Source organism: Alloprevotella sp. OH1205_COT-284 (assembly GCF_003859795.1).
Classification (GTDB): domain Bacteria; phylum Bacteroidota; class Bacteroidia; order Bacteroidales; family Bacteroidaceae; genus Alloprevotella.
The window spans coordinates 1-40932 of the sequence record NZ_RQYI01000023.1; the positions used below are offsets into that span (position 1 = coordinate 1).

Consider the following 40932-nt stretch of genomic DNA (forward strand, 5'->3'; position numbering starts at 1 on the left):
AAACCTACACTGCCTACATGGGCGATTTCGGGCATCTGCATGCCTTCCCGATAGAGTGTGTAGGTTGCAACAACGAATGTAGTTATTTCCTCGCCTTGTCTACATTCGCAACAATCTGTATACCTGCGGTTTAACAAACATAGTGTAGACAATGTAGATAAAAAGAAGAAAAACTCCCTGTATAGGCTGAAAGTTATTGTGTTTTTACGGGAAATGTCCTCATCTCCTCTTCGGCTTGTCCGGATATATCTCGATAGGTCGGAACGAATTTTACCTAAGGAGTAGTGAAAAGAGTAGTGAAAACGGAGTAACGAGTAGAAAAATCTATCACTGATCTAAATTTCACAAGCTCCTGCCTGCTTCTCTTCTCGGTGATTTGAACTTTTTGTGTATTGTCCAAAAGATTTTTTCTCATATAATGGATGCTCTTTGCTGTCAAGTACAGAACTATTGTCGGCATAAAAAACACAGTTCTTCTCCGTCCCGATCTTCCCTAATGCACCGACAGGCAACTTCGATATTTTCGGGAGTGAGCAGTATTGCGATTCCTCTTCTCAAATCGCCCGACAACGGATGAGCAGATAAGGAGCGATTATTCGTTTTTAATTCAAGTATATCGTTCCGTCGTATTTTAATGATTATCCGTTTTTATCTTCCATGCCGGTCCTGTTTCAAACGGCTATATTCTTTCCGTTTAATGGAATAAAAATTATATAGATCTCCTTTTTATCTAAACTACTTTCAAGAAAAAGCAGAAAATGTTTGGCTACTTGCAGATAAGTCGCTATTTTTGTCGTGTCATTCCGTAAGCCGAGATGACAATATGAGCTTTACAACAATGAATTTATTCCATGCGAAAAGAACAGGAGGTATCGGTCTTTTGCCGTGACTTCCCTTTCAGTAAACAGCATCTAAATCTTTTCTAAAAGCTCAACACACCAAGGCTTTGATCTCCAAAGTTTCAAATACCGAATTCTTCTTTATAATAAGACAAATAACTTAATTTCTAATCACAACCAATTAATTTTTTCTTAAATGGCAACTACTAATGCTACTGCACCCAAGGGTGCTCCCAAGAAATCACAAGGTTTCACCGGTATTAAATCCGGCTTTTCCGTTATCCTTGTTTGCTTCATCATTGCAGAAGCTCTCTACGTATTCGGTGCAGGTCACATGAGCAACTTCCATGCAGAAGGCGTTACCGGATTCCACTTCTTCCAAAGTCAAGAATACGAACCTGCGGGTATCGTGGGTACGGTCTACAAAGGAGGATTTATCGTACCGCTCATTTGGACCCAATTCATCGCAGTTATCGCTTTGGCCATTGAGCGTGCTTTCGCCATTCGTACCGCCAATGGTAAAGGCAGCCTTGGCAAGTTTGCCGCATCTGTAAAGAGTGCCCTCAAACAAGGAGACGTCCAAAAAGCAACCGACCTCTGCAACATTCAGCAAGGTTCCGTAGCCAATGTTGTGCTTGCCGCACTTACCGAATACAAGAAACAACAAGGCGAAGATCTCGAACTCGAAAAGAAAGTACTTGCCATTCAAAAGACCGTTGAAGAGGCAACCGCTCTCGAAATGCCCATGATGCAAGAAAACCTCCCCATCATCGGTACGATCGTTACACTCGGTACGCTTACCGGTCTTCTCGGTACGGTTATGGGTATGATCAAATCGTTCTCGGCTATGGCCGGTGGTGAAGGTGGTGCAAACTCTGCTGCCCTCTCCGTGGGTATCGCCGAAGCTCTTGTAAATACGGCGTCCGGTATCGCCACCGGTGCTGCTGCCGTTATCGCCTACAACTTCTTCACCAACAAGATTGACCGTCTTACCTTTGCTATCGACGAACTTGGTTTCACCATTGTAGAAACTTTCAAGACCACTCAAAAGTAATCATAAATTAGGTAACAATAAGAAATGGGACGTTTTCGCGTAAAAAAACAAGACACATTCATCGACATGACGCCGATGAGTGACGTTATGGTCCTGCTGCTTACCTTCTTTATGCTCACTGCAACGTTCACCAAGGAAGAACCCGTAAAAGTGAATGTGCCCGGTTCGGTTTCGGAAATTAAAATCCCCGAAAACAACCTGCTTACCATTTTTGTGTCCCCCGAAGGCAAAATCTTCATGACCATGGACAGCCCTGTCGGACAGGAAAAAATGGCGCAAGAACTGATTGACAACAACAAGCTCAGTCTGACGGCACAACAGCTCAAAGAGTTCGCCCAAGTTCCCACTTTCGGTACCCCCCTCAACACCATCGGAAGTTGGGTGGACATGGAGCCGGCAAAACGCAACGAACTCCTCACGAAAGATTCGGGCGCGGGAATTCCTTGCGACAGCTTGAACGATGAACTCAAAGAATGGGTCATAGCAGCCCGTAACGCCAACGGAGAAAATATGGGTATCGCCATCAAGGCCGACAAAAACACTCCGTACAGCTCAATTAAAGAAGTTATGAACTCTTTGCGCAGCATTGATGAGAGCCGATACAACCTTATCACCACTCTCAAAGCTGGCGAATAATCAGATAGAATAAAGTTATGGCACAAATAGATACTGGCGGTGGCGATCAAGGCAAATCTAAGCAAAAAAAGATGAACGCCCGCGTCGACTTCACGCCGATGGTCGACATGATCATGTTGCTCGTGACTTTCTTCATGCTCTGCACCACCCTTTTGAAACCTCAAACGATGGAAATCGTGATGCCCTCGGACAAAGAGGACATTAAGAAAGAGAACAAAAGTCAGGTGCAAACCGATGAAGCTATCACGATTATTATTGACAAAGACAACAAGATCTACTACTTCGAAGGAAAACCCTCAGAAGCCACTCTTCAAGAAACCTCTTACGGAAAAGACGGCATACGCGCCGTATTGCTCAACAAAAACAAGCAAGCAAAAGCCGAAGTGGACAAATTGAAGAAAGAATTTGAAGGTAAGTATTCAGCCAATGCCGAGAAAGACAAAAAGAACAAGGCAGAGTTCAAAGAACGTCTGAGCAAGATCAAAAATGCCGACGGAACACCGACGGCCATCATCAAGCCCACAGACGCTTCAACTTATAAGAACTTGATCGACATTCTCGACGAAATGGCGAATTGCTATATCGGAAAATACGTGATCGATAAAGTGAATGAACAAGATAAGGCCATGGTAGCCGGACTTGCAAAATAACAATCATAAGTAAAGTAATACGAATATGTCTAAAATAGATATCATTTCGCGCGAATGGTGCGACCTCGTGTTCGAAGGACGCAACAAGAGCTACGGTGCTTATGAGCTTCGTTCAAAAGCAGGTAAGCGCCACCTTCTCGCCATCATCGACATTCTCATCGGTATCGCTATTCTTGCAGGTGTCATCTTCACTTACACGGCAGCCAAAGACGCTATCCGCGAATCTATGAGCGGAGAAGAGGAAATGGTGACCGAACTTTCTCAGCTCAAAAAAGAAGAGCCTAAAAAAGAAGAGAAAAAAGTGGAGATACCACAAGAGCAACCCCAACAACAAGTGCAAAAAGTGGCCGTTAAAGCCTCTATCGCATTTACCGTTCCCGATATCGTAGACCAAGTCGACGAAACGAAAAAAATCAAGAACCAGGAAGAACTCAGTCGCTCAAAGGTTGCCATTGCGACACAAGACTATATTGGTGACTCCAAAGACGGTATCAACATCGACGACCTCCGTGAAAACCAAGAAAAAGGAGGAACGGGTGTTCCCGAGGAAGAAGCCAAAGTCTTCACGATCGTAGAGCAAATGCCGAGCTTCCCCGGCGGTGATGCAGCTCTTCTGAAATACATTGCTTCCAACATCCGCTACCCTTCCATTGCACAGGAACAAGATATCCAAGGGCAAGTTTTGCTCCGTTTTGTCGTACTTGAAGATGGACGTGTCGGACAAGTTGTGGTACAAAAGAGTCTCGAATCACATTGTGATGCCGAAGCCATTCGCGTCGTAAAGACCCTCCCACGCTTCATACCGGGTAAGCAACAGGGTAAGCCCGTTCGTGTTTGGTACACTCTTCCCATCCGTTTCGTCATTCAATAATTCCATTGAATATCGTAATTTATCAGCACCCTGCGTCTCAGGCCTCGGCCACGAGGCGCAGGGTGTGTTTTTAACGCAAACAACATGAAGCCGTATCTCTTAAAGTCTTTGTACATGAAATTTACTCCATTCTTTTTTTTATTACTGCTATTTGTTGCCTGCAACGACAATTCCCGGCATGCCAAAAGCTTTCTTCACGAATACGATGTAAGATTTGCGGCCGACATCGGCTTCGAACCGATCCTTTCGGAACTGTCTGATTTGTATGGTCTGCGTAAACCCGAAGCCAAAATGCTTCCGTATTATTGCAGCGAAGACTCTGCCATTCGTATGCTTATCAACGACAGCGTGCGTTTTGCCATCACCACACGTTCGCTCACGGAAAAAGAAAAAGCTCTCGTCGAGTCGCATCGTCTTCCGTTGCTTCAAAGCCGCATCGCCCACGATGCCTTTGCCCTCATTGTCAATAAGAGTAATCCCGACACGGCCATCAATCTGAGTGAAATCCGCGACATCATCAGCGGAAAGATCACTCGTTGGGAACAACTTGAAATGGGAACTCGAAAAGGAGAAATCAACATGGTCTTTGATGCGTCAGGTTCAAGCACCGTGCGCTACATGAAAGACTCTCTCAATAGCGGACGTCCGCTTTCGGGACGTATTTTTGCACAAGGAAGCAATCTTGCCGTAATCGAAGCCGTCAAAAAAAATCCCGACATAATCGGTGTTATTTCCACCGACTGGTTGCGCGTAAACAACGGAGATACCATTGTGCTCAATAGTTTTCGTCATCTCGATGTCAATGTCATGCTTGTCGGTAAAGTCGGTAAAAAAGAGAAGGACTGGCAGCGTCCCTATCAATACTACATTGCAACAGGTGAATATCCGCTTGTGCGCAGCGTTTGGGCAATCACAACGGATCCGAGAACACGAAGCATGATGAAATCATTTTATTTCTTCTTGAAAGACAACGTCGGACAACGCGTCATCTGCAACTCTTCGCAACTCCTTCCCATCAATCAGGTGCAAGTTCGCGACGTAAGTGTTAAATAGAATTTTGTCGGAATGTAGCATATCCGAAGGACTGCGTTAAACATTAGATTTAACACAGTCCTTTCTCATAAGGACAGCAAAGAAGAGGAAAACCTCTTGGCTTAATCCTCACATTGTCGTAAATTTGCATCCATTAGTTTCCGCCCTATTGATGCAAAGCTCAAACCTTTCTGAAATCTCCTTATGTCGCCCATTTCTCTTTTCGAACTCAACCGCTTCGTTCGTGATTTGCTTTTGCTGTCTTTCTACGAAGAACTTTGGGTAACTGCCGAAATTTCCGAAATTCGCCGTGGTTCAAAAGGACACTATCATGTGGAGTTCGTGGAAAAAGAAGATTGTGCGGCAGGACAGTTTCGTGCAAAAGCAAGAGGAAACATTTGGCAATCCACCGCCTCCACATTATTGCCGAAATTCAAACAAGCAACCGGACAACAGCTTCAAGCCGGTTTGAAAGTGTTGGTAAAGGTGAAAGTCAGCTTCCATGAGGTATATGGCTATTCTCTCAACGTCTTTGATATAGACCCAACTTATACCATAGGCGATATGGCACGTCGGCGACAAGAAATTCTTCATCAGCTCGAAGAAGACGGTGTGCTAACACTCAACAAAGAGCTTACACTCCCTCGTCTGATCAAACGGATAGCCGTGATCAGTTCATCCGGTGCGGCAGGTTTCGGAGATTTCAACAATCAACTCACACAATCCGAATTTGTATTCAAAACCGGTCTGTTTGAAGCCACAATGCAAGGGGTTGAGGTGGAAAACAGCATCATTTCCGCACTGAACCGAATTGCTCAACAAAGCGAACGTTGGGATTGCGTTGTCATCATTCGGGGAGGAGGAGCGGTAAGTGATCTGAATGGTTTTGACACCTACCCTCTTGCTGCCAATATCGCACAATTTCCTCTCCCGATACTGACCGGCATCGGTCATGAAAGAGATGAAACGATCATAGACTTTGTGGCACATACACGCCTCAAAACCCCAACTGCCGTGGCTGCCTATCTGATCCAAAGCCGACAAGAAGAGTGGGAACGGCTATTGCAATGGGAAACAAAGCTGTTCAATGCCACAAAATTGCAAATCAGTCAAAAACAAATGCTTTTCGACAGAATTGCCACACGTTATCAAGCGGCTGCACATGATTTCATCCAAATACAACACAAACGCCTGCAATCGCTCTCCAATCGCCTGCAACTTAAAACGCAAGAACGGCTATTGACATCACAAAACCACCTCAATTCATTGCAGCCCCGGCTTCGCAGTGCCGCTCTGCATACGATACAACGCCATGAGCACCGTCTTGAAAAAACGGAAACCACCATTCAAATGGCCGATCCGAAGCGTATTCTCCAATTGGGATACTCCATTACACTTGATCAGAACGGGAAAGCCTTAAAAGATACGGCAGCACTATCTGTCGGCTCAATCATTCATACCCACCTCGCAGATGGCAGTTTGACAAGTCGCATCATCACCAAAGATTGACCCCATTCCAATATGGCAAAACAAAACATCAGTTACGAAGACATTCTTACCGAACTCGAAAGCATCGTCAATGCCGTAGAAAAAGGAGAACTCGAAATAGATCAACTCGCTCAACAGTTGAAACGAGCACAGACCCTCCTTTCTCTCGGAAAGTCACAACTTCAAAAAGTTAAAAACGACGTTCAGAAGATCCTTGACCATGAGCAAAAATAAACTCTCCAAATTTGCCGAAATGGCAAACTACCCTCATGTGATTGAAGCTCCTTACCAAACTCCGTCCTCTCCCCCCCACCCTCTTCGTGGAAAATGGCACGAAGTCTTTTTCAAGAACTCCAACCCCATCGTGCTCGAACTGGGTTGCGGCCGTGGCGAATATTGTGTCGGGCTCGGACGTCTGTTTCCCGAAAAGAACTTCATTGGTGTAGATATTAAAGGAGCACGCATGTGGAGCGGCGCAACCGAAGTGCAGCAAGAGAATTTGACCAATGTCGGCTTTTTGCGCACTCACATCGAATTTATTGATAAGTTTTTTGCAGAAGGCGAAGTTTCGGAAATTTGGCTCACGTTTTCAGATCCTCAGATGAAGAAAGCGACAAAACGCCTTTCTTCTACTTTTTTCTTGGAAAGATATCGTCGTTTTCTTTCTGACAACGGTTTGATCCACCTCAAAACCGACTCCAACTTCCTTTTCACCTACACAGACCATGTAGTGTCTGCAAATTCACTCCCCATAGAATTTCGCACCACAGACCTCTACCACACACTCGAAGCTGAAAAAGACTCGGAAGTACACCGGATCCTCGGAATACGGACTTACTACGAACAGCAATGGCTCGATCGAGGATTGAGTATCAAATACTTGAAATTTCGTTTACCTCAAACTCCACCTCTTATAGAACCAGAGGTTGAAATAGAGTTGGACGCATATCGCTCTTACAATAGAAGTAAGCGTTCCGGCTCCGAAACAGGAAAATAAAACCATGCTTTTCTGTGAATGAAAAACCACTCATAAGAAAACGAAGAACTTAATAGTCGTTTATTTCTTCTCTCAAAACGGCAGTTATGTAAAAGAAGAAGAAATGTAATCATTATAAATTGGATATTAAGAAAAATAGGAGTATCTTTGCCAAAGTGATACAAAGAGCTCTTGTATCGTTATTTACTCATTACAAACATTTTTCATAATGAAAGTTTCGACCATAGCATTCAGTCTTTTTGCGGCAACTGCGCTTGCACAAACCAAACCCGTTGATGGTAAGTTCTCTTTATTGAAACTCCCTTACGCGGCCAATGCTCTTGAACCCGTCATCAGCGAGACAACGATGAACCTCCACCACGGAAAACACTTGGCTACCTATGTAAACAACCTTAACAACCTACTTCCCGGAAGCGGATTTGAAGGTCTGACTTTGGAAGAGGTTGTAGAGAAATCCGAAGGAGCTATCTTCAACAACGCCGGCCAAATGTTGAATCATGATCTTTATTTCACCCAATTCACGACCCCGGCCGATGACAGAAAGCCTGTTGGAAAATTGGCTGCGGCCATCAACGAACAATTCGGCTCATTTGAAGAGTTCCAAAAAGAGTTTTCTCAGAAAGGAGCAACCTTGTTTGGTTCCGGATGGGTTTGGCTCTCCACAGACAAAGAAGGTAAACTTGTCATCACGCAAGAAGTAAATGGCAGCAACCCTGTGAAACGTGGTCTTAAACCCTTGATGGGGCTGGATGTATGGGAGCACGCCTACTATGTTGACTATCAAAATCGTCGTGCCGACCATCTTGCCGCTGTTTGGCAAATCATTGATTGGAACGTTGTTGACGCTCGTTATTCAAAATAACATTAGGGCTCTATGCCCTCATAGAACCTTCATTGGTCATCCCTTAGAGCAAATGCTCTCTTGCTCTATCGCTTACTCTTTTGATAAGACGGCAAAGAGCTTTCACGGATCGGCAGAATATCCGAAATTCGGGATTTTTCCAAACAAAATTGTCCAATTCGATTTTTTCGGGTTGGACAATCTTATATTTGTAAGCGGCTTTTTGCAGAGATCTCAAAACGAGATACGATGTTTCGACCGTAGCCATAAAACAAAAATTGATTGTCTCTCGACAACCAATCTTCTTTAACCTTAAATCTAATACCATGAAAACAATGCAAATATACGTACTCCCAATATTTGTGCCAAAGAAATAATCGAAAAAACGAAGAAGAAAGTAAATGTTCATTACAGGTGAAAGGTAAATGTTACAAAATCATTATTTTACGTCGTAACATTAGCCTTGTGCCAAACAGAAGATATTTCATCGCGATGTGAACTTCTATCACGAAATCTTGTTGTTTATATACTGCATAAAGGATAAAAAGAAACCGAAACCTTGTCGTTTTTTGTTTGCAATCCCCTTCTTTTGTTTGCTGTGTGGCGAGTGTTTTGAAAAACATTTTAAGTCCATATGGCAACGCTTTGATGAGTAAAGTTTGAGAAACGTCATCAAATGTCACTTTGTCCTCCATATTGTGATTGGAGTTATTGAAAAGTTCTGTTTTTCTCCTTATTTTTGCAATACAAGCAAAAACGCTCAAATATAGCTTATACTCATTTTCATTTTATTTTCGACTCTCTTTCTAAATCAATATACTTATGTCCGCTGTTTGCTCTTTTTCCGATTTGCGTAATCAAGTGTGTCGTTTTGCAAAACGTTTCAAAATAGCAGTATGCCAACCCTCTGACGAGCACACGCTACAAGCAGTTTTGCAAGTGGTCGAAATGGGATTTGCCCATGCCATTCTCGTAGGAGAAACAGCAGAGGGAGTGTTAGAGCACATTCCGGCCGAATTATGTGATCACATAGAGCATATTCCGGCCGAAGATGACGAAACTGCGGCACAAAAAGCCGTACAGCTGGTACACGACGGAGAAGCCCAAATATTGATGAAAGGATTGGTAAACAGTGATGTGTTGCTGCGACATGTACTCAATAAAACCTATGGGCTTAGAACGGAAAATGCCGTCATCAGCCATATCGCCGTTTTTGAAACGCAAGAACTCAACCGCCTCCTCATCTTGTCGGATGTTGCAGTCATTCCCTATCCGAATCTTGAACAACGCATAGCACAGTTGAACTACACGACTGCGATGGCAAGGCGAATAGGGATCAACAAGCCCAAAGTGGCTTTGCTTCATTGCACGGAAAAGATAAGCGAGAAATTTCCCATAACAACAGATTATGTGTTATTGAAAAAACGGGCAGAAGCCGGAGAGTGGGGAGAAATACTCATTGACGGCCCTCTTGATTTATCTTGCGCAATATCCGCGGAAGCCTTGACTCATAAGCGAATTGTCAGTTCCACAGAAGGAGAAGCGGATATTCTCATCATGCCCGACATACAAGCCGGCAATGTGCTCTATAAATCCATCCAACTTTTTGCTCGAAATTCCACTTCCGCTTCTTTATTATGCGGTACGACCAATCCCGTCGTACTCACTTCGAGAGGAGATACCATAGAAACCAAAGTGAACAGCCTTGCGCTTGCCGCTCTACAAGTTTAATCCGGTCTATTTATGAAAATTCTGGTAATCAACCCGGGATCCACCTCGACAAAGGTGGCCATTTATCACAATGACAAATCTGTTTTTGTAAAATCTATTCCTTATTCCGTCGAAAAATTAAAGCATTTCTCCTCAACGTTCGAACAGTTGGACATGAGGCAAAAGGACATTCTGAAAACACTCGAAAAAGAAGGTCTTCCTTTTGAGTTCGATGCGATTGTGGCTCGTGGAGGTTTGACGAAATCCATACCTGCCGGCACTTATGCCATCAATGAGAAAATGCTCCGCGACACACGAGAAGCTCCTCGGCAACACGTTTGCAATATCGCCTCTCACATAGCAGCCGCCTTGGCAAAACCGCTCCCGAAATGCCTTGCCTTGATTGCCGATCCCGTCATCGTAGACGAAATGATTCCCGAAGCTCGCGTATGCGGCAGTCCTTTAATGCAACGGGCAAGCGTTTGGCATGCTTTAAATCAACGTGCCACAGCCAAACGCTTTGCCAAGTCACAAGGAAAACGTTATGAGGATTTGAACTTGATCGTAGCCCACCTTGGAGGCGGCATCACCATCGGTGCACATCGAAAAGGGAAGACCATAGATGTCAATAACGGCCTTGACGGTGAAGGTCCTTTCTCGCCGGAAAGAGCCGGCACTCTGCCATCGGCCGATTTGATACGGCTTTGTTTCAGTGGGAAGTACACCTGCCAACAGCTCTTGGACAGAATTTCGGGACAGGCGGGAATGACCGCTTGGCTCGGAACAAACAACTCCCAAGAAGTCATAAGAAGAATAGCCGAAGGAGATGAAAAGGCTCGTTTGGTAATGGACGCCATGATCTACCATATCGCAAAATATATTGCGGCACAAGGAGCTGTGCTATGCGGACAAATTGACGCGATACTCATTACCGGCGGATTGGCCTATGAAGAATACATCACCTCACGCTTGCGTGAGTGCATAGGCTTCCTTGCCCCCATTCATCTCTTTCCCGGAGAAAACGAGCTTGAATCATTGGCCGAAAATGCGTTGTCGGTATTGAGAGGCGAGCAGGAACTAAAAAACTATGATTGACAAGAACCACGTCTTTTCAAGAACAAACCAATTTCTTTTCTGATCTTATAAATTTCTTTTCCACAAACAGTTACAACCCATCGGATAAAGAAAAACTATCGCGTTTGAGCGTTGCTTTGACCGACGCCTTTGTTTTTACAAAAGAATGTCGTTGCTTTGCTCCCTCCTTGCTTTAATGTATCTTTGTCACGTGTTAAAGCTTTATATATGAAAGTTTACAAGTTGTTTTTGTCCTTACTGGTGTTAGGGATGTTATTTTCGGCCTGTGGAAAACAAGAAAAGAAAGCGTTTCTTCCACAGGAAGAAGAAACGGCGGATTCGCTCGTTACAGACTCTCTGCAAGTGGAAACAACCGACTCCGTTTCCGTAGAAGCACTACCTCAGAAAGCCGATGAGCTGTTTGATGATTTTGTGTTTGCTTTTATGAAAAACAAGCATTTTCAAAAAGCCCGAATACTATTCCCTTTGCCTTATCAAGTAAATGGAAAGAAACAAAAAATCAAGGCGGCCTCTTGGAAATTCGATCCGATGTACGCGAAGCAAGAAAACTATACGCTTCTTTTAGACAGTCGCCGAGAAGAAGAGAAAGCCAAAGACACAGCCATTCACCATGTCGTCGTGGAGGAGTTTAATTTGAGAACAGAGCGCATCAAAAAGTATATTTTTCAACGCAAAAGTTCAACATGGAAGCTGACGGAAGTTATAGAAGGAGAGGTTGAAGAATCACAGAATAAAGACTTCTATGTGTTTTATCGCACCTTTGTGTCCGACAAAGCATTTCAGCAAGAACATATCGCCAATCCACTGCAATTTTCGACATACGACGAGGATTCTTTTGAGAAAATAAAAGGTTTTATTTCTTCTGACCAATGGAACGATTTTGCTCCGGAGCTTCCTCAAAACCAGCTGACGAATGTTTTGTATGGACAACAACATAAAAAGTCGCAGCTTAAAATCCTCAAAATATCGTCTTTGTCGGGAGGGCTAAATTCCACCCTCACTTTTAAGCGAAATAATGGAAAATGGACGCTTATCCAATTAGAAAACTGACAACTCCGACTCTTTTGCCGATACTCCCCCTATAATATCTTTGCCTAATATTCAAACAATGTCTCATTCGCTTCTACATCATAATACTTTCGGACTTTCTGTGACTTGCAATGAACTGTTGGAATATGAAAGTATTTCTCATTTATGCACCATTCTTCCCAAAATTCGCCAAAGCAAATGGCTGCATATCGGAAAAGGAAGCAATCTTTTATTTCTCAATGATCATTACGCCGGGATTGTGCTCCACAGTACAATAAAAGGCATGGAAATTCTCTCGGACGACGCAGATTTTTCAACCATACGTGTCGGAGCCGGAGAAGAATGGGACGATTTTGTACACTCATGTATCAAACAAGGACTTTATGGCCTTGAAAATCTTTCTCTCATTCCGGGCGAAGTCGGATCAAGTGCCGTACAAAACATCGGTGCCTATGGTGTAGAAGTCGGGAGTTTGATAGAAAGCGTAGAAACGGTGGAAATTGCAACCGGAGAAATAAAAATCTTCACCCGCTCAGAATGCGAATACGACTATCGAAGCAGTGTTTTCAAACATCGCTTGCGTAATCAATACATCGTCACCCATGTCATTTACCGCCTTTCTCATCATTTCCGTCCTACGCTCTCCCACGCGGCAATTCTTTCTTTTTTCGAACAAAAAGGGGTGGCAACAGATCAAATCAAACCCATGGATTTGCGCAATGCCGTCATAGAGATACGCCAATCCAAACTTCCCGATTTTAGGGAGTATGGCAATGCCGGATCTTTCTTCATGAATCCCGTCATTCCGAAAGAACAAGCTCGCATCTTGTTGGAGAAACATCCCGCCATGCCGCATTATGCCATGCCCGATGGCGTCAAGATCCCGGCAGGCTGGCTTATCGAACAATGCGGTTGGAAAAACAGAAAGACAGCAGTGGCCGGGGTACACGAAAAGCAAGCATTGGTGTTGATCAATCTGGGCAATGCCACAGGAAAAGACATCGCCTTTTTGGCAGAAGAAATACAAAAGGATGTTCGGAAGAAATTCGGCATTTCAATTATTCCCGAAGTTTTGTATATCGAGTAAGATTGATTTGCCGCAACATCACCGATCTCGAAAGCAAAGACAGACACAACAAGAGCGCGTCATTGGAAACACGCTCTTGTTGTGTTTTCAGATGATTGCCGACCGATAATATTTTTCGCAAATCGTGTCTATGTTCAGGCTCACCTTGATGCGCCATTCGACCACGGCAAAACCCAGAGCCGAAAAAACATCGAAGTACCCTTTCGGCATCTTATATTCTCTTCTTGATGAAAAAAGCCCCCACTACATTAGGAAAACACCTTTCAGATCAATATCAAAAGTCTGAGTCATGGAAAAGAGAACCCGATAGGAAGTTGTGAAATTTAGGTCAGTGATAGATTTTTCTACTCGTTACTCCGTTTTATCTACTCCTTAGGTAAGATACGTTCCGACGCATTAAAAACATATTGGGAAAAACCGAAGAGGCGATAGAGCAATTCCGAATGAAAAAAGCAACATTCAGCTCCCTACCAAGAGTTTTTTCTTCTTTTTGTCTACATTGTCTACACTACCCTACTTAAATCACAGATATATAACATGTTGCGAGTGTAGACAATACAGAAAAAAACTACATTCGTTGCTACAACCTACACTCCGTATCGGGGAAGGCCGTGCAGATGCACGAAATCGCCCGTGTAGGCAGTGTAGGTTTTTGGAAAATTGTCTACATTCGTTTTTCATCTGTGTATCATTGACTTAACCTCATTCAGTGTATATTGGCAATCCACCTACATACACCGACAAACTACTGAAATTCAACGACATGAAGAAAAAAATGTATATTTTCGACGATTTTACGAAACGAACATTGGGGAGGCTCATATCATGAGCTATTCCCATCCCTAAAAATCTACGTTTGATGTTGCCAAAGGCGGAATGCAAGAAAGCGGAATTTTTGAAAACCGCAGAAAGAGAAGCTTCACGATAAAGAAATGGCAATACACAAAAAACTCCGCATCTGTTACGATACGGAGTTTGATGCAAAGTGTTGAGGCTACCTGCTCTTTATGGAGTGAGAGAAACACTAACGCTCGGAGAATGAAAAAGCTACTGTTGCCATTGGGGCTAACGTTTGTTTTTGTTGCCTCTGAACAGTCTTGATATTCCGCCGATTTTGCGTAGCAGTTTGTAGCCCGTCAAGGCTCCGTCCACAAAGAACCATGTTCGTGCCGCGACATTGACATAGTTTTGCAGCTTGTTGTCGGAAGTTTCCTGACGTGCAAACACTGTTTGAAAATCTTCCGCAATTTGCTCCTCCGCTTGTCGAATTTGTTGATCGAGTCGAGCGCGTTTGTGTTTTATTTTTTCAAAAGAGAAAACAGCAGGGTTTACCATAAAGCAACTGGTTTGATACGTTCGGATAAGGGGCGTTATTACGGTGTGCTCTCTTCTTCCGGCTCATCGTCCAAGAACAGCGATGCCAAGAGGTTGGCAATGGGATCGATGATGAGCTTTCGGCGCATCGAGAAAGCGATCACTGCGACCAACAGGTGTATCAACGCCATGATGATCAATGCCATGACATAGCCACCGACATAAGGAGCAAGTGCATAGGTCGCGGCAAGCGAAAGAAACAAAACGATAAAACCGGCCACGCAAAACACAACGCCTCCCACGATCAAAGCCGAGAGCACAAGGGTCATTTTGCCGACAAAGTCCAATTGGAGCCGCATCAAGCGAAGCTCTCCATAGTGGCGCAGGTTGGTGATCAGCCGCGCAAGGATTTCGATATTCTTATCGCTCGAAAACACAAGCAGAAATTAAGAGTTGGTGGCATTCAATTCGTCGGCGATGTCATCGACAAGACTTTCCAGTTCTTTGCCGTTGAGTTTTACGCCACGTTTACGGATGGCTTCGGCGATGCGGGCACGTGTGTCTTCACCGCGTTCGGGAGCAAAAAGGATACCACAAGCAGCACCAACGGCGGCACCGCCCAAGAAAGCTGCAAGAATACTAAGACCTTTCATGATGTTTTGATTTTAGAGTGAATAAAATGATGCTTCAAAGATAGTGATTTCTTCCATAAAAATATTCTCCATGCAGAAAAAAAGATATGGTTTAATGTTTTTTGTTCCTTTGAGAGACAAAAAAACAGGATTTTCATCGTAACTTTGCGACAGAATATTTTCGTGAAAATACGCTTCATTGCTAATTTCCATAACGTCATAAAACCCATTCTCATGAAAACCCACGCTTTCCTCGCATTGAGTCTGTGTACTGTTGCTCTCTTTTCAGCTTGCGGAAGTTCGCAAGAAAGCGCTTATCGCCGTGCTTACGAAAAAGCAAAAGCCCAAGAGCAGAAAAATGCCACTCAAACAGTGACCGTCGCTCCTGCCGAAAAACAAGAGGTGACACCCGTAGCCACAACGCCCGTTGTTGTAGAAGAAGATAACACGCCCGTACGAACGATTCCCGGAGGAGTCACCGTTGTCAATGGAGAGCCTTTGAAGGCTTTTAGCGTGGTGACCGGAAGTTTTATCAACCAAACCAACGCAGAAGGAATGATGACAACGCTTCGCAATCGAGGATATGCCGCCCGCGTGGTGAAAACAAACGAAACAATCAGCGGACACACCGGTTGGTATCGTGTGATCGCTTCTTCGTTTGACAGCAAAGCACAAGCCGTGCAAAGCAAAAATACGTTGAGAGACACTTATCCCGATGCTTGGTTGCTGAGCCGATAAGTGGTTGGGAAAGGAAACCGAAAACCGGTTTCGGAAACAAACATAAGCCGCAGTAAAACTTTCATGTTTTTGCTGCGGCTTATGTTTGTTGAGAACGGAGGCAAAGGCAGAGTATCAAAATTCGCTCGTGAAGTGGAAGCGAATGTTTTTGAAATCCTGTTGTGCCATTTGAAGAACGTAGCCGGAGTCGGCAAGAAAGACATCGCGTCCCTCCCGGTCTTTTGCCATATATTGGTATTTTCGCTTTTTGAATTGTTCGAGTTCGGCCGGGTCGTCGCTCTCTATCCAGCAGGCTTTGTAAAGACTGATTGGTTCCCAACGGCAGGTGGCGCCATATTCGTTTTCGAGGCGATATTGGATAACTTCAAATTGCAACTGTCCGACCGTACCAATGATTTTTCGGCCGTTGAACTCGTTGATGAAGAGTTGAGCCACCCCTTCGTCCATGAGCTGATCGATGCCCTTTTGAAGTTGCTTGGTCTTCATCGGGTCGGCGTTTTCGATGTATTTGAACATTTCGGGAGAGAAAGAAGGAAGTCCGCGGAAGTGGATGATTTCACCTTCCGTCAGCGTGTCGCCGATTTTGAAAATGCCGTTGTCGGGCAAACCGACGATGTCGCCCGGATAGGCCTCATCAATGGTTTCTTTGCGTTGTGCCATGAACTGCGTGGGACTCGAAAAGCGCACCGTTTTTCCGTTGCGCACGTGCAAATAGGGGGCGTTGCGCACGAATTTTCCGGAGCAGACCTTGCAAAACGCGATGCAGGAACGGTGGTTGGGGTCGATGTTGGCCGTGATTTTGAAAATGAAGCCTGAAAACTTTTGTTCTTCGGGATCGACCATTCGTTCTTCGGCTTTTGTCGGACGAGGAGAAGGCGCAATCTTCACGAAGCAGTCGAGCAACTCCTTCACTCCGAAATTGTTGAGAGCCGATCCGAAAAAGACGGGGGCGACATCTGCCGCCAAATAAGCGTCGGTGTCGAAATCGGAGTAGACGCCGTTTACGAGTTCGAGGTCATCGCGAAGTTGTGTGGCGTCTTTTTCTCCCACGTGCGATTCGAGTTCGCCGTCGGCATGAATGTCCACAGAAACTTTTTCGGTCACTTTTTGCTTGTCCGATGCAAAGAGATTGAGTTGTTGCTCATAGATATTGTAGACACCCTTGAAGCGTTGCCCCTGATTGATCGGCCACGAAAGAGGGCGCACGCCGATTTGGAGTTCTTCTTCCAATTCGTCGAGAAGTTCAAACGGATCGCGTCCTTCTCTGTCCATTTTATTGACGAAAATAATGACGGGTGTTTTGCGCATACGGCATACCGTCATCAGTTTTCGAGTTTGTGCTTCCACACCTTTTGAGCTGTCTACCACGATTATGGCAGAATCTACGGCCGTGAGTGTACGAAAAGTGTCTTCTGCAAAATCCTGGTGACCGGGAGTGTCGAGAATGTTTACTTTGTAGCCTTCGTAATCGAATTCCATGACGGAGGTGGTGACCGAAATTCCTCTTTGTTTTTCAATCTCCATCCAGTCGGAAGTGGCCGTTTTTTTGATTTTGTTGCTTTTCACGGCTCCCGCCACTTGTATTTGTCCACCGAAGAGGAGGAGTTTCTCGGTAAGTGTGGTTTTACCGGCGTCGGGGTGAGAGATGATGGCAAACGTGCGACGACGTGCTATTTCTTGATTCATGTCTTGATAAAAATGGTATGGGATGTGTTTATTGTTGCTGACGAGAGGTGGATTTCCGCTTCTTGAAAAAGAACAGATCGCGCAGCGAATGGAAATCTCGTTTTAATTGTATGCCGACGCCCTGCGTGGAGAGCGTGGACTTCGAGAAGTAGCGATCGTTGGTTTCGCTGTATGCTTTGAGATTGACAGAGCCCGAGGGCGTGAGCAGATAGTGTACGTCGAAGTCGCCCACAAAATTGGTCGTTGCGGCTTGGCGTTCATGATAACCGACTTTTCCATTGACCAAAAGGCGATTGTTGAGCAGTCGGCCGGAGAGAGAACCGTCTACTTCCATGTCGCTCCAACCGAGTTGGCCGGTGGCTACGTTGGCACCGAATGTCCAATTCGACGATCCTACGGCGTTGGAGAGAATGTTGTTGATTTGAGCCGAAAGGGTGCTTGATAGCAGGGACTTCATCATGATGGAAGATTGAGATTGTCCGCCGGCAGAGGCCGTGGCGGCGTAGTTGTAGGTAAAAAAACGACCTACGCCCAAGAGGTAGAGCACTTGCATCGTCCGATCTTCTTCGGAAGCCATCATGCTACGCACCATCATCTTTTCATCTTCGCCTACATTGGGGAGATCGAAATCAAGTCCCAAGTTCATATTGCTGACCTTTCCGGTGAAGTGAATCAAGCAGTTTACGGGCGTGGGATTGTTGTTGAAACCGCTGCCGATGTTGAGGTCGGCCAGTGAGGCGGAATTGACGAGGTATGAGGCTTTCACATCGACGTCGGCATTGAGAGGGTCGCCGGAAAAACTGACGGTGCCGCCGGGTAGAAGGGTGAAGTTCTTTTTGATCAGATTTTGAATGCTTAAATCATAATTTCCGTGGCGCACATTGTAGACTCCAAACATGCGAAATGCCCCTTTATTGTAGTAGGACGCACGAATGGGGCCGCTACCGTGGGTGGTGATCACATCGCCGCTTTTTATATCGGTGATCATTCGCAATTTGGAAGAGGGTTGCACATTTACTTCCAAATTCAGACGGATGTCGGTTTTGCTTTCCGGCTCCCCGTCAGCCGATGTTTCGGCATTTGGTGATGCTGCGAAATTCGAGATATGACGTTGGGTGGAGAGATCACGGAACGTGACCAACTTGCGATCGGCCTCTTCGGGAGAATCCAAGATGTAAGTAAGAACGCTTCCGTCATCGGTGGCTACTTGAATATCGGCGTCCATTCGCCCCGGACTTCCGGAGATCTTTACCTTTCCACTGCCGAAAGCTGTGGCATAGAAAGGCATATCGAGTTCGTAAGGACGATCGTAGAGTTTGATGCGGTTACCGCTCATGGAAAAATCATAAGAAATCTCTCGAAGATGACGGTGGTTTAGCTTGCCGCTGATCGTTCCGCTTCCGTCGATGCTGTCGGTGAGCAGTGCGTTGGTCAGATTAAACTCTCCCGGAGCTATTTTTACTTCGGCTTCATGAAGGTGGTAGGTCACTCCGGTGACGGGGATTTTGGCGGAGGCGGTGGCACGTTCCTTTCCCTCGAAATCAATGGCTTTGAAAGATCCGAAAATGCGGCACCTGCCTGTGCTTCGGCCACGAATGTCGTGAAAAATGTCGTCGATGTATTGGTTGAGAAAAGCTATCGGAGTGTTTTCGCTCTCGACTTGCAGGTCGAGTGCCTTTTTCCCTAAGCTCACGAAACCTTTGACGTTGGTGTGTCCGATGTCGGCCTCTTTGATTCGTGCATCCAAGTTAATGGTTTGCTCTCTTCCGTCAAAGCCTCCTTGAATTTCGGCGTGGCCGAGAAAAGTGTTGTTGAAACGGAAATGAGGGATGTCGAGATAGGCAAGGAGTTGCAGATTGCCGTCCAATCCGGGGCGAAGAATGCCGCGTCCCGTGGCACGACCTCCGAAAGTGACCACATCGAGGCCGGTAAGGGCAAGGGCATAGCCGACATCAACTTTGCGCAGGTCGACCACGATGCCGTCACTGCCTTGGGCATAAGCTCCGGCAATGGAGAGGTGTTGGTCGGCATGGGCAATGGAAAGATTGGAGATGCTCAGTCGATCGTTGCCGTAGATCACTCGTCCCGGTTTGACTTCCCAAAGGCTGTCGTTGATGCAGATGTTGGTAGGAAGTATTTCGGTTGTGAATTCTATCTTTTCTCTCCGTCCGGCTTGTGGGAAATGGATATTGGTATTACTGGCGATTTTACCATGAAAACGTTGGCGCAAACTTTCTTTCCATTGGAGGTAACTGTGAAGCTGTCCGTTCTGTGTTTTTGCTCCCAACTCTATTTTCACTTCGGCATCTTTGAGATGCTTTTCGGCTTTTGCCAAAATTTGCAGACTATCTCCTTGGTTGCGTGCAACAATAGACAGATTGTTGAGATTGAAATTACCGATTTTTAGGTGTGGTGCCGACCCGGCGAGGCGGATGGATTCCCCCTTGTCGAAAATGCCTCCCTCCACTACAATGGGACGCTCCGCCTCGATGTCTATTTTCAAGATACGTTTCAAAAAGTCAGTGCGCTTAATGGCCAAGGAGAGCGAGAGGTCGGTGTGAGGTGAATGCACGGCGAGCGACGCAGGGAAAGCGTTTGGCGTTTTGTACTCCATCTGTCGGGTGAGGCTTGCCATAAGTTGGGCAATGTTGTGCTTGAAGTCTTGCAGATCGGTAAAGCCCTCAATACCCAATTCTGCAAAATCTCCGGTTAACAGAAGACGATTGCCGTGAGTTTGGGGGAGGCTTGAAAAGTCAAGTTTCTCCAAGTAATAAGGAACAATGTTGGGGGCATCTCCTTGCAGCGTGAGATGTTTGATGCACAAGTGTGCCGTAGGGAGAGGGGCTTGCAGTTGGTCGATTTCGGCTTGCGCTTGAAAGGAAAAGACGCCGTTGTTCCAACGTGAAGTCAGACCGAGTTGAGAAGGAACAAGACGGGACACTTGCACATCGGCTTTCAGCCGAGAGGGCTGCCGGTTGGCATTCAGCACCCCGGAAATGGTGGCATTCAAATCTATTGCAGGATCTTTGAAGTCGAAGACAAGATTTGCGTGTTCTTTCCGCAGGGTTAGCTCGGTGGAAAGTTGATGTAAAGTTTTGCCGTCTGCAATGGCCTTGTGAATGTCGAGCCGAGCTTGACACTCAATGCCTTTCTGTTGCGGAAATCCGATGGTTCCTTGCAGTTGAAAATCAACAAAGGTGGGGATATTCTTGTGCTTGATGAAAAGGGAGGGATTGAAATCTTTCGAAGAAATGACGCCTTCCAACTCGCGATCTTTATAGGTCACGTCCACAGCGAGAAGACCGGCCTCCGTACTTAAATCACCTTTTAATAAAACCTTGTTTTTAAGGGTATAATCTATTTTTCCTTGAAGTGACAGTTCTCCTGCATCGAGCAACCATTGGGGCATCGGAGCGGAGAGCATGGCAACGTAGTTTTTCCGTATGAATGCCGGTTTGATTTCTGCTTTCTCGAAGAGGCTTTCAATTCGCAAAACACCAGTCCGGTTTTTGTGAACGACAAGATCCGTGTGCAATGCGAGAGTACCGTCTTGGTTGAAGATTTTCAAGTCCCGAACCTTTATTTGATGCGGTGCAATGGTATAGAGCGCGGAGATCTTTGCTCTTTCTTTTATTTTTTTCAGAGAGGGAATGAAAGGCGCCAAATCTTCTGTCGATAAAATAACGTCGCGCAACGCTCCGGAAAGGGTTAAACTGCTGTATAACGTGTGGAAATCGGTCGCGTCATATCGTGCCGAGAGTTCTTTTTCTCGTATTTCGGAGCGCGAGGTTTTCAACACAAAATCTCTAATGCTGCATTGTGAGCGATTGGCCACAATCTTCATGCGCAGTTCTTGTAAAGATACACCGCACGATTCTTGTGCTTGCAGGTGTCGCACGCGTAGGTTAAGGCTGTCGTTCGTCAAGTGCTTCAAGCTCAGATTGGCATCAATCCCCGTAAGACGAATGTGGTCGGCAGAAAAACAACCGGAGGAAGGGCGCGAAGTATTCCAATCGTTGTAACTCAATTCGCATCTGCGCATGATGAGTGAATTGATGCGCAGGTTGAGCGAGGTTTCGCGTCCTTCATCTCCTTGAAGAGCATCTAAGATGTACTGAAAGTTGGTTCTGCCTTTTCCTTTATTTTTATAGAGCGAAATGTGTGCGTCGAGCAAAGCGACGTTGCGAATGGAGATTTGTCGACGAATCAGTGAACTTATTTCTAATTTAAGAAACAACAACTTACTGTTTATAAACTCCTTATGATTTCTATCTTTGACGGTTATGTCATGTATGGAAATGCTGTTGAACAGTCCGACTTTTACGTTCCCGATTTCTACGTCTGAATGTATTTTGTCTTCCAGCAGCATTTCAATTTCATCGGCCAACCATCTTTGCACACCCGACGAATCGAGCGCGAAAAGCAAGAGCGTGTAAGAAGCCACAAGGCAACCCAACGTCCATTGGAAGAGCAGGCGGAAAGAAACTTTTCTCATAGATCGCAACTGAAAAATAATCACTTTTTGCTTCGACGATTTAAGTCTATGAGATAGGAGAACTTACAAACAAGACTATTGTGTGCAGATCTGGAAAAAGGGTCTTTCTTGGCATTGTTGAAGAAGTCGGCAAGTCCGTAGTAGTAGCGTATGTCCAAAAGGAAATGCCCTAATCCTGTGGTCAATTCTACCCCCAATCCTCCGACAATTCCATAGTCTACACGACGATCCAAGGGTTTGCCGTATTGTGCATAGACATTATTTCCGCGATCGGGCACGATTTGTCCCAAAAGTTCTTTGGTCGTTAATACGGAGGAGCGCAGTTCATATTCTTTCAAAGCAAATCCTATCTGAGGTCCTGCCAACAAGAACCCCTTCAAACCTCTTTCTTCTTTTCCCAAACCCAAACTTGCCAACATCGGAACTTGTAAATAATCGATGCGACGCTCGTAGGTGTCAGGAAGTTTCACATTGGAAGAGGAGTAGATGTCTTCTTTCCAACCCAAGCGAGCGTAGTTGATTTCCATTTGTATCGCACATAGAAGATCAAAGTATTTTTCACTTGTATATCTTGCAGTTATCCCCGCCGTGGGAGCATTGAAGTAAGTTTGCCGGATGTTGGGAGTAAACAAAACTTTATTAAACCCTACGCCTCCGTTGAAACCGGCCACCCAATTGTTGCGCGGCGATCCGACTTGTGCGGAAACTATCTGTTGGAAAAGCAGAAACAGAAGGGAGAAAAGGGCAGATCTATACATATCTGTTAGAGGCGTGAATGTTGATTTGTTTGACACGCGAAGATACGCAAAAATCCTTGTTTTAACTCCATGAGAGAATGAAAAAGAGCATGAACTCCTTGTTTTAGTAATGCTTACCTTTTGATTTTGAAAAGAATTTGCTAATTTTGCGGCAATTTTGTAGCGATTTTGTGGCATATTCTTGAACTTTTCATTATTCCCTTGATCGATGAAATCATCAACAATGCCCTATTAGGTTAAAACGTATCGAACTATGAATATATCTTATAAATGGCTGAAAGAATTTGTCGATTTCGACATGACAGCCGAAGAAGTTGCGGTTGCACTCACCTCTATCGGGCTCGAAGTGGGAGGAGTGGAAGAAGTACAAACCATTCGCGGCGGCTTAAAAGGCCTTGTCGTGGGACATGTATTGACCTGCGAAGCTCATCCCAATTCCGATCACATGCATGTCACCACGGTAGATTTGGGCAATGGCGAAGCTCCGACCCAAATCGTTTGTGGCGCACACAATGTGGCCGCCGGACAAAAAGTAATTGTGGCCACAATGGGCGCAAAACTATATGATGGCGATCAGGAGTTTACCATAAAGAAATCGAAACTTCGTGGTGTGGAAAGTTTCGGCATGATTTGCGCGGAAGACGAAATCGGTGTCGGTACGAACCATGACGGAATTATGGTGTTGCCCACAGAGACGACGGTGGGAATGCCGGCGGCAGAATATTTCGGTCTCGAAAGCGATTTCCTCATCGAAGTAGACATCACCCCCAACAGAGCGGACGCCTGCTCTCATTGGGGAGTGGCACGCGACCTTTATGCCTATTTGGTGCGCAACGGAAAGGAAACGGCTCTTCATCGCCCGACGGCAGAAAAATTTGTCGTGGACAACGAATCCTTGCCGATTGCCATTGAGGTGGAAAACCAAGAAGCTTGTCCGCGCTATTGTGCCGTTACGCTGAAAGGATGCGAAGTGAAAGACAGTCCGAAGTGGTTGCAAGACAAACTGATCTCGATCGGTTTGCGCCCCATCAATAACATTGTGGACATCACAAACTATATCATGATGGCCTACGGACAACCTCTGCATTGTTTTGATGCAGACATGGTGACCGGCCGGATCGTTCGAGTGAAGACATTGCCGGAAGGAACCAAGTTTACGACACTTGACGGAGAAGAGCACACGCTTTCAAATCGCGATTTGGCGATTTGCAATGCCGAAGAAGCGATGTGCATTGCCGGAGTGTTTGGCGGAAAAGGCAGCGGCACGTATGAAAACACAACCAACGTGCTTTTTGAAAGTGCCTATTTTCACCCGACATGGATCCGAAAGAGTGCCCGCAGACACGGTTTGAACACAGATGCGTCTTTCCGATTTGAGCGCGGCATAGATCCCGACGGACAGCTTTATGCGCTTAAACAAGCCGCTATCTTGGCAAAAGAGCTTGCCGGAGGAGAAATAGCAATGCAGATTGCCGACGTAGTATCGCCCGACTTGGTAAAATCTTTCGAAGTGGAGTTGGAATACACATATGTGAATGAAGTGATCGGCAAGGAGATTTCCGCCGAACTGGTCAAAACCATTCTTTCTTCGCTCGACATCAAAATCGTGAAGGAAACTTCCACGGGACTTTCGCTCGAAATACCGGCTTATCGCGTGGATGTCCAGCGTCCTTGCGATGTGGTTGAGGAGATTTTGAGAATTTACGGATACAACAACGTCGAAATTCCGACAAGCGTCAAGTCGTCGCTGACGATCAAGGGGGCTTGCGACAAAAGCTACCAACTTCAAACTTTAATCAGCGAGCAACTCGTAGGCAGCGGCTTTCACGAAATCTTAAACAACTCCCTGACGCGAGAAGCCTACTATCAAAATCTGCAAACTTACGCTTCCGAGCATCTTGTTCGTCTCATGAACCCACTTTCCGGAGATCTGAATGTGATGCGTCAAACACTGCTTTTCGGAGGTCTTGAAAGCATTGCCCACAATGCCAATCGTAAAGCAGCCAATCTGCGCTTCTTCGAGTTTGGAAATTGTTATCGTTACGACGCCGAACGCAAACAGGCCGAAAAAGTACTTTCTCCTTATTCCGAAGAACTTCACCTCGGGCTGTGGCTCACGGGAAACCGCGTGGAAGGCTCATGGGCGCATCAGACGGAGGCTTCAACCGTCTACGAGCTGAAAGCCTATGCCATGAATATTTTATTGCGTTTGGGCATTTCTCTGAACGGTCTTGTCGTTGCAGATGGCAAGAACGACATTTTCTCGAAAAGCATATCTGTGACCGATCGCAACGGAAAACTGTTGTTGGAACTCGGATTGATCAGAAAAGCAATATTGCTTGAAACGGGAGTTGAGCAGGGCGTCTTTTTTGCCGAGTTCAACTGGACGGCATTGCTTAAAAAGCTCTCTAAAAAGGACATTTCTTTCAAAGAGCTGTCCAAATTCCCCACGGTTCGCCGTGACCTTGCTTTACTCTTGGATCGCGAGGTGACTTTCGGAGAAATCGAACGTATCGCCTTGGCCACCGAGAAAAAACTCTTGAAGCGTGTGGAACTCTTCGACGTCTATGAAGGCAAAAACTTGGAAGCCGGAAAGAAGAGCTATGCCGTCACCTTCATCTTACAAGACGAAACCAAGACGATGAACGATAAGCAAACCGAAGCTATCATGAGCAAAATCATCGCTCAGCTCGAAAAACAACTCGGTGCCGTTTTGCGCGGATAATCGTATCTCAATGTAGAACCATATCATTCTAATCAAACTACAAATCTCATGGGAAGAGCATTTGAATATCGTAAAGCAGCCAAAATGAAACGTTGGGGCCACATGGCTCGCACGTTTACCAAAATCGGCAAACAAATAGCAGTGGCCGTTAAGGCCGGCGGCCCCGACCCCGAAACCAACCCTACGCTTCGTGCCATCATTGCCACGGCAAAACGTGAGAACATGCCGAAAGACAACATCGATCGTGCCATTAAAAATGCAATGGGAAAAGACCAGAGTGACTATAAAACCATGACCTATGAGGGATATGGCCCTCACGGCATTGCAGTTTTTGTAGATACACTCACCGACAATCCGACTCGTACGGTTGGAGACGTGCGCTCTGTTTTCAATAAATTCAGCGGAAACCTCGGTACAATGGGGTCTTTGGCTTTTCTTTTCGACCATAAATGTGTGTTTGCCTTCAAAAAGACAGAAGGCATAGATATGGAAGAAATGATCCTTGATCTTATCGACTACGGAGTGGAAGACGAGTTTGATGAAGACGAAGAAGAGGGCACAATCACCATTTACGGAGACCCGAAATCGTTCAGCGAGATCCAAAAGCATTTGGAAAGCGAAGGCTTCGAAATCGTCAGTGCGGAATTTACTTACATTCCCAATGACTTGAAAGACGTGACGGCCGAACAACGTGAAACAATCGACAAAATGGTGGAGCGTCTTGAAGATTTCGATGATGTACAAAATGTGTACACCAATATGAAACCGGAAGAATAAATTTCTCTTACGTCTTTATTGCAATCAAAAAAGACAACGAGTAGTTTTTCCTTTTTGATGTCCGATAAAAGTTTTTCAACAACAAAACTTTTATCGGACACTCATTTTTTGCAGTTTTTCTGTCAAGACAAAGCGATACAACTCTCAGCTTTTTCCACCCAATAAACCTTTATAGTGACGACTAAGTGGGAACCGGTGAAATTTAGGTCAGTGATAGATTTTTCTACTCGTTACTCCGTTTCATCTACTCCTTGGGTAAGATGCGTTCCGACGCATCAAGGAATATCGGGAGAAGCCGAAGAAGAGATGAGATCATTCTTCGCAAGAAAAAAGCAACTTTCAGCCTATACAGGGAGTTTTTCTTCTTTTTATCTACATTGTCTACACTACCCTCCTTAAATCGCAGATATATAAATCGTTGCGAATGTAGACAATGCGAAAAATAACCTACATTCGTCGTTGCAACCTACACGCAGTATCAGAAAAGGCGTGCAGATGCTCGAATATCGCCCATGTAGGCTGTGTAGGTTTTGGCAAAATCCATCTACATCTCTTTCTATCTGTTTATCATAGAGTTAAATTCTTTCAGTGTATATCGAGATGCAGCCATATACACTTGTATGTCATTGAATTTCAGCGACGTGTAAGGTACTGTGTAGGTTTTTGACGATTTCGCGAAAAGAACATTGGAGAAGTCCGGAAAATGAGCCATGCCCCCCCCCCTAAAAACCACATGATATGTAGCCAAGGTATGTTCAGGTACATCACGGAAAATTGATTGGACGAGGCGGCTTGCTTTTTGAAAAAGAAAGCCCGAAGCTACATCACACAGAGCTTCGGGCAAGATGCCATACGATTTGAATTTGCCGACAACTATATCTCTTTTCGTCGGAAAAACCAAAAGTGACAAAAACATAAATTGCCGTTTTGCACATTCTTTTTTCAATAAGAGAAAGTGTGTACAAAACGACAATATCATCGCATCAGCGACAGCATCTTTTCGGAAAAAGACAGCTATCGTTTCTCAACGGCTTTCAGCATTTCTTTGACTGCGGTTTCAAGTTGGCGATCAATGCCGGCGGCCACCTCTTCGGGAGAATTGTAGACCTCTATGTCGGGCATGAGCTGAGTGTTTTCACCGAATACACCTTTCATGTCGCGCACTCCGACCTGCGGAATGCCGAAAACAATGGAGGGGTCTATCTGGCGTTCCCACCAAACAGCCGTCATGGTGCCGGGAATGGGAGCACCGATAATTTTCCCAATGTTCAATTCACGATAAATCACCGGAAAACCGGAAGCATTGCTGTAATTATCTTCACACACCAGCAGACACGAGGGTTTCAACCACTTGTTGAAAGGATCGGAGCCGATGTATTGTCCACGAACGACAAACTGTTGATATTCTTTACCGCCCAACAATGTGACAAGATCATCATGAAGCCAGCCGCCTCCATTATGGCGGGTATCGACGATGACGGCCTCTTTTTGTCGATTCTTATCGGAAAGCAATTTGCTATATACCTCGCGGAAACTGGGGCTGTTCATCCCTTCCACGTGCACGTATGCAATTTTTCCTCCCGAAAGGCTGTCTACCATGGCTTCGTTGCGCTTCACCCAACGCTTGTAGAGCAGGTCTTCTTGTTTGTCGAAACCTATTGCACGAACTTCCACAGTGAAACGTTTGTTTTTCTTCGGATCGAAAATTCCGACTCGGACTTTTTTGTTTTGTTTTCCTTCGAGAAGGGGAAAATAATCCATACCGGCAATTATGGTCGTTCCATCGATGCTCTCAATGATGCAACCGGGATGCACATCGGTTTTCTTCACAGAGAAAGGGCCTCGTGCCATTACTTCTTTTACAAGAAGTCCGTCGCCTCGATATTTTTCGTCGAAAAACAGTCCTAAACTTGCTGTCCCCAACGTGCCTTCCGGTGCTCTGTAACGCGCACCGGTGTGAGAGGCATTGAGTTCTCCGAGAAGTTCGCTCAGCAATTCCGCAAAGTCATAATTGTTGTTGATGGAAGGGAGGAAGCGGCGATAGCTTTCGCGATAGAAATCCCAATCGGTGTCGTGGAGATCGGATTGATAGAATTTGTCTTTCACCTGTTGCCAAGCATGATCGAAGATGTAGTTCCGCTCATCGGCGGGGCGATAGTCGAAATTGGCTTCAAACTTGACGTCGGTGGTTGCTCCGTTTTTGGCGTTGATTTTCTTGATGCCGTTATTGGTCGTGAAAATGTATTCGCCTTTGCGATCGAGGTGCAAAGCTCCTCCACCTGCTTTTTTTGACAATATGCGTGTTTGATTTTCTTTCAAATCATGTTCCCACAAGTCATAGCCACTTTCGAACGCCGCCTGATAGTAGAATTTGTCTCCTTTCGGCGTGAGCACCCCGTCTCCCAAACGAGAAGAATTGACGGTGAGGCGGACGATGCGGTCGAATCTGTTTTCAAGATCCAAATTGAGTTGTTTTTTCGCATCCGTGGTGTCTGCTTCGCTTTTTGTCGATTGAGATTTTTCTTTTTCGTTTTTCTTTTTCTGATTTTCTTGCTGTTTCTTTTGCTCTTCCTTTGCGAGGGCTTCCATTGCCAACTCCTCTTTGTTCATGTGGAAGCGTTCATAGGCATCGAGATCGAAGAACATGAGATAATAGTCTTTCTCCGCTCCCCAACTGCCGTGACTGCGATAGCCGGCACGATCGCTTTTCCAAAGCATCGCTTTACCGCCGAGCACCCAACAAGGGTCGGTGTCGCTGTATCCGCTTTCGGTCAGATTGACAACAGGCTTTTTCCCCGCGGCATCGATAAGGGCGATGTCTTTGTTGTTCCAGCCTCCGTTACCGATATATCCGGAGAGCAAGTAGCGACTGTCGGGGCTCCATTGAAAACTTTGGTCGCCATCGACATAAGAGTATTCATACTTGCCCTCCATGACCGTGTGTACTTTCTTGGTTTTGAGATTAAGCACACGAAGAGTGGTTCTATTTTCCAAAAACGCCAACTGCTTGCCGTCCGGACTGTATGCGGGCTTGAATGATGTATTTTTGCTTTTCACCAACTGCTCTTCTTTCAACTCTTCGGCATAGGCAAAAAATTTGTCTTCTTTTTTGACAATGGAAGATTGATAGATCTGCCACAATCCGTTTCGCTCGGAAGCATAGGCCAAATGCTTACCGTCGGGTGAGAAACAGAGATTTCTCTCCTGCTCCGGTGTGTTGGTGACGCGCCGTGTCGTGTTGTACTCCACAGAAGTGACATAGACATCTCCGTGAAGAATAAAAGCGACCTCTTTCTCACTCGGCGAAAGTGCGATTTCGGTTGCTCCGCCTGCACGTATCTGTCGAATCAGGTCTTTGTCCGTTTTGTCGGTGAGAATGCGAATGTCCACCTTTTGAGGTGTTTTCCCCTCTTTCAGCGTGTAAATGCTTCCGTCGTAACCATAGCATAAGGTTCCGTCGTCGGCAATGGAAAGAAAGCGAACGGGATGTTTTTTGTATTGAGTGAGCCCCTTGGGCATGCCGCCATCGACAGAGCGTTTCATCACGTTGAAAGTTCCACTCTCTTCACTCAAATAATAGAAGAAGCGGCCATCGGGACTCCATACGGGTGAACGATCTTCGCCGGCAAAGTAAGTCAGTCGGACATAAGAGGAAAATCCCTTTTTATCCGAAGAGCATCGCCAAATATCACGTGCGATGCTCGAAGTTTGATGCTTTCTCCACGGATCTTCGTAGCCTTTCTTGTCGTGAAACAGAAATTGCTTTCCGTCACGGCTTACACTGATGTCTTCCATTGGGAGAGTGGAAAAGAGCGTAGGGCGACCGCCCTTTGTGCTGACGGCATAGACTTGTGAGAAAGAGGGGCTTGCAAACTGTATGCTTTGCGATGCAGGAAGGCCATAGGCTGCATACAGCACCGTATCGTTATCCTTGAAAGTTATGGGGTACTCTTTCCCGGAATGGGTGGTAAGACGCATGGGAGCTCCCCCCTCTTTGTCTACAATAAAAACATCCCAACTACCCATTCGATCAGAAGAAAAAGCTAACTTTTTGCCATCGGGACTCCATACCGGGCGAGAATCATAGGCTGCATTAGAGGTGATTTGCAGAGCACGTCCGCCTGCGGAGGGCACGGTATAGATGTCTCCTTGATAACAAAAAGCAATGGTTCGCCCATCGGGCGAAAGAGCCGGATAACGCAACCATTGCGCGTCTTTCTCTGCCGTTTGAGCCGACAACACCATGGTCGTCATCAGAAAGGACAGAGAGAAAAGGGATTTCTTCATGTTCATGAGCAATTTTCAAAAATTAGAAGTTACTATATTCTTTTCTTTAATACGATTTGAACAGACAGACAAGGCATCTCCTTGGCTATTTTTTAAGGATAGAGGTCTGGGGATGACGCACCCCGGAGGATGAAGTCAAAAATGCTTTGGCCGTTCCGAAATTGAGATTCATGTCCAAACGAACCGGCAAGTGATTGGCGTCATCGGTGATGTAAAACTTAACGATTTCATTCTCTTTGTCCCCTTCTTTTTCCATAAACGAGAAAACAAGACAGCGATAGGTTGTCCCGGTACTTTCGACCTTATGGTTCTCCTTGCCGCGATAAACAATGCTTTGTCGTTCACACTTCTTGCCATCGGCCATCATGAAATATTGCCGCGTTCCCACCTTCCAACTCGCGGGATCGTAAGAACGGGCTCTGAGCATCATTGCGATCATATCATAGGCACATTCGGAAAACGAAGCAATGGAAGGATTGTTTGCTCCATGGTTTCTGATGTAATTCATTTTCAGATGACATTTGCCATTGCTATATTCGTACTTGACTTCATCTACACGAAACTGACTGCCTTCGTGTGCGCGCTTAGTGTAATACAACGGAGTAACGTTGAGGTCGGTGTAGGACGTCAGAGTGTCGCGCATGACAAAGAAACGATCGGCACGCTTATTCGTGGACGTGATCAGATGAGTGCGGTAAGCCTGCTTTCCCGCATATTTGGCTTTCCGAATATCCCATTGCGCCGTTCCGACCTTGATCCAAATAAAACTCCAATTAAAATAAAGATCGTATTTCAACAATTCTCCTTCGGAGAAGGCGGTGTTAGGTGCTCCGCATTGTGCATGAGATACTCCCCAACCCAAACAAAAGACAAGAAGAAAAAGAATGTTTTTTTTCATAAGAAAGCAAGAAGAAGCAAAGAACGGAATGGATAACTCGGCAAAAATAGGTGAACTTTACAGAATGTACAAACCGATAAAGATTGTTTAAGAGAAAATGGAATTAACTCTTTTCTTTTTGAAGTTTATTGTGTCGTGCCAATTCGTAGTTGTTTCGGAGGTTATGATAAATCGCATAAAACCCACCGGCTATCGAACTGACGGGATCAAAAAAGGTATAGCCGACCCAAATCAGGAAAACCGTGTTTTTTTGCCCCAAAGCCTGAGCCGAAGCGATAGGGCTGTTGTAGCGAACGCCAACTTTTCTGCCGAAATAAAATTGTACGCAACAAGTCAGCAAACTAACAACGGAAATGCCTATCGGTATCCACCATGTCGTCGGAGTTGAAACAAGCGATCTGATACTGACGGCAATAGCCAAAGCCAAGCTCACTGCCCAAAGATAAAATGCAAAATCTTTCAACCCGAGAAGGAAAAGGTGCAGTTTCTTGAAAAAAAGGCGTACCGTCATCGCAACGAGAAACGGAAGTATCAATATCGGAAAGATTTTAGCCACAATGAGATAAAACGAATGGACAAACGACATCGAAGGATGGACATGAAACAGCGGGGCAATCATAGGAACAGCCAAGGCGACCATGAGATTGCTCAACAGCGTATAGGTGGTGATCCCTTCGACATCCCCCCGGAGTTTGGAAGTGACAACGGCTGCTGCCGTCGCCGTTGGGCAAAGCAAACAAAGAAGGGCGGCTTCCGACAAAGGAAGATATTCGGGATTCGGGAAAAGGAGAAACAATGCGACAATCAAACCCGCTCCCAACAGTTGAAAAAGCAGAAGAAAAACATGCCATTTTCTAAACGACAGACGTCGCGGATCTACTTTACAAAAAGTGATGAACAACATAAAAAAAATCAATGTCGGTTGCAGCCATCCGACAATCGTCGAAATCTCATGATCTGCCGAAGGCGGAAGGCTTCTCCAAAGACAATAAATTCCGCCTCCCGCCAACATTGAAACAGCGAGCACCCATGTGCGCAGAAATCGTAACAAAGGCTTCATGCAGTTTTTAAGTATTCTGAAACGCGAATGGAAATTCACGCCCCAAAGTTCTTTTCGAGTTTAAGCATTTCATCACGCAACTGTGCCGCCATGATAAAATCGAGTTCTTCGGCAGCTTTTTTCATTGCGGTTCGCAAAATTTCTATACGAGCCTTTCTCTCATCTTCCGAGAGGTTTTTCGCCTCGTCGGGCAATGAGGCTTTTTGTTTTCCGTTTTTTTGTTTTCCATAAGTCGCCGCTTCTTCTGCCACTTGCAACACATTTTTTTCAGCCGAAGAATAGGGAGAATAGGGAGAAAGCAACTCTCCTCCCCGTGCCTCAATACGCTCTTTACCGAGTTTTCCCAATTGACTCGGAGCAAGGCTCTTTTTCACTTGCTTGGGAGTGATTCCATGTTCAAGGTTATAGTTCATCTGTTTCAGACGACGACGATTGGTCTCATCTATGGTGAGTTGCATGCTTCTCGTGATTTTCTTGGCATACATGATCACCCGGCCATTCACATTTCGAGCAGCACGACCTGCCGTTTGTGTCATACTGCGCCGGTCACGCAAAAATCCCTCTTTATCGGCATCAAGAATAGCCACGAGGGCAACTTCGGGCAGATCAAGCCCCTCTCTAAGCAAATTGACACCCACCAACACTTGATAAACACCAAGACGAAGATCTTCCATAATCTGTACCCTCTCCAACGTGTCTACATCGGAATGAATATAGGCCGTTGAAATACCATAGCTCAAAAGATATTCCGACAATTCTTCTGCCATTCGCTTCGTGAGTGTCGTCACCAATACACGTTCGTCACGAGAAACGGCCAAACGTATTTCGTCTAAAAGATCGTCGACGGGAAAATCCGTATCTCTAACCTCTATCGGCGGATCCAACAAACCTGTCGGGCGAATGACTTGATCGACAAACACACCGCCCGCTTGTGCCAACTCATAATCATCGGGGGTAGCACTGACATAAATCACTTGTTTGGCCAGTTGCTGAAACTCTTCAAATTTCAACGGTCGATTGTCGAGTGCAGCCGGCAATCGGAACCCATAACTGACAAGGCTTTCTTTTCTCGAACGGTCACCTCCATACATTGCTCTGATCTGAGGCACAGAAACATGGCTTTCGTCAATCACGATCAAGAAATCTTCCGGAAAGAAATCCAACAAACAATAAGGTCGCGTTCCGGCGGCACGGTCGTCAAAGTAGCGAGAGTAGTTTTCTATTCCGGAACAATGTCCCAATTCACGAATCATCTCGATGTCATAGCTCACTCTCTCCTCTATGCGCTGAGCTTCAAGGTCTTTATGCTGTTCTTTGAAAAATGCCACTTGCTTCAACAAATCATCTTGAATTTGTCGTATGGCCACCTCTTGCATTTCTTTGGACGTTAAAAAAAGATTGGCCGGATAAATCTTATATTCGTCGAACGCTCCCATACGAATTCCGCTTGTGGCGTCCACTTCTTCAATGGAATCTATTTCATCTCCCCAAAAGTTGATGCGCAGCATATTGTCCGAATAAGCAAGAAAGACATCTACGGTATCTCCTTTCACACGAAAGTTTCCACGGCTCGGAGCGACATCATTGCGAGAATAAAGAGAATCAACCAGTCGACGGAGAAGTACATTCATGGCTATCACCTGACCGGTGCGCAAAAGAATGACATTTTCAAAAAAAGTGGCAGGGTTTCCCATACCATAAATACAACTGACAGAAGAAACGACCACAACATCTTTCCTCCCACTCAACAACGAAGAAGTGGCCGCCAATCGTAGTTTGTCAATGTCTTCATTGATGGCCAAATCTTTTTCGATGTAAGTATCCGTCGATGCGATATAGGCTTCCGGCTGATAATAATCGTAGTAGGAAACATAATATTCTACGGCATTATTGGGAAAGAATCCTTTCATTTCCGTATAGAGCTGTGCCGCAAGAGTTTTATTGTGGGATAAGATCAAAGTGGGTTTTCCCACATTGGCGATCACATTGGCGATCGTAAATGTCTTCCCCGATCCCGTTACTCCCAAAAGCACCTGCGCGGATTCGCCGGAACGCACACCTTCCGTCAGCTGACGAATAGCTTCCGGTTGATCTCCCATAGGAGCATAAGAAGAAATTAGTTGGAAATGTGCCATGAGAAAAACGAATTATCCGATGAGCCGGTATCTGTCGGAATATATAATCTGTCGGAAAGTATAACAGCAAGATATTATCCGGAGATAATATCTTGCCGAAAAAAGAATTGTCTGAAAGACTGCTATTTATTCATCGTCATCAAAAACTCTTCGTTGGAGATGCTGTTTTCAAGACGCTTTTTGACGAACTCCATTGCTTCCATACTACTCATGTCTGCCATGTAGTTACGCAGGATATACATGCGGTTGAGTGTCGTTTCATTGAGGAGTAAGTCGTCGCGACGCGTCGAACTCTGAATGAGATTGACGGCAGGAAATATCCGTTTGTTTGCCAAAGAGCGATCAAGCTGCAATTCCATGTTTCCCGTTCCCTTAAATTCTTCAAAAATAACTTCATCCATTTTAGATCCGGTGTCTATCAAAGCCGTTGCTATAATCGTTAGCGAACCACCATTTTCTATATTTCGTGCAGCTCCGAAAAATCTTTTGGGTTTTTGCAAGGCATTGGCATCGACCCCACCGGTAAGAATTTTTCCGGACGCCGGTGCCACAGTATTAAAAGCACGTGCCAATCGAGTGATAGAATCCAAGAAAATAACCACATCGTGGCCGCACTCTACCATTCGCTTTGCTTTTTCAAGCACCATTTGAGCGATACGGACGTGACGGGCGGCAGGTTCATCAAAAGTAGAAGCTATCACTTCGGCATTCACGGTACGTGCCATATCCGTAACCTCTTCGGGACGCTCATCAATCAGCAACATCATCAAATAAGTATCCGGATAATTGGCGGCAATCGCATTTGCGATCTGTTTCAACAAAATGGTTTTACCGGTTTTAGGCTGCGCAACGATAAGTGAACGCTGACCTTTGCCTATGGGAGAAAACAAATCTACTATTCGGCAGGCCAAAGGAGAAGCTCCATTATTGGAAAGTTTGAATTGTTCGTCGGGAAATAGAGGAGTCAGATGTTCGAATGCAACACGATCTCTTACCTCATGGGGTGCCAAACCGTTGATGCGTTGTATTTCGACGAGGGTAAAATACTTCTCTCCTTCACGAGGAATTTTGATTTTGCCTTCTATCACATCCCCCATTTTGAGAGCATGGGAGCGAATCTGATTCTGCGAAACATAGACATCGTCAGGCGATGGCATATAATTGTAATCAGCGGAACGCAAAAATCCCACACCTTGGTTGTCAACCTCCAACACTCCTCCGCCGTCAATGACAATATCTTGCATTGGCGGTTCCGGAACATGATGTGCCGTGGCAGTTTCCACACGCCGCTCTTGCAATCGGGGATTTACCAACACATCCTCTTTGAAACGGCGAAACTTATTGACCGAAACATTTTCGTGTGGATAATTGGAGGCCGAATTATATTCATCTTCCACAGAAACATCGGCCGCAAAATCATTGACATCAACAACCGGTATGTCATCCACGATGATAAAATCCGTTTTCACCCCCTCTTCAAAGTCGTTCTCCACCGAAGTTTCTTTGGTTTCGACGATAGTTTCCGCCTCTGCCATTTCAGCATTGTCTTCGGAAAGCTCTGCTTGCTTCTGTCGAAAATGCTCCGTAAGATCTTCCAATCCTACTGCCTCCTCCGTTTGACCGGCATGATGTTCCGTGTCTTCTTCGTTTTTTTGCTGACGAATTTGTTCTACAATAAAATCCGGTAATCCGTCATTTCCGGACACGGCATTAGGCGAAGCAACATCTGTCGGTGCCGCATCTGTTGCGATATCGTTTGCGGCATTTTCCTTTTCAAGAGTTTCTTCGGGCATGATCGTTTCAGCCTGATCCTGCTGTGCTTTCCGGGCTTGCTCTTTCGGCCGGGCTTGGCGAGTTTTTAGCTCCTCCGATTCTTGGGGAGCTATCTGCTCTTGCTTGGCAGAACGAGTTCTCTTTTTCTTTGTCGTGCTCGCAGCAGGAGTTTCTGTTCCCAACAAAGCCTGTGTTGCCATTGCATCGGCAGCTTTGGCTTTGGCGGCCACCAAACGTTTTGCCGCTCTCTCTTCCTTCGGCGTATCGAATCGCTCGCTATTTCCGGTCTGAGTGGCAGAATATACATGATCGGGGGCTTTCGCCACAATACGTCTGCGTTTGGGGGCTACTTCACTCTCGGCACTCAACACTTCGGCCTGAGCATCAAGAATTTTATAAACAAGTTTCTCTTTGGTCTCATCATCCTCTCGTGAAAGTTTCATTTCTCGGATAATGGTTTGGAGTTCTTGCACGTCCTTTTCGAGCAGTTGCTCTTTTGTATATTTATTGGACATGAGTAAATCGTTGGAATTGATATATAACATTTCCCCGACCTAAGAGTACACACTTTGCACTCTATGGGAGGAGAATTGAAAAGTTCGAAAGCTGGGGGATTACGTTTAACGGCGTATGAAGTGAAAATCTCGTCTACGTTCGATTTTCACGCTGCAAATTTATAACAATTCTGTGATACAAGAGAAATAAATCCTTACTTTTTTGTATTTTCGCCATTCAAAATGACAGATTAAATGGCCATTCCTTACTTAGATATTCAGCATTTAACGAAAAGTATCGGTGATTTGGTGCTTTTTGAAGACATTTCGTTCAGCGTGAGCGAAGGTCAGCGTGTGGGGCTCATTGCTCGAAACGGAGCAGGCAAATCGACATTGCTCTCCTTGATATCCGGAAAAGACGGAGCCGACAACGGTGAAATCATTTTTCAAAAAGGTTTACGAATAGGAATGCTCGAACAATCCCCCGACTTCTCTCCCGAAATGAGTGTCATAGAGGCCGTGAGCAGCCGTTTGAGAACGGAATTGTCGGCACTACTCATCTCGACAGAAGGGAAATCACTTCAAACACATACCGAAGCCTTTGACGCCGACGAGGAATGGTTTGACGTTCAGCTGCGCAGCAAACAGATTTTAACCCAACTCAAAATTCATGATTTGCAAAAGCCCATCGGTTTGTTATCCGGAGGACAACAAAAGCGTGTGGCATTGGCTTCGGTATTGATAGCCGACCCGGATCTTCTGATTTTGGACGAACCGACCAACCATCTCGATCTTGAAATGATAGAGTGGCTGGAAAAATATCTGCAACGCAACACCAAGGCTTTGCTTCTCGTCACCCACGACCGCTATTTTCTGGATCGTGTGTGTGATACCATCGTCGAACTCGAAGACCGCATCACCTACACCTATCGGGGAAACTATGAATACTATCTTGAAAAGCGAGATGAACGAATTGCAGCCACAAATGCCAATATCGACAGAGCACGCAATCTCTATCGTAAAGAATTGGACTGGATGCGCCGACAACCGCAGGCAAGAGCGCATAAAAGCCGTTCCCGAAAAGAGGCATTCTACATGCTTGAAGAGCAAGCACGCCGTCGCACCGAAGAACGCGCCGCTCGTCTTAATGTCAAGGCGAGCTACATCGGTTCAAAAATATTTGAAGCAGAATACGTTTCCAAATCTTTCGACGACGGCATCGTTATTCTTAAAGATTTCTATTATAATTTCTCACGCTTTGAGAAAATGGGTATCGTGGGCAATAACGGAACGGGAAAAAGTACTTTTATCAAAATGCTTTTGGGAAAGGTTCCTCCCACAAGCGGCCGTTTCGTCATTGGAGAAACCGTTCGCTTCGGTTATTTCTCACAAGAAGAAATGCCGGTTGATCCGCGAAAGAAAGTCATCGATGTTGTACGAGAGGTAGCAGAAGTTGTAGACCTCGGTGGCGGTCGAAAAATGACGGCAATGCAATTTCTCAACCATTTTCTTTTTCCACCTGCGCGACAACAAGATTTGGTCTACAAGCTCTCCGGAGGAGAACGCCGCAGACTTCAACTATGCCTTGTGCTGATGACTGCACCCAACTTCCTTATTCTTGACGAACCGACCAATGATTTGGATATTGCCACACTGCAACGTTTGGAAGAATATCTTGGCGATTTTCAAGGTTGCGTCATCGTCGTAAGCCACGATCGCTACTTCATGGATAAAGTGGTAGATCATTTGCTCGTTTTCAGAGGACAGGGGGTTGTTGAGGACTTTCCCGGAAACTATTCTCAATATCGCACATTCCAAGAACTTAAAGACGCCGACAAAAAAGAGGAGAAGAAAACGCACAACTCGTCGTCGCAAACCGGCAACTCTCGCAAACAGATACATGAAGGAAGTGACCGTAATCGCAAAAGACTAACCTTCAAAGAAAAAAAAGAATACGAAACCCTCGAAAAAGAAATAGATGCTCTCGAAAAAGAAAAAGCAGAAATTCATGCTGCTCTTTCTTCGGGAACGATCGACGTTGAGAACATCACCGTTCTGTCCAAACGATTGCCACAACTTGAAGAAGAATTGGACACAAAATCCACGCGTTGGCTCGAACTCTCCGAGTGGGTTTGAAAAATCTCTTTTTCCTTGAATTTTGTCCGACCATTTTCATCATTGACTGCTCAAAGCCGCTTCATTATTACGTTATGAAACCACTTGCCGAACGATTGCGCCCCACCACTCTCGACACCTATATCGGCCAACAACATCTTGTTGGTAAAGGTGCTGTTTTGCGTAATATGATCGAAGGGGGGCGTATTTCCTCTTTCATTCTGTGGGGGCCTCCCGGAGTGGGCAAAACCACCTTGGCCAAAATCATCGCCTATACCCTCAACACCCCTTTCTACACATTAAGTGCCGTCAATAGCGGCGTGAAAGAAGTGAGGGAGGTCATCACGAGAGCTAAAAGCACCCGGTTTTTCGACACCACCACACCGATACTTTTTATTGACGAAATCCACCGCTTCTCAAAATCGCAACAAGACTCCCTGCTTGCCGCCGTCGAAACCGGTGAAATCACACTGATCGGAGCAACGACGGAAAACCCCTCGTTCGAAGTCATTCGTCCCCTACTCTCTCGCTGCCAAGTGTATGTTCTGAAATCTTTGGGAAAGGAGGAGATGCTCTCTCTTCTGCATCACGCCGTCGCCCACGACATACTCCTAAAAGAGCGTGAGGTCAATATCAAAGAAACCGATGCACTGCTACGATACAGCGGAGGAGATGCCCGCAAATTGCTCAACATCATAGAGCTTCTTTTCAATTCCGCTCCGGAAGGGACATTGACGATTGATAATGACATCGTCACCGAACGCTTACAACAAAACCCCATGGCGTATGATAAAGACGGAGAAATGCACTATGACATCATCTCCGCCTTCATCAAAAGCATTCGCGGTAGCGACCCCGATGCCGCCCTCTACTGGCTGGCACGAATGATTGCAGGCGGTGAAGATCCTAAATTTATAGCACGACGACTGATCATCAGTGCGGCCGAAGACATTGGCCTTGCAAACCCCAATGCCCTCCTCATCGCCAATGCCGCCTTTGAGGCCGTAAACAAAATCGGTTGGCCGGAAGGGAGAATACCGCTGGCCGAGGCCACGATCTATCTGGCCGCTTCCGCAAAATCCAACAGTGCTTATCGAGCCATAGACGAAGCCTTGTCTTGGGTTGAAAAAAATGAGAATGCACCGGTGCCGCTCCACCTGAGAAACGCTCCCACCGATTTGATGAAAGAGCTAAACTATGGCGACAATTATATATATCCGCACGATTATCCCGATAATTTTGCCATTCAACAATACCTTCCCGATAATCTTCGGGATACTCATTTTTGGAATCCCTGCTCCAATCCCCAAGAAGACCGACTCACCACTCGGATGATACAACTTTGGCCTAAATGGGGAAAAAGAGGTTCTTCCTAAGCCCGCACACAATCATGCCCTGCATTCCCAATGAGTCTATCCACGCAGCACCACCCGGTAGCACATGGCGCGGGAAGTGCGTAAGGGTTTCAGACCGAGACCGCGGAGGATGCGGCCGAAACTGTTGGGCGTCATGCCGCGGAGAGCGGAGGGGAAAGCACGTTGGAGGGTGCGGAATATCTCGGTGGCCGAAAGAAGAGGACATTCTTCTTCGGGAAGAGGAAGACGGAAAACTTCCCAAAAGATTTCTGCCGCGGGAGAAGTGATTTGGAATGCCCGGTTGTGAGCTTGGAGCTCCGCCTCCTCTTCACGCGTGAGATGCGTGGGAAGTCCGGCGGAG

30 protein-coding genes are annotated in these 40932 nt (G+C 45.7%); 18 read left to right on the forward strand and 12 right to left on the reverse strand.

Annotated features, from left to right (window positions below):
* Positions 1–1035 precede the first annotated feature (1035 nt).
* From EII14_RS06595 to murB, 13 genes are all read left to right on the forward strand, one after another.
* Entirely contained in the window at positions 1036–1893 is an 858-nt protein-coding gene (locus tag EII14_RS06595) for a MotA/TolQ/ExbB proton channel family protein (RefSeq protein WP_124931756.1), read from the forward strand.
* A gap of 24 nt (positions 1894–1917) precedes the next feature.
* On the forward strand, positions 1918–2529 hold the full coding sequence (locus tag EII14_RS06600) for a biopolymer transporter ExbD (protein ID WP_124931757.1): 612 nt from the start codon (positions 1918–1920) through the stop codon (positions 2527–2529).
* 17 nt (positions 2530–2546) lie between these two features.
* Positions 2547–3179: a biopolymer transporter ExbD gene (locus EII14_RS06605; protein WP_124931758.1), complete on the forward strand. Its 633-nt coding sequence runs from the start codon at positions 2547–2549 to the stop codon at positions 3177–3179.
* A gap of 25 nt (positions 3180–3204) precedes the next feature.
* Positions 3205–4050, forward strand: coding sequence for an energy transducer TonB (locus EII14_RS06610; protein ID WP_124931759.1), 846 nt, complete (start codon positions 3205–3207; stop codon positions 4048–4050).
* A 114-nt stretch (positions 4051–4164) separates the two neighbouring features.
* Positions 4165–5103: a PstS family phosphate ABC transporter substrate-binding protein gene (locus tag EII14_RS06615; RefSeq protein WP_124931760.1), complete on the forward strand. Its 939-nt coding sequence runs from the start codon at positions 4165–4167 to the stop codon at positions 5101–5103.
* Between the two features lie 183 nt (positions 5104–5286).
* On the forward strand, positions 5287–6591 hold the full coding sequence (gene xseA, locus EII14_RS06620) for an exodeoxyribonuclease VII large subunit (RefSeq protein WP_124931761.1): 1305 nt from the start codon (positions 5287–5289) through the stop codon (positions 6589–6591).
* Positions 6592–6603: 12 nt separating this feature from the next.
* Positions 6604–6804, forward strand: coding sequence for an exodeoxyribonuclease VII small subunit (gene xseB / locus EII14_RS06625; RefSeq protein ID WP_124931762.1), 201 nt, complete (start codon positions 6604–6606; stop codon positions 6802–6804).
* On the forward strand, positions 6791–7567 hold the full coding sequence (trmB, locus tag EII14_RS06630; protein WP_124931763.1) for a tRNA (guanosine(46)-N7)-methyltransferase TrmB: 777 nt from the start codon (positions 6791–6793) through the stop codon (positions 7565–7567). Before xseB ends, trmB begins: the two co-directional genes overlap by 14 nt.
* 208 nt (positions 7568–7775) lie before the next feature.
* On the forward strand, positions 7776–8429 hold the full coding sequence (locus EII14_RS06635; RefSeq protein WP_124931764.1) for a superoxide dismutase: 654 nt from the start codon (positions 7776–7778) through the stop codon (positions 8427–8429).
* A gap of 801 nt (positions 8430–9230) precedes the next feature.
* Positions 9231–10139 (forward strand): phosphate acyltransferase, encoded by a 909-nt coding sequence (locus EII14_RS06640; protein WP_124931765.1) that lies wholly within the window; start codon positions 9231–9233, stop codon positions 10137–10139.
* A gap of 12 nt (positions 10140–10151) precedes the next feature.
* Positions 10152–11213: a butyrate kinase gene (gene buk, locus EII14_RS06645; RefSeq protein ID WP_124931766.1), complete on the forward strand. Its 1062-nt coding sequence runs from the start codon at positions 10152–10154 to the stop codon at positions 11211–11213.
* A gap of 129 nt (positions 11214–11342) precedes the next feature.
* Positions 11343–12263: a DUF4348 domain-containing protein gene (locus tag EII14_RS06650; RefSeq protein ID WP_148090623.1), complete on the forward strand. Its 921-nt coding sequence runs from the start codon at positions 11343–11345 to the stop codon at positions 12261–12263.
* A 58-nt stretch (positions 12264–12321) separates the two neighbouring features.
* On the forward strand, positions 12322–13329 hold the full coding sequence (murB, locus tag EII14_RS06655) for a UDP-N-acetylmuramate dehydrogenase (RefSeq protein ID WP_124931768.1): 1008 nt from the start codon (positions 12322–12324) through the stop codon (positions 13327–13329).
* Positions 13330–14394: 1065 nt separating this feature from the next.
* Here murB and EII14_RS06660 read toward each other — a convergent pair.
* From EII14_RS06660 to EII14_RS06670, 3 genes are read right to left on the reverse strand one after another with little or no spacing between them, the layout of a single operon-like run.
* Positions 14395–14664 carry a hypothetical protein gene (locus tag EII14_RS06660; RefSeq protein WP_124931769.1) on the reverse strand — a complete coding sequence of 90 codons (270 nt, stop codon included), beginning with the start codon at positions 14662–14664 and terminating at the stop codon, positions 14395–14397.
* 38 nt (positions 14665–14702) lie between these two features.
* Positions 14703–15080 carry a phage holin family protein gene (locus tag EII14_RS06665; RefSeq protein ID WP_124931770.1) on the reverse strand — a complete coding sequence of 126 codons (378 nt, stop codon included), beginning with the start codon at positions 15078–15080 and terminating at the stop codon, positions 14703–14705.
* A 9-nt stretch (positions 15081–15089) separates the two neighbouring features.
* Positions 15090–15296 (reverse strand): YtxH domain-containing protein, encoded by a 207-nt coding sequence (locus EII14_RS06670; protein ID WP_124931771.1) that lies wholly within the window; start codon positions 15294–15296, stop codon positions 15090–15092.
* A gap of 213 nt (positions 15297–15509) precedes the next feature.
* On the opposite strand from EII14_RS06670, the gene EII14_RS06675 reads away from it, so the two are divergent.
* Positions 15510–16013: an SPOR domain-containing protein gene (locus EII14_RS06675; RefSeq protein ID WP_124931772.1), complete on the forward strand. Its 504-nt coding sequence runs from the start codon at positions 15510–15512 to the stop codon at positions 16011–16013.
* A gap of 114 nt (positions 16014–16127) precedes the next feature.
* Here the strand turns inward: EII14_RS06675 and EII14_RS06680 are convergent, their stop codons facing one another.
* From EII14_RS06680 to EII14_RS06690, 3 genes are read right to left on the reverse strand one after another with little or no spacing between them, the layout of a single operon-like run.
* Positions 16128–17699, reverse strand: a complete 1572-nt coding sequence (locus EII14_RS06680) for a peptide chain release factor 3 (RefSeq protein WP_124931773.1) — start codon at positions 17697–17699, stop codon at positions 16128–16130.
* Between the two features lie 28 nt (positions 17700–17727).
* Complete coding sequence (locus tag EII14_RS06685; protein ID WP_124931774.1) at positions 17728–22194, reverse strand: translocation/assembly module TamB domain-containing protein; 4467 nt, start codon at positions 22192–22194, stop codon at positions 17728–17730.
* Positions 22195–22214: 20 nt separating this feature from the next.
* Positions 22215–22952: a porin family protein gene (locus EII14_RS06690; RefSeq protein ID WP_124931775.1), complete on the reverse strand. Its 738-nt coding sequence runs from the start codon at positions 22950–22952 to the stop codon at positions 22215–22217.
* Positions 22953–23205: 253 nt separating this feature from the next.
* Here EII14_RS06690 and pheT point away from each other — a divergent pair, with 253 nt between their 5' ends.
* Positions 23206–25677: a phenylalanine--tRNA ligase subunit beta gene (gene pheT, locus EII14_RS06695; RefSeq protein ID WP_124931776.1), complete on the forward strand. Its 2472-nt coding sequence runs from the start codon at positions 23206–23208 to the stop codon at positions 25675–25677.
* Positions 25678–25725: 48 nt separating this feature from the next.
* The gene (locus EII14_RS06700) at positions 25726–26454 is read left to right on the forward strand and encodes a YebC/PmpR family DNA-binding transcriptional regulator (protein WP_124931777.1); all 729 of its coding nucleotides are present in this window, start codon (positions 25726–25728) and stop codon (positions 26452–26454) included.
* A 1014-nt stretch (positions 26455–27468) separates the two neighbouring features.
* On the opposite strand, the gene EII14_RS06705 is transcribed toward EII14_RS06700, so the two are convergent.
* The 5 genes from EII14_RS06705 to rho all read right to left on the reverse strand — a co-directional run bounded on the left by EII14_RS06705 (position 27469) and on the right by rho (position 37122).
* Positions 27469–30741: a S41 family peptidase gene (locus tag EII14_RS06705; protein ID WP_124931778.1), complete on the reverse strand. Its 3273-nt coding sequence runs from the start codon at positions 30739–30741 to the stop codon at positions 27469–27471.
* An 85-nt stretch (positions 30742–30826) separates the two neighbouring features.
* Entirely contained in the window at positions 30827–31639 is an 813-nt protein-coding gene (locus EII14_RS06710) for a DUF3108 domain-containing protein (protein ID WP_124931779.1), read from the reverse strand.
* Between the two features lie 103 nt (positions 31640–31742).
* On the reverse strand, positions 31743–32699 hold the full coding sequence (locus EII14_RS06715; protein WP_124931780.1) for a transporter: 957 nt from the start codon (positions 32697–32699) through the stop codon (positions 31743–31745).
* Positions 32700–32734: 35 nt separating this feature from the next.
* Positions 32735–34834 carry an excinuclease ABC subunit UvrB gene (gene uvrB, locus EII14_RS06720; RefSeq protein ID WP_124931781.1) on the reverse strand — a complete coding sequence of 700 codons (2100 nt, stop codon included), beginning with the start codon at positions 34832–34834 and terminating at the stop codon, positions 32735–32737.
* A 122-nt stretch (positions 34835–34956) separates the two neighbouring features.
* A complete protein-coding gene (rho, locus tag EII14_RS06725; protein WP_124931782.1) occupies positions 34957–37122 on the reverse strand; it encodes a transcription termination factor Rho in 2166 nt (721 codons plus the stop codon).
* A gap of 234 nt (positions 37123–37356) precedes the next feature.
* On the opposite strand from rho, the gene EII14_RS06730 reads away from it, so the two are divergent.
* On the forward strand, positions 37357–39237 hold the full coding sequence (locus EII14_RS06730; RefSeq protein WP_124931783.1) for an ABC-F family ATP-binding cassette domain-containing protein: 1881 nt from the start codon (positions 37357–37359) through the stop codon (positions 39235–39237).
* A 74-nt stretch (positions 39238–39311) separates the two neighbouring features.
* The gene (locus tag EII14_RS06735; RefSeq protein ID WP_124931784.1) at positions 39312–40592 is read left to right on the forward strand and encodes a replication-associated recombination protein A; all 1281 of its coding nucleotides are present in this window, start codon (positions 39312–39314) and stop codon (positions 40590–40592) included.
* A 36-nt stretch (positions 40593–40628) separates the two neighbouring features.
* On the opposite strand, the gene EII14_RS06740 is transcribed toward EII14_RS06735, so the two are convergent.
* Positions 40629–40932 (reverse strand): DUF3874 domain-containing protein (locus tag EII14_RS06740; RefSeq protein ID WP_199733882.1); only part of this gene is annotated, 304 nt, incomplete at its 5' end.

Coding starts and splice junctions, on each gene's coding strand:
- EII14_RS06735 (WP_124931784.1), top strand. CDS start 39,312: ATGAAACCACTTGCCGAACGATTGCGCCCCACCACTCTCGACACCTAT.
- EII14_RS06605 (WP_124931758.1), top strand. CDS start 2,547: ATGGCACAAATAGATACTGGCGGTGGCGATCAAGGCAAATCTAAGCAA.
- EII14_RS06705 (WP_124931778.1), bottom strand. CDS start 30,741: ATGAAGAAATCCCTTTTCTCTCTGTCCTTTCTGATGACGACCATGGTG.
- EII14_RS06595 (WP_124931756.1), top strand. CDS start 1,036: ATGGCAACTACTAATGCTACTGCACCCAAGGGTGCTCCCAAGAAATCA.
- trmB (WP_124931763.1), top strand. CDS start 6,791: ATGAGCAAAAATAAACTCTCCAAATTTGCCGAAATGGCAAACTACCCT.
- EII14_RS06685 (WP_124931774.1), bottom strand. CDS start 22,194: ATGAGAAAAGTTTCTTTCCGCCTGCTCTTCCAATGGACGTTGGGTTGC.
- pheT (WP_124931776.1), top strand. CDS start 23,206: ATGAATATATCTTATAAATGGCTGAAAGAATTTGTCGATTTCGACATG.
- EII14_RS06660 (WP_124931769.1), bottom strand. CDS start 14,664: ATGGTAAACCCTGCTGTTTTCTCTTTTGAAAAAATAAAACACAAACGC.
- xseA (WP_124931761.1), top strand. CDS start 5,287: ATGTCGCCCATTTCTCTTTTCGAACTCAACCGCTTCGTTCGTGATTTG.
- EII14_RS06615 (WP_124931760.1), top strand. CDS start 4,165: ATGAAATTTACTCCATTCTTTTTTTTATTACTGCTATTTGTTGCCTGC.
- EII14_RS06730 (WP_124931783.1), top strand. CDS start 37,357: ATGGCCATTCCTTACTTAGATATTCAGCATTTAACGAAAAGTATCGGT.
- EII14_RS06640 (WP_124931765.1), top strand. CDS start 9,231: ATGTCCGCTGTTTGCTCTTTTTCCGATTTGCGTAATCAAGTGTGTCGT.
- buk (WP_124931766.1), top strand. CDS start 10,152: ATGAAAATTCTGGTAATCAACCCGGGATCCACCTCGACAAAGGTGGCC.
- EII14_RS06715 (WP_124931780.1), bottom strand. CDS start 32,699: ATGAAGCCTTTGTTACGATTTCTGCGCACATGGGTGCTCGCTGTTTCA.
- xseB (WP_124931762.1), top strand. CDS start 6,604: ATGGCAAAACAAAACATCAGTTACGAAGACATTCTTACCGAACTCGAA.
- EII14_RS06670 (WP_124931771.1), bottom strand. CDS start 15,296: ATGAAAGGTCTTAGTATTCTTGCAGCTTTCTTGGGCGGTGCCGCCGTT.
- EII14_RS06710 (WP_124931779.1), bottom strand. CDS start 31,639: ATGAAAAAAAACATTCTTTTTCTTCTTGTCTTTTGTTTGGGTTGGGGA.
- EII14_RS06680 (WP_124931773.1), bottom strand. CDS start 17,699: ATGAATCAAGAAATAGCACGTCGTCGCACGTTTGCCATCATCTCTCAC.
- EII14_RS06675 (WP_124931772.1), top strand. CDS start 15,510: ATGAAAACCCACGCTTTCCTCGCATTGAGTCTGTGTACTGTTGCTCTC.
- EII14_RS06635 (WP_124931764.1), top strand. CDS start 7,776: ATGAAAGTTTCGACCATAGCATTCAGTCTTTTTGCGGCAACTGCGCTT.
- EII14_RS06700 (WP_124931777.1), top strand. CDS start 25,726: ATGGGAAGAGCATTTGAATATCGTAAAGCAGCCAAAATGAAACGTTGG.
- EII14_RS06690 (WP_124931775.1), bottom strand. CDS start 22,952: ATGTATAGATCTGCCCTTTTCTCCCTTCTGTTTCTGCTTTTCCAACAG.
- murB (WP_124931768.1), top strand. CDS start 12,322: ATGTCTCATTCGCTTCTACATCATAATACTTTCGGACTTTCTGTGACT.
- EII14_RS06610 (WP_124931759.1), top strand. CDS start 3,205: ATGTCTAAAATAGATATCATTTCGCGCGAATGGTGCGACCTCGTGTTC.
- rho (WP_124931782.1), bottom strand. CDS start 37,122: ATGTCCAATAAATATACAAAAGAGCAACTGCTCGAAAAGGACGTGCAA.
- EII14_RS06600 (WP_124931757.1), top strand. CDS start 1,918: ATGGGACGTTTTCGCGTAAAAAAACAAGACACATTCATCGACATGACG.
- uvrB (WP_124931781.1), bottom strand. CDS start 34,834: ATGGCACATTTCCAACTAATTTCTTCTTATGCTCCTATGGGAGATCAA.